General features: G+C 27.8%; 47 protein-coding genes, 6 tRNA genes and 1 pseudogene. 6 read left to right on the forward strand and 48 right to left on the reverse strand.

The genetic code is table 11. The features are described from left to right. Positions 1 to 4: 4 nt before the first annotated feature. The 9 genes from A500_RS13140 to rph all read right to left on the reverse strand — a co-directional run bounded on the left by A500_RS13140 (position 5) and on the right by rph (position 2,584). Positions 5 to 81 (reverse strand) — tRNA-Arg (locus tag A500_RS13140). Positions 82 to 84: 3 nt separating this feature from the next. Continuing rightward, positions 85 to 158: transfer RNA gene (locus A500_RS13145), tRNA-Gly, on the reverse strand. A 16-nt stretch (positions 159 to 174) separates the two neighbouring features. Next, a tRNA-Pro gene (locus A500_RS13150) sits at positions 175 to 250 on the reverse strand. 7 nt (positions 251 to 257) lie between these two features. Then, positions 258 to 334: transfer RNA gene (locus A500_RS13155), tRNA-Arg, on the reverse strand. A gap of 76 nt (positions 335 to 410) precedes the next feature. Next, a tRNA-Gly gene (locus tag A500_RS13160) sits at positions 411 to 484 on the reverse strand. Between the two features lie 17 nt (positions 485 to 501). Continuing rightward, positions 502 to 577: transfer RNA gene (locus A500_RS13165), tRNA-Pro, on the reverse strand. 155 nt (positions 578 to 732) lie between these two features. After that, on the reverse strand, positions 733 to 1,212 hold the full coding sequence (locus A500_RS13170) for a metallophosphoesterase (RefSeq protein ID WP_016208058.1): 480 nt from the start codon (positions 1,210 to 1,212) through the stop codon (positions 733 to 735). A gap of 9 nt (positions 1,213 to 1,221) precedes the next feature. Beyond that, complete coding sequence (locus tag A500_RS13175; RefSeq protein WP_016208059.1) at positions 1,222 to 1,833, reverse strand: XTP/dITP diphosphatase; 612 nt, start codon at positions 1,831 to 1,833, stop codon at positions 1,222 to 1,224. Positions 1,834 to 1,837: 4 nt separating this feature from the next. After that, positions 1,838 to 2,584: a ribonuclease PH gene (rph, locus tag A500_RS13180; RefSeq protein ID WP_016208060.1), complete on the reverse strand. Its 747-nt coding sequence runs from the start codon at positions 2,582 to 2,584 to the stop codon at positions 1,838 to 1,840. A 123-nt stretch (positions 2,585 to 2,707) separates the two neighbouring features. Between rph and A500_RS13185 the strand changes: the two genes are divergently transcribed. Next, positions 2,708 to 4,246, forward strand: coding sequence for a hypothetical protein (locus tag A500_RS13185; RefSeq protein ID WP_242835133.1), 1,539 nt, complete (start codon positions 2,708 to 2,710; stop codon positions 4,244 to 4,246). 140 nt (positions 4,247 to 4,386) lie between these two features. Here the strand turns inward: A500_RS13185 and A500_RS19570 are convergent, their stop codons facing one another. Both A500_RS19570 and A500_RS19575 read right to left on the reverse strand, forming a co-directional pair. Then, positions 4,387 to 4,962: a hypothetical protein gene (locus tag A500_RS19570; protein ID WP_051993159.1), complete on the reverse strand. Its 576-nt coding sequence runs from the start codon at positions 4,960 to 4,962 to the stop codon at positions 4,387 to 4,389. An 8-nt stretch (positions 4,963 to 4,970) separates the two neighbouring features. After that, positions 4,971 to 5,888, reverse strand: coding sequence for an ABC transporter substrate-binding protein (locus A500_RS19575; RefSeq protein ID WP_051993160.1), 918 nt, complete (start codon positions 5,886 to 5,888; stop codon positions 4,971 to 4,973). A 270-nt stretch (positions 5,889 to 6,158) separates the two neighbouring features. On the opposite strand from A500_RS19575, the gene A500_RS13195 reads away from it, so the two are divergent. After that, entirely contained in the window at positions 6,159 to 6,419 is a 261-nt protein-coding gene (locus tag A500_RS13195; protein WP_016208062.1) for a Vpu, read from the forward strand. An 87-nt stretch (positions 6,420 to 6,506) separates the two neighbouring features. Here the strand turns inward: A500_RS13195 and A500_RS22175 are convergent, their stop codons facing one another. The 4 genes and pseudogenes from A500_RS22175 to A500_RS13210 form a co-directional block, all read right to left on the reverse strand. Further along, on the reverse strand, positions 6,507 to 6,965 hold the full coding sequence (locus A500_RS22175) for an ATP-binding protein (protein WP_425544843.1): 459 nt from the start codon (positions 6,963 to 6,965) through the stop codon (positions 6,507 to 6,509). 15 nt (positions 6,966 to 6,980) lie between these two features. Then, positions 6,981 to 8,447: pseudogene (locus A500_RS13200) on the reverse strand (sensor histidine kinase); the annotation flags it as partial. A 196-nt stretch (positions 8,448 to 8,643) separates the two neighbouring features. Continuing rightward, complete coding sequence (locus tag A500_RS13205; protein ID WP_016208064.1) at positions 8,644 to 9,342, reverse strand: response regulator transcription factor; 699 nt, start codon at positions 9,340 to 9,342, stop codon at positions 8,644 to 8,646. A 150-nt stretch (positions 9,343 to 9,492) separates the two neighbouring features. Then, positions 9,493 to 9,792 carry a thioredoxin family protein gene (locus tag A500_RS13210; protein WP_016208065.1) on the reverse strand — a complete coding sequence of 100 codons (300 nt, stop codon included), beginning with the start codon at positions 9,790 to 9,792 and terminating at the stop codon, positions 9,493 to 9,495. A 104-nt stretch (positions 9,793 to 9,896) separates the two neighbouring features. On the opposite strand from A500_RS13210, the gene A500_RS13215 reads away from it, so the two are divergent. Then, positions 9,897 to 10,616 carry a superoxide dismutase gene (locus A500_RS13215; RefSeq protein WP_016208066.1) on the forward strand — a complete coding sequence of 240 codons (720 nt, stop codon included), beginning with the start codon at positions 9,897 to 9,899 and terminating at the stop codon, positions 10,614 to 10,616. Positions 10,617 to 10,793: 177 nt separating this feature from the next. On the opposite strand, the gene A500_RS13220 is transcribed toward A500_RS13215, so the two are convergent. The 8 genes from A500_RS13220 to A500_RS13255 all read right to left on the reverse strand — a co-directional run bounded on the left by A500_RS13220 (position 10,794) and on the right by A500_RS13255 (position 19,835). Further along, positions 10,794 to 11,903 carry an ABC transporter ATP-binding protein gene (locus tag A500_RS13220; protein ID WP_016208067.1) on the reverse strand — a complete coding sequence of 370 codons (1,110 nt, stop codon included), beginning with the start codon at positions 11,901 to 11,903 and terminating at the stop codon, positions 10,794 to 10,796. 24 nt (positions 11,904 to 11,927) lie between these two features. After that, the gene (locus A500_RS13225) at positions 11,928 to 12,404 is read right to left on the reverse strand and encodes a hypothetical protein (protein WP_016208068.1); all 477 of its coding nucleotides are present in this window, start codon (positions 12,402 to 12,404) and stop codon (positions 11,928 to 11,930) included. 228 nt (positions 12,405 to 12,632) lie between these two features. Beyond that, a complete protein-coding gene (locus A500_RS13230) occupies positions 12,633 to 14,732 on the reverse strand; it encodes a HelD family protein (protein WP_016208069.1) in 2,100 nt (699 codons plus the stop codon). Between the two features lie 116 nt (positions 14,733 to 14,848). Then, complete coding sequence (gene ftsH, locus A500_RS13235) at positions 14,849 to 16,741, reverse strand: ATP-dependent zinc metalloprotease FtsH (RefSeq protein WP_016208070.1); 1,893 nt, start codon at positions 16,739 to 16,741, stop codon at positions 14,849 to 14,851. A 23-nt stretch (positions 16,742 to 16,764) separates the two neighbouring features. Further along, entirely contained in the window at positions 16,765 to 17,328 is a 564-nt protein-coding gene (gene lepB, locus A500_RS13240) for a signal peptidase I (protein WP_016208071.1), read from the reverse strand. After that, positions 17,325 to 17,549, reverse strand: coding sequence for a DUF3006 domain-containing protein (locus A500_RS13245; protein WP_016208072.1), 225 nt, complete (start codon positions 17,547 to 17,549; stop codon positions 17,325 to 17,327). The genes lepB and A500_RS13245 overlap by 4 nt, the downstream gene beginning before the upstream one ends. Positions 17,550 to 17,690: 141 nt before the next feature. Further along, positions 17,691 to 18,983 carry a diaminopimelate decarboxylase gene (gene lysA, locus A500_RS13250; protein ID WP_016208073.1) on the reverse strand — a complete coding sequence of 431 codons (1,293 nt, stop codon included), beginning with the start codon at positions 18,981 to 18,983 and terminating at the stop codon, positions 17,691 to 17,693. A 174-nt stretch (positions 18,984 to 19,157) separates the two neighbouring features. Further along, complete coding sequence (locus A500_RS13255; protein ID WP_016208074.1) at positions 19,158 to 19,835, reverse strand: beta/alpha barrel domain-containing protein; 678 nt, start codon at positions 19,833 to 19,835, stop codon at positions 19,158 to 19,160. Between the two features lie 218 nt (positions 19,836 to 20,053). Between A500_RS13255 and A500_RS13260 the strand changes: the two genes are divergently transcribed. Together A500_RS13260 and A500_RS13265 are read left to right on the forward strand one after the other, a co-directional pair. After that, positions 20,054 to 21,250: a DUF1576 domain-containing protein gene (locus A500_RS13260; protein ID WP_051993161.1), complete on the forward strand. Its 1,197-nt coding sequence runs from the start codon at positions 20,054 to 20,056 to the stop codon at positions 21,248 to 21,250. Between the two features lie 3 nt (positions 21,251 to 21,253). Beyond that, positions 21,254 to 21,598, forward strand: a complete 345-nt coding sequence (locus A500_RS13265; protein ID WP_016208076.1) for a hypothetical protein — start codon at positions 21,254 to 21,256, stop codon at positions 21,596 to 21,598. A 98-nt stretch (positions 21,599 to 21,696) separates the two neighbouring features. Here A500_RS13265 and A500_RS13270 read toward each other — a convergent pair whose 3' ends face one another. The 13 genes from A500_RS13270 to A500_RS13325 all read right to left on the reverse strand — a co-directional run bounded on the left by A500_RS13270 (position 21,697) and on the right by A500_RS13325 (position 32,006). Beyond that, the gene (locus tag A500_RS13270; RefSeq protein WP_016208077.1) at positions 21,697 to 22,191 is read right to left on the reverse strand and encodes a peptidoglycan recognition protein family protein; all 495 of its coding nucleotides are present in this window, start codon (positions 22,189 to 22,191) and stop codon (positions 21,697 to 21,699) included. 84 nt (positions 22,192 to 22,275) lie between these two features. Beyond that, on the reverse strand, positions 22,276 to 22,773 hold the full coding sequence (locus A500_RS13275) for an NAD(+) diphosphatase (RefSeq protein ID WP_016208078.1): 498 nt from the start codon (positions 22,771 to 22,773) through the stop codon (positions 22,276 to 22,278). A gap of 51 nt (positions 22,774 to 22,824) precedes the next feature. Continuing rightward, on the reverse strand, positions 22,825 to 23,520 hold the full coding sequence (sfsA, locus tag A500_RS13280) for a DNA/RNA nuclease SfsA (RefSeq protein ID WP_016208079.1): 696 nt from the start codon (positions 23,518 to 23,520) through the stop codon (positions 22,825 to 22,827). A 505-nt stretch (positions 23,521 to 24,025) separates the two neighbouring features. Further along, positions 24,026 to 24,322: a DUF3892 domain-containing protein gene (locus tag A500_RS13285; RefSeq protein ID WP_016208080.1), complete on the reverse strand. Its 297-nt coding sequence runs from the start codon at positions 24,320 to 24,322 to the stop codon at positions 24,026 to 24,028. A 224-nt stretch (positions 24,323 to 24,546) separates the two neighbouring features. Then, positions 24,547 to 24,987 (reverse strand): hypothetical protein, encoded by a 441-nt coding sequence (locus A500_RS13290; protein ID WP_016208081.1) that lies wholly within the window; start codon positions 24,985 to 24,987, stop codon positions 24,547 to 24,549. Positions 24,988 to 25,034: 47 nt separating this feature from the next. Then, positions 25,035 to 25,628 (reverse strand): response regulator, encoded by a 594-nt coding sequence (locus A500_RS13295; RefSeq protein WP_016208082.1) that lies wholly within the window; start codon positions 25,626 to 25,628, stop codon positions 25,035 to 25,037. 20 nt (positions 25,629 to 25,648) lie between these two features. Then, entirely contained in the window at positions 25,649 to 26,263 is a 615-nt protein-coding gene (locus A500_RS13300; RefSeq protein ID WP_040436870.1) for a sensor histidine kinase, read from the reverse strand. An 8-nt stretch (positions 26,264 to 26,271) separates the two neighbouring features. After that, positions 26,272 to 26,415 (reverse strand): hypothetical protein, encoded by a 144-nt coding sequence (locus tag A500_RS20465; RefSeq protein WP_016208084.1) that lies wholly within the window; start codon positions 26,413 to 26,415, stop codon positions 26,272 to 26,274. Then, the gene (locus A500_RS13305; RefSeq protein ID WP_016208085.1) at positions 26,412 to 27,473 is read right to left on the reverse strand and encodes a HAMP domain-containing protein; all 1,062 of its coding nucleotides are present in this window, start codon (positions 27,471 to 27,473) and stop codon (positions 26,412 to 26,414) included. The genes A500_RS20465 and A500_RS13305 overlap by 4 nt, the downstream gene beginning before the upstream one ends. A 183-nt stretch (positions 27,474 to 27,656) precedes the next feature. Continuing rightward, complete coding sequence (gene rbr / locus A500_RS13310) at positions 27,657 to 28,244, reverse strand: rubrerythrin (protein WP_016208086.1); 588 nt, start codon at positions 28,242 to 28,244, stop codon at positions 27,657 to 27,659. A 216-nt stretch (positions 28,245 to 28,460) separates the two neighbouring features. Continuing rightward, positions 28,461 to 30,335, reverse strand: a complete 1,875-nt coding sequence (locus A500_RS13315) for a PTS fructose transporter subunit IIABC (RefSeq protein ID WP_016208087.1) — start codon at positions 30,333 to 30,335, stop codon at positions 28,461 to 28,463. Between the two features lie 16 nt (positions 30,336 to 30,351). After that, positions 30,352 to 31,257 (reverse strand): 1-phosphofructokinase, encoded by a 906-nt coding sequence (gene pfkB / locus A500_RS13320; protein WP_016208088.1) that lies wholly within the window; start codon positions 31,255 to 31,257, stop codon positions 30,352 to 30,354. Continuing rightward, positions 31,254 to 32,006, reverse strand: coding sequence for a DeoR/GlpR family DNA-binding transcription regulator (locus A500_RS13325; protein ID WP_016208089.1), 753 nt, complete (start codon positions 32,004 to 32,006; stop codon positions 31,254 to 31,256). The genes pfkB and A500_RS13325 overlap by 4 nt, the downstream gene beginning before the upstream one ends. A 319-nt stretch (positions 32,007 to 32,325) precedes the next feature. Here A500_RS13325 and pflB point away from each other — a divergent pair, with 319 nt between their 5' ends. Continuing rightward, a complete protein-coding gene (gene pflB / locus A500_RS13330) occupies positions 32,326 to 34,554 on the forward strand; it encodes a formate C-acetyltransferase (protein ID WP_016208090.1) in 2,229 nt (742 codons plus the stop codon). Positions 34,555 to 34,710: 156 nt separating this feature from the next. Here pflB and A500_RS13335 read toward each other — a convergent pair whose 3' ends face one another. From A500_RS13335 to A500_RS13390, 12 genes are all read right to left on the reverse strand, one after another. Next, entirely contained in the window at positions 34,711 to 35,598 is an 888-nt protein-coding gene (locus A500_RS13335; protein WP_016208091.1) for a tocopherol cyclase family protein, read from the reverse strand. Beyond that, positions 35,588 to 37,030: an FAD-dependent oxidoreductase gene (locus tag A500_RS13340; protein WP_016208092.1), complete on the reverse strand. Its 1,443-nt coding sequence runs from the start codon at positions 37,028 to 37,030 to the stop codon at positions 35,588 to 35,590. Before A500_RS13340 ends, A500_RS13335 begins: the two co-directional genes overlap by 11 nt. 74 nt (positions 37,031 to 37,104) lie before the next feature. Further along, positions 37,105 to 37,587 (reverse strand): metal-dependent transcriptional regulator, encoded by a 483-nt coding sequence (locus A500_RS13345; protein ID WP_016208093.1) that lies wholly within the window; start codon positions 37,585 to 37,587, stop codon positions 37,105 to 37,107. 170 nt (positions 37,588 to 37,757) lie between these two features. Beyond that, on the reverse strand, positions 37,758 to 38,045 hold the full coding sequence (locus tag A500_RS13350; protein ID WP_016208094.1) for a hypothetical protein: 288 nt from the start codon (positions 38,043 to 38,045) through the stop codon (positions 37,758 to 37,760). A 201-nt stretch (positions 38,046 to 38,246) separates the two neighbouring features. After that, a complete protein-coding gene (locus tag A500_RS13355) occupies positions 38,247 to 39,647 on the reverse strand; it encodes an FAD-binding oxidoreductase (protein WP_016208095.1) in 1,401 nt (466 codons plus the stop codon). Further along, the gene (locus A500_RS13360) at positions 39,637 to 40,839 is read right to left on the reverse strand and encodes an electron transfer flavoprotein subunit alpha/FixB family protein (RefSeq protein ID WP_016208096.1); all 1,203 of its coding nucleotides are present in this window, start codon (positions 40,837 to 40,839) and stop codon (positions 39,637 to 39,639) included. The genes A500_RS13355 and A500_RS13360 overlap by 11 nt, the downstream gene beginning before the upstream one ends. Positions 40,840 to 40,850: 11 nt before the next feature. After that, positions 40,851 to 41,639: an electron transfer flavoprotein subunit beta/FixA family protein gene (locus A500_RS13365; RefSeq protein WP_016208097.1), complete on the reverse strand. Its 789-nt coding sequence runs from the start codon at positions 41,637 to 41,639 to the stop codon at positions 40,851 to 40,853. Positions 41,640 to 41,880: 241 nt separating this feature from the next. Further along, positions 41,881 to 42,252 carry a rhodanese-like domain-containing protein gene (locus A500_RS13370; RefSeq protein WP_016208098.1) on the reverse strand — a complete coding sequence of 124 codons (372 nt, stop codon included), beginning with the start codon at positions 42,250 to 42,252 and terminating at the stop codon, positions 41,881 to 41,883. Positions 42,253 to 42,551: 299 nt separating this feature from the next. Next, the gene (locus A500_RS19580) at positions 42,552 to 48,398 is read right to left on the reverse strand and encodes an immunoglobulin-like domain-containing protein (protein WP_016208099.1); all 5,847 of its coding nucleotides are present in this window, start codon (positions 48,396 to 48,398) and stop codon (positions 42,552 to 42,554) included. Positions 48,399 to 48,530: 132 nt separating this feature from the next. After that, positions 48,531 to 48,857, reverse strand: a complete 327-nt coding sequence (locus A500_RS13380; RefSeq protein ID WP_016208100.1) for a bacterial transcriptional activator domain-containing protein — start codon at positions 48,855 to 48,857, stop codon at positions 48,531 to 48,533. 74 nt (positions 48,858 to 48,931) lie between these two features. Beyond that, entirely contained in the window at positions 48,932 to 49,642 is a 711-nt protein-coding gene (locus tag A500_RS13385) for a response regulator (RefSeq protein ID WP_016208101.1), read from the reverse strand. 24 nt (positions 49,643 to 49,666) lie between these two features. Then, positions 49,667 to 50,635, reverse strand: a complete 969-nt coding sequence (locus A500_RS13390; protein WP_016208102.1) for a sensor histidine kinase — start codon at positions 50,633 to 50,635, stop codon at positions 49,667 to 49,669. Between the last annotated feature and the right edge of the window lie 270 nt (positions 50,636 to 50,905).

The following is a 50,905-nucleotide window of genomic DNA, read 5'->3' on the forward strand; positions in this document are numbered from 1 at the left end:
TTTATGGTGCGTGTTAAGAGATTCGAACTCCTGGCCCACGCCTTAGAAGGGCGTTGCTCTATCCAGCTGAGCTAAACACGCGTATGGAGCGGGTGATGAGAATCGAACTCACGTAACTTGCTTGGAAGGCAAGGGCTCTACCATTGAGCTACACCCGCATATTAAATTTGAAAGTGGTCGGGGTGACAGGGATTGAACCTGCGACCTCATGGTCCCAAACCACGCGCGCTCCCATCTGCGCTACACCCCGATACTTATGGTGCGTGTTAAGAGATTCGAACTCCTGGCCCACGCCTTAGAAGGGCGTTGCTCTATCCAGCTGAGCTAAACACGCATATTGTTACAAAGAACATTAATTATTTTATATCATTCTTTGCCAATTGTCAACATTTTTTTATCTGTTGATTTAATGGAGCGGGTGATGAGAATCGAACTCACGTAACTTGCTTGGAAGGCAAGGGCTCTACCATTGAGCTACACCCGCATATTTGATTTTGAAAGTGGTCGGGGTGACAGGGATTGAACCTGCGACCTCATGGTCCCAAACCACGCGCGCTCCCATCTGCGCCACACCCCGATATCTTCAATATCTCTCAACGACAATGTTTATTCTACAATAGGAATAGCAATCCGTCAATACATTTTTAAAAAAATAATCTATATAAGAGAATTTTGGAGATTTACCTAGATATTTAATAATATTGTAAATTAATAACGGATTGCATGAATTTATTATTCTATTTCTTTTATAGAAATATTCCGTTTGTTATTTTTTAATATTTCTATAATTCCAAATGTTCTCTTTGCCCTACCATAAGGTAAACTTATACTTCCCGGATTCATTATTACTAATCCATCATACTCCTTTATTAGTGCCTTATGTGAGTGTCCAAAAAGGACTATATCTGCATCAACTTCCTTACCTTTGTAGAATATAGTATTGTACTCATTTTTAACATTATACATATGCCCATGAGTCATAAATATTTTTATTCCCATTACTTCAATAATTCTTTCAAGAGGATATTCTTTGCTCATATCACAATTACCTTTAACTGCATATATTTCTCCTCTAAAAATATTAGATAAGGCTTTAGTATCTGGTGCTCCATCTCCACAATGTAATATAATATCTATATCTTCTAAGTATTCCTTTATATCATTTATAAATGAAGTTTCATAATGAGAATCACTTAATACAGCAATCTTCATATTTGCCTCCTATAAAAATTCTTCTATAATTTTTTTAAATTTTTCAAGAGCAACTCCCCTATGAGATATACTATTTTTTTCCTTCATTGAAAGCTCTCCAAAAGTTTTATTAAATGGTTCATAAAAGAATAGTGGATCATATCCAAACCCATCACATCCTTTTTCATTATCCAATATATATCCATCAACTGTTCCTGTTACTGACTTATAAATATTATTATCATTTATTAAAGCTAATTGACACACGAATCTAGCCTTTCTATTTTCATAATTAACTCCTTTTAAGTTTAAAAGTAGTTTTTCATTGTTTTTTTTATCATCACCATGTTCTCCTGAATATCTTGCAGAGTACACTCCTGGTTCTCCATTTAGATAATCCACTTCCAATCCTGAATCATCCGCCACCACTATAAAATTATTTTCTCCCATTTTTATAAGTTCTTTATATATCTCTTTACATTTCTTTTTTGCATTTTCTTCAAATGTTATTCCATCTTCTTCTACATCTATATCAAGGTCCATATCTTTTAATGAGAAAACTTCTAGTGGCATATTTTCTAAAATTTTTTTCATCTCTTTTATCTTACCTTGATTATTACTTGCAATTATAAGTTTCTTCATTTAACTATTTTCCTCCAGTACCTATCCAAAGTGAATCCATTTTTAATGCTTCCTTTTGTATTTGCACCATTTGCTTTATCCCCTTTTGTGCCAAGTCAAGAAGATCATTTAAATCATTTCTACTAAATGGTGATTCTTCGCCTGTTCCTTGTATTTCTATAAATTCACCCTCATCTGTAGCTATAATATTCATATCGACTTTTGCTTTTGAATCTTCTTCATAGCATAAATCTAAGATTTTTTCTTCATTAAGAATACCAACGCTAGTTGCACTGACAAATTTCCTTATTGGATATACATCAAAAGGTTTTTCTTTATGCAATTTATTTACTGCATCTACTAATGCTACGAAAGCTCCTGTAATAGATGTTGTTCTTGTTCCACCATCTGCTTGAATAACATCACAATCTATCCATATTGTTTTTTCTCCAAGCGCCTTCAAATCCATAACTGACCTTAATGCCCTTCCTATTAGCCTTTGTATCTCCATAGTTCTTCCATCTATCTTCAACCTAGATATATCTCTTACTTTTCTTGTCCCTGTTGATCTTGGTAGCATATTATATTCAGCAGTTATCCACCCTTCTCCTTGCCCCTTTAAAAATGGTGGAACTTTATCTTCTATGGATGCAGTACAAATAACTTTTGTATCACCAACTTCTATTAATACAGATCCCTCTGCATATTTTGTATATCCTCTAGTTATTTTTGTAGCTCTTACTTGATCATTTTTTCTTCCATCTATTCTCATAATTTACCTCCAATTCTTAATATTATTAAAATTTATGCACTATTTTAACATTAAACTCATATTATTAATATAAGGATTAATGAAGAGGTGAAGAATTTGCGATATATAGGACCATTTTTTAGAATGAATAAACTATCTCAAAAAGAAATTAACGGCCAACTTTTTCACTTATCAAAGGAGGCCATAAGGACATTAGTTCTTGAGTCAAAATGTGGATTAGTTGATTCAGTTAAAAATTATAAAAAAATATCATCCTCCATTGATATTACCACATCTGGTAATTTTTCTCCACTACTATGTATATATAGAAAATCCTCCCCTAATTATATTCATAGTAAGAACTATAATGGGTTTGATGAAGAATCCTTTAAAAAGGATATAGCTCCAATAACTAATGCTTTAATGACTTCAAGTATATTGAATTTAACTACCTATTATTCAAAGTTTAAAGATGCTGATGAAAAATTATATTCTTATTCTCAAATTTATAAGAGATTGGCTAAAGAACAACTTGACTTTTACTCAGTAAACTTAAGAAATACTGAAGGAATCTTTATAGAAAAAAGAAATCTTTCTGAAAATAACTATAAAGGTTTTAATCTTACAGAAAAAAATAATAAATTTAAATTTTCTGACCAAGCATTTATGATGGTTTCATATAATTTATACTCAATGTTATATGAAGATGATGATATTTCAGAAGATTACAATAAGTTTTCATTAGAAATACTACAAATGCTTAATGAATTTAAAGAAAAAATTTATGAGTGCTCTTTCGAAGAAATATGCAAAATACTTACTGCCATTAATATTTTTTATAGTAATTCTAAAAATAATGATGCTAAAATTTTAATTGTAGACTTAACAGATTATCTTATAAATAAATTCGATGAAAAAGACTATTATGTGGATACCTTAGATTTTACATGCTTACTCTTAATAAATTTGATTTTATCATTTAAACATACTCAAATGATTACCTTCAATGAAAAAGCTAAAGAAATAAATAATAAACTAGTATCTTTATATGATGATGAAAAAGAAGTTTTTCTTAAGCTTTCTGGAAAAAAAGATTTAAAATATTCATGCTTTGATATTACATTTTACTTCCTAGCTATTATTATGTATTCAAAAGAATCTAATAGGTATAATGAATATAAAAATATGATTTCTTCATTATATAGAAAGTATTTCATAAATTCTGGCTTGATAACATGTTGGCCTGAAGCACCTACTTTAGATGATGCTGAACGATATAGAGGTTTAACTTTAAATTCATCTGATATGTTAGAAGAAAATTTCTTTAGAATGCCAACAATATCAACTCCTGCTAGCTTAGGGGTAGCTCCAATTTTCAATAAAGGAATTTCATATTCTAAGAAGAAAGATTCTTTTTCACCATCTGGTTCATCATTCGATAGCTTTAAAAATATGTATATATATCAACTAATAATTTTTCTATTTAAAGATGACTTTATGCGTGAAACAAATCTAATAAAATCTGATCTTTCTTATAGGAATAATGATAATAATCAAACTGATGAAACATATACCGATGATATCAGCCTCAGAGAAGATACTATTGAAACTCCAGATGCCAATCTTGAAGATATCGAAAATACTATTCTCATATCTAAAAATGATGATTTAACTAGTAATTAAATACTAAGTATTCTTATGATTATACTTAAATAATAAGAAATAAATAATTATTGATGTAATTTGTTAAAAATTACATCAATAATTTAATTTCAAAAACTTTTTAGAGAGTATTTTTGTAGTTCTCAACTATAAAGAGGATACTATGATTTTTCTATTTTACTGTAGTCTATATTTCCATTACCATCTAAAATCATGTTTTTTATTTTATTGTTTAAAGCTATATTATTATTATAAAAAGCAATTGGTAATACTTGATACGTATTAAATAACTCATCTTCTAATTTAGTAAATAACGCTTCTTTTTCTCCTTCTGTTTTTACTGCGGAAAATTGGTCTTTATATTTTCCCGGAAGAAATTTAACTACTGTATTATATATAGAATCCTCTCCTGAAAAATTAGAATTTCCTTGAATCAATGCTATATCATAATAATTGGAATCCTTTATAGAGTTTATTTCTTCCTCTGTAATTAACTTATAATTTATATAGGTGTCTGTATTTTTCTCAAACCAATTAGATATATATTCACAAATTTCTTTATTCTCAGTTCCTTCTTGTGCAACTAAAAAAAGTTCCTTAGGCTTACTCCATTCACCTGATTCATTACTCATTACCTTTCTACTTTGAAGCTTAAGTAAATCTTCCTTATCATTTCTAAAATAGCTACCTTCAGCTAGCTCTATAAACATATTATTTTCTAATTGATATTCTTCCATAGCCTTATTTATTGAACTATATATATTTTTTTACCTTCTATGGGTATAGAATCACTATTGGGATTAAATGTCAAATACATTGCCTTATCAGATTCTAAAGTCATCAATCTATTTTCTTCATTTAATCTGCTTAATTGGCTTTTAGGTGGATTTATAACTATATCTCTTCCCCCTATTTCAAAAGCTGCCATTGCTACTTCTTCACTTTCATCTGAGGCTACCTTTATCGTTTCAACTAACTCTATATTTGTATTATTATTTCTTTTAAGGGTTAATTCATCAATTGATATTTCAGAAATACCATAATATCCTGAGTAAACAAGCTTATCATAATTTTGTTTTATATTATTCCATAATATAACGTTCTTTCTTAACCTGTATTGTGGCATAGTGAGTTCTTCAATAAAATTATCATCCTTTGAATTTAGTCTAAATATTATATTTTCTTCTCCATAGGAAATTCCCACATTCTCAGAAAAAGATCCATATCCATCTCTAAATCCTTTTGCTCCATACACATTTAATAATGCACCTATATTTTCTCCATTTTCTTCTGTTAATATTTCTCTAAAAAATGTTGCTATATCTTTTGGAGTTATTTTACTTCCATCACTCCAATAAATATCTGATCTTATTTTAAAATCATATTCTAATCCATCGTCTCTTACTTCAACACTTTCTGATAGAGAAGGAACTATGTTTTTAGATGAATTTAATTCTACTAAGCCTCTACTAGTAGCACACACTATATCCTGCATTCTTTTGTCTAAGTCTCCAACTGATTTAAAATCTGTTGGTACTGAAGATACAGAATATGTAAATATTTTTTTGTTTTCGGTTGGCTCTTGATTTACAACTTCTATAAATCCTAGTAAAAACCCTATTAATAGTGCAGTTGATGCTGCTAATAATATTATTTTTTTCATATATTCTTCTCCTTACCTTCAGTATCTTTCTAAATTATAGACATATAATTTTAATAGTAATCATTAATATTTAAATTTCATATTTATTTCTAATTAAACTAAATTGTTGTAATTTTCTATGCTATAATATATATGTTTTAATTAATTATCTACTTAATTTATTGACTTATGAATTTAATAGCTGCTAATTAATAATCTTATTTAAGTAAAATAGCAGACTGAAAGTATAAAGTTTTTAAATTTTTATATAAAATTTGGAGGTATTTTTATATGGATTTAGCTGTTCAAATTTTTCAAATAGTTTTTTATGGTATTGGTGCTTTATTTATGATAACTTTTGCTATCATAGGAATATGGAGTTTTATTATTTTTAATAAAGCATATAAGACTCGAAGAATCCAAAATTATCTTTTAGAAAAAATATATCAAGCTATTAACCAAATATCTTATAAATCTAACAGTTCTCTTAATGAAAATTCAGAAGATGAACTTCTTAGCTTTGATGATTTAATGGATGAAGATGAAAAATAGTTAATTTTTAGTTTATAATTAAAAATTAAAAGAGGTTTTTCATAATGAATAGAAATTCATTATGAAAAACCTCTTTTAAATAAATACTTATTTTTTAAATTTTATAGTTACTTTAAATAAATCTCCATCAATATCTATTTCAAAGCTTCCACCCTGAAGTTCTACTATACTTTTTGCTATAGCAAGTCCAAGTCCAGACCCTTCTGTACTTCTAGATTTATCACCCCTTTTAAATCTTTCAACTATTTCTTCTGCCGTGAAATCTAGCTGATATGATGATATATTTTTCATTATTACTATAACTTCCTCATCATTGCTTATAACCTCTATATATACTCTGGAATTTCTCATTGAATATTTAATAATGTTATTTACTAGGTTTTCAAATGCTCTAAAAGTTTTTCTACCATCTAAAAATAATATAGCTTTTGTTTCTGACCATTTAGTTATTACATTTAACTCTGCTAGCGATATTTTTTCTTCTAACTCCCCTAATATTTGTCTAAGTAATGATACTATATTTAATTCTTCTTTTTCAAATTCCATACTTCCAGATGTTACTTTTGAAGCCTCAAATAAATCTTCTATTAATATTTTAAGCCTCTTAGATTTTATATCTAAAACTTCTATATATTTGTCTCTTTTCTCTTGTGACAAATTTTCTTCCTTTAATAAATCTACATAATTTATTATTGATGTCAAAGGTGTTTTTAAATCATGTGATACATTGGTAATCAATTCACTTTTCATTCTTTCACTTTTAATTGCTTTGTCTAAAGCTCCATTAAGTCCTTCTTCTATATTTAACATATTACTTTCTATTTCTTTGAAAATTATCATTCTATTTTTCTTATATTCTTTTTCATATTTACCATCTGCTATTTTTCTTGATTTTATATTCAATATATTTGCTTCACCAAATACTATAATCACATAAGCTGTTAATATTATTAAATATACAATTACATATATTTGGGCTGTCATTACAGTTATATAGTTCCAATAGCTATAATAATTTATTAATATAGTGCACCATATAGCTAAAGCAGTCATAAAAATCATAGCACTTACTTTAAATGCTGTTGTACTAACAATATAACAGTTTTTTAATTTATCTATTACTATTATTATATATTTTTTTGTTAAGATATTTCCTAAGGCCCTTTTTCCTCCTATTATAAGAATCATATCCTTTATAAGTAAATAAGTTACTATTATTGCTACTATTGATAAAGCTATTATTTTGTTGGAATAACTATTACCACTATAATAAGGTATAACATTTGTTATAAGTTCTTTAATCGTGTTAACACATAATATAGGAATAAATATCTTAATATCTAATGGTAACTTTAAGTATAAACGTTCCATAAAGCCATTTTCATCTTTATTTTTATTTTTATATTTATAACTTAAAATTGCTAGTATCAAGGTTATTATTCCTGATGCTAAAGAAATAATACTATATCTTTTTAATGTATTTAAAGCTCCTTTCCTATAATCCCATTCATAATAAAGATTGTCCCCTTCATTTAAATTCTTTGGTATTCTATAATATTTAACTGTCTCTCTATTATAATAATCAATCAAATCTGGATAGACTTTGGATAATTCCTTAGAATACAAATTATTTTCATTATCATTTTTAGAATTTGGAAAATACATATAATAATAATTTTCATCTTCAAATTCCTTATTCTTTATCTTATATTCAAAGCTATTATCTTTTATATTAGTAATTTTTGCTCCAGTATTATCTTCAATGTAAAATTCAATATTTTTTGTTCTAGCTATAGTTTCAAATGTATTTATTTTTATATTATAGAAATAAGCATCTATATCATTATCTTCAGAAAGTATATTTTCTTTTGCTCTTTCAACATTTTCATTAATTTCATCTTCTGTTAATCCTTGACTTTTTCCCATACTTCTAATATTATTTTCAGATTCTTTCAAAAGATTTTCTTTTTCTTTTTTATCCCTTTCTTTTTCTGCCTTATATATATCTTGTCGTATAGTACCTTCCATATCCTCATATGCATATAAATAAGTTTTCAAAGTTTCATCAAAAGAATCAATATAACTTCTAATGTTATATTCATCATAAAAATTAGTTTTATGAATATATTTAGTATTTCTATATTCCGTTATTGTTTTTGTAAGTGATATTGAAAAAATTATTATTGATAAAATAACTAAGAATATATTTATTTCTTTATAAATTTTATTTTTTGTCAACTTTGTATCCAACTCCCCACACCACCTTTAAATATTGAGGATTTCTAGGGTCTACTTCTATCTTTTCCCTTATCCTCCTTATATGGACAGTTACCGTATCTACATTATATGCTATTTCATTCCATACTCTTTCATATATTTCCTCTATAGAAAATACACGTCCCAAGTTGCTCATAAGAAGACTTAGAATTTTAAATTCTATAGGAGTTAACTTAGCTTCTCTTCCATTAACTAAAACTTCCTTATTAGTGATATTTAACTCCAGTCCACCTACAGTTATTAGTCCTTTATTTTCTTCATTATTTATTGATGAAAACCTAGTATATCTTCTTATTTGCGAGTTAACTCTTGCTATTAACTCTAACGGATTAAATGGCTTAGTTATATAATCATCTGCACCTAAATTTAGTCCTAATATTTTATCTGAATCTTCTGATTTAGCAGATAACATTATTATTGGTATTTCCTTTTCTTTTCTTAATTCAATTGTTGCGCGAGTACCATCAAGGTTTGGCATCATTATATCCATTATTATTAAATGAATTGCTTCTTCTCTAGCAACCTTCAATGCTTGTATTCCATCATAAGCTATAAAAACATTATATCCTTCATTCATAAGATAAATTTCTATTGCTTCTGTTATCTCTTTATCATCATCTACCACCAAAATATTCAATTTATTCATATATCCCCCAAAAGTCTTTTTTATTAATATTTTAACATAATGTATATATTAAGTAACATCCTTATATTAATAATATTAATTTAAAGAAGTTACAAAGTTTATATCATATTTATTAAGGAATTCTTAAAAATATAGTTATTAATTAAATATCTATCTATAAATTAAATTGTAATATCTATCTATCAAATTTTTGAATTCTAATATATCAAAATGTCTCCCAACTCTTAGTGTTTCTTTTTTGTTAATGAACAATATCAAAATAGGTAAAGAAAATATATCATTTTGAGCTGCTAACTCCCTATGCTCCAATGCATTAATTTCAAGAAACCTAATTTCCTTGTAATCTCTAATAACATGTAGTACCTTCTCTTTTATTACATCGCAAGCACCACAAGTTGAACCACTAAAATATATTATACTTATCGAATTATTTTTTATTAATTTTTCCATAACTCCTCCAATTTTAATTTACTTATTATATTTATTATATCACTTACATAATTTATTTATAAAATGCTCTTTTTAGAGAAATACTAAAATAGGAGGTGTATAAAATGAAATCAAAAAATAAAATTTACTCATTCTTTTTATTAGCTTTATCTATAATCACTCTTATCTCCTTAATTCCTACTGCTTTAGTAAAAGGTAATGCATTAGGTGATTCTAAATTTGAGCTAAGACCATTACCATATGCTTATGATGCATTAGAACCTTACATTGATAAGGAAACTATGACCATTCATCATGATAAACATCAAAAAGCTTATGTAGATAATTTAAATAAAGCTATAGCAAAATATCCTGAATTATATTCTAAAGGCTTAGAAGGAATATTAAGGGATTTAGATTCAGTACCAGATGATATTAGAGAAACAGTTAGAAATAATGCTGGTGGCGTATATAATCATGAATTTTTCTGGACAATAATGTCTCCTAAAAAAGATCAAACACCCAAAGGAGATTTATTAGATGCAATTAATAGAGATTTTGAATCTTATGATAACTTTAAAAATCAATTTAAAGAAGCTGCTTTGAATAGATTTGGCTCTGGATGGGCTTGGTTAGTATCAAATAGTGATGGAAAATTATCAATAATATCTACTCCAAACCAAGATAGTCCTATTTCAACAGGACTAATCCCTATTATTGGTATTGATGTTTGGGAACATGCTTATTATCTTAAATATCAAAATAGACGTTCTGAATATATAGATAATTGGTGGAATGTAGTCAATTGGGAACAGGCTGAAAATAATTATAACAATAAAAAGTAAGCCATTATACAACTCATAAACATAGGTTACAGTTTAAAATGCATATTAATGCCTGATACTTATTAGTTTTAGTATATTTTTAATAACTCTAAAAATCAAAAAGCCTGCTGATTCCAGCAGGCTTTATTTTTATTTTCGTAATTTCAATTTAATTGTTAGCTACAAACTTTTCTCTGATTAAAATATTGTATTTTGCTCTTCTCTATCAAATATATGCATCATATTAGTATCAAATCCAAATTCTATTGGATCACCAATTTTATAATCATTAGCTGCTCTAGATTTTATTATGAAGTTAGCTCCGTCTTTCTTAAGGTGAATGTAAGTTTCTGCTCCTAAGTTTTCTTTTAAATCAACTTCACCCTTGAAAGTAACAACTCCTGGTTTAGATAATTCTTCTTTTGTATGGTAAATGTTTTCTGGTCTTATACCAACTATAACTTCTATATTTTCAGCATTCTTTTCTTTTACCATATTAACTTTATCTGCTGGAATTTCAACTAATTCATCAAATATTTTAACAAAGTTTTTTCCATCTTTAATTAAAGTTTGTCCATAAGTCATATTCATTTGAGGACTTCCTATAAATCCTGCAACGAAAAGATTTGCTGGATGATTGTATATTTCAGTTGGTGAATCAACTTGTTGAATAATACCATCTTTCATAACAACTATTCTTGTTCCCAAAGTCATAGCTTCTGTTTGATCATGTGTTACATATATGAATGTAGTCTGTAATTCATTATATAACTTAGAAATTTCTATTCTCATTTGAACTCTTAATTTAGCATCAAGGTTTGATAAAGGTTCATCCATTAAGAATACTTTAGGACTTCTAACTATAGCTCTTCCCATGGCAACCCTTTGTCTTTGTCCACCTGATAAAGCTTTTGGTTTTCTATCTAAAAGATGTTCAATATCTAGTATCTTTGCCGCTTCTCTAACTTTTTGATCTATTTCTTGCTTTGGTAGCTTTCTAAGTTTTAATCCAAATGCCATGTTTTCATAAACTGTCATATGAGGATATAATGCATAGTTTTGGAAAACCATTGCTATATCTCTATCTTTTGGAGCTACATCATTTACAAGTTTATCTCCAATATATAATTCTCCTCCGGATATTTCTTCTAAGCCTGCAATCATTCTTAATGTAGTTGACTTACCACATCCTGATGGTCCAACAAAAACTATAAATTCTCTGTCCTCAATGTCTAAATTAAAATCTTGAACTGCTTTAAATCCATTTTCGTATACTTTTTGAATATTTCTTAAACTTAATCCTGCCATAATTTTCTCCTCCAAATTTATATATTAATAAAATGCTAGTGGATTAACTCTTTTAATTAACCTTATCAAATTTTCGTCCATGGCTAATTGAAATCCTATTAGACCTTGAGATGTTTTCGCAATATAAATCTTGTCCTTTATTCCAGACTCCTTTAAATATGCTCTTACAATTTTAGTATTACTATTAACCATTTGTTCTGGGGTTTTCACACTTGATATGCTTCTTACACTGAAATTTCCCACTTCTTTTCTTTTACTTTTATTCATTATTTTAAATATTACTAATTCTTCACCAGTAAGCTCGTATTCATATTCAACTATGAGCTTTCTAGATAAAATAAATGCTACTAAGTATATTAAGGCAAAGATTGCAGCACCTATAAAATTAAGCATTGCTATAAATACTATTGTAATAACCAATACTACTTTAGATACATTGTTTAGTATCTTTTCTAAGTTACTATAATTTTTAGTCTGAAATTGTTCGTAAAAGCTATCCAAACTTCAACCCCCTCCTTTAATATCGTTTACAACTAGTTATGCTTTTATTATAGCTTGTTTTTTTTTAATTACAATCTTATTACCTTTAATCTATACTTTTCTTAAATTATGACTAATAAAAATTTAAATAAATTGTGAAATATCACAAATTAAAAATAAAAAGTAAAAGGTAACAGTATTCTAAAAAACTGCTACCTACTACCCATTACCTTCTACAAAAATATAGTTTTATCTTATTTTTACTATTGATAATCTATGAAGTGCTCTAGTGCACATTATATATTTAATTAAATTATCAGTATTTTCATCAAAATCAATTATTATTACTGCATCAAATTCTAGGCCTTTTGCATAATAGGAAGGTATAAGAACTTTTCCCCCTTTATAGACAACATCTAGGTTATTAAATGCTAATATATTAGTATATTTCTTAAGTTCTGGAGCTATTATGTTTAACTCCTCTTTATCTTTCGTTATAATAGCTATATTTTCATACTTTTCTTCTTGGTAATCTTCTAATAAATTCAATATAACATCTATTAAATCTTCCTTATCATCTTTTGGTACTACTGTTTCTAAAACATCAAATTCACCTTTTCTTACAAATGGGACTATAGCATTTTCATCTAATATCTTACTTGCATATTCCATAATTTGATAAGTTGATCTATAACTCTTTTTTAATTCAAATAAACTAAAGAAATTCCCAAATATATCTTTTAACTTTAACATTGCTGGAACTTCTTCTACCTTTATAAGTCTTTGATTTGAATCCCCCACTATAGTATAACTTCTACATCCAGTTAATTCTTTAAGAACTATAAATTGAAGCATATTGTAATCTTGTGCTTCGTCAATAACTATATGTTTTATTTCTCTTTTGAACTTTCTTCCATCTAATTTTATCATCAAATATAAAATGGCCGCTAAATCTAAATAGGATAAAGTTTCAACATTTATAATCTTCTTATATATATTTATAATGCTGTCATTATCTATCCATTTTTCTATATCCTGTTTGACTTTTATAACTTCCCTTATTATATCTCTTATTTTAATTTTTCTTCTAAATTCAATATTATTTTCTTCTATTTCTAATTCTTGTTGTGATAGCTTTGATTTTTCTTCTTGTGCTTTTATATTAATTTCTCTTACCTTCTCATCTCTTTTTTCCTTTATCTTAGAAATTAATATTCTTTTTATCTTTTGACTTCTTCTAAATATAGGCATATATTTATAATGCTTATTGAATAGTTCTTTTATTTCTTCTATAGAAACTATTTCTTCACCTAAGAATTTAACTGCCTCTATATTAAAATAACTTTCTTCTATTTTTTCTATTTCAGTATTTAAAAATTCTATAAATTTATTTGATGACTTATATTTTATTTCATTGATTATTTTTTCGTTTCCATTTAGTACTTCTTCTAGATAAAAAGATATATCTATTACAGCTTCATTTAATCCTATTTCTTTATATGCAAAAGATAAAAATGTCTCATTTAATACTGCAGTTTCTCCTAAATTAGGTAATACCTCTGAAATATAATTCATAAATATATCATTAGGTCCTAAAATAAGTACTTTATCCGTTAACTGTTCTCTATAATTATATAAAAGATATGCTATCCTATGTAGAGCTATAGTTGTTTTTCCCGAACCTGCAACTCCATTTACAACAACAACTCTATTTCTATCAGCTCTTATTATTTCATCTTGTTCTTTTTGTATTGTATTTACAATATCCTTAAGCTTTTCTCCAGAGTTGGATGATAAAACCATTTGTAGTATCTCATCTTGTATATTTATATCTGAATCAAAATATCCTTCCAACTTAGCCTTTTTTACAATTAATTGTCTTCTTGATAATATATCTACTGGCATTTCTCCTTGTGGACTTTTATAACTTGTTTTGCCTAACATCCCTTTGTAAAATAAAGATGCAACCGGTGCTCTCCAATCTACTATTACTGGATCATAACTTTCTTCTGGAGTTAATCCATATCTTCCTATATACAATTCTTCTGAATATCCATCATCTATAAAGTTAACTTTCCCAAAATAAGGTGACTCTTTAAGCTTTACAAATTCACCTAATTTTTTATCTATCATTTTATATGATTCTTCCTTAATATATCTTTCGTGATCAAAATACTCCATTAATTTATCTTCATCATCTCTATATTCCTCAATATACTTTTTTCTATAATCAAGTATATATTCTGAAATACCTTTTCTCTTATCTATATATTTTAAAGTTTCTTCATTAAGAATATTTAATGTATTTTTTAAGTTTTCCTCTTCTTTTAATAATTCTATTTTATCCAAGAGTTACTCCCCCTTTGATTTTATATTTATATCATTAAGAAAGAGTGTAACAAGCAATTATGTACACCCTTTCATTAATTTATCCATTTTACATTATTTTAAACTTTTAAGATTTCTTATATTTCTATAACTTGGTTTGCATCTTTAACCTTTTTATTCTTTCTATCTCTTAGTTCTGGATATTTATCGTACACAAATTCCATAAACTCACTACCAAATATAGTTTCTTTTTCTAATAAGTACTCAGATATCTTATCAAGTAAATCTCTATTTTCTCTTAATAATTTTTTTGTGCTTTCATGACAAGTCCTTATTATTTTTAATATTTCTTCATCTATTAAAGTTGAGGTTTCATCACTACATTCTCTTACTGCTCTTCCATCTAGATATCTATTTTGAACTGATTCTAAAGCCATCATATCAAATTTATCTGTCATTCCATAAATAGTAACCATACTTCTAGCTGTTTTTGTTGCCCTTTCTATATCATTAGATGCTCCAGTTGAAAGTAAGTTAAATACTTCTTCTTCTGCTGATCTTCCACCTAACATGACCATTATTTGATTTGTTAGCTCTTCTTTAGAAACCAGATATTTCTCTTCTTCAGGTAATTGCATAGTGTAACCTAATGCTCCCATTGTTCTAGGTACTATAGTTATCTTGTGAACTGGATCTGTATTTTCTAATAGCGCAGCTACAAGGGCATGCCCAACTTCATGAAAGGCTACTATTCTCTTTTCCATAGGAGATAGTATCCTATCTTTCTTTTCTTTTCCTGCAATTATAACTTCTACAGCTTCCCTTAAGTCCTCTTGCATAACAAACTCTCTGCCATGTTTAACTGCTCTTAATGCTGCTTCATTTACTATATTTGCAAGGTCTGCACCTACTGCTCCTGGAGTACTTTTTGCTATTTCTTCTAAGTTTACATCATCCCCAAGTTTTACTCCTTTAGAATGAACTTTTAATATATCTATTCTTCCCTTTAAATCAGGTCTATCTACTATTACTCTTCTATCGAATCTTCCAGGTCTTAATAGTGCCTTATCTAATATTTCCGGTCTATTTGTTGCAGCTAAAACAACTATAGCCTTTGTAGAATCAAAACCATCCATTTGTGTTAATAATTGATTTAGAGTTTGCTCTCTTTCATCATTTGTTTGTATTTGAGAATCTCTACTTTTACCTATAGAATCTACTTCATCTATAAAAATAATACATGGTGCATTTTTTTCTGCTTCTTGGAAAAGATCTCTCACTTTTGCTGCACCCATTCCTGCAAACATCTCAACAAAATTTGATCCTGATATTGATAAGAAAGGTACATTTGCTTCACCAGCCACTGCTTTTGCTAATAATGTTTTACCTGTTCCTGGTGGACCAACTAATAATGCACCTTTAGGTAATTTAGCTCCTATACTAGTGTACTTACTAGCATTATTTAAATAATCTATTATTTCTTTTAATGATTCTTTTGCTTCATCTTGGCCTGCAACATCATCAAAAGTTATTTTTATATCATTTTCTTTATAAATCTTTGCATTACTTTTACCTAATCCCATCATAGGTGAACCACCCATTTTTCTTCCAACCTTGCCCATAAAAAATCTAATTATAAAGAAGAATATTATAGGCATTATTACCCAATCAAATATAAAATCAATTATATAATTATTCTTCATAGGCTCAGCCTTAAACTCTACTCCTGACTCCGTTAATATACTTACTAAATTGGGATCATTAACATTGCCAGTATATAGCATCTTGCCTTTTACTTTATTCGTACTATCTTCCTTTTTTAAAATTTGTATTTCACTAGATGAAATTATGACACTTTCAACTTCCTTATTTTCTATCATATTTAAAAATTCATTATAACTTACTTCTTGAGTAGTCATAAAATTTTTCGTTATGCTAAAAACATATAAAATTAGGAATGCCATAATTGCATACACTACAATATACTGCTTCTTTTTATCATCATTTTCTTCTGTATTTCTATTACTCATAATTCTTCCTTTCTAATCATTAACTATTTTATTTTTCCTAATTCATTAAAAGGATATACTTTTATTTGAGCTTTACCTTTTATATCTTCTTTAGATATATATGGATTAATCCAATATCTTGAATCTTTTGACCAAAGTCGATTATCTCCTAAAAAGAAATACTTTCCTTCTGGAACTTCATATTCTCCATTAAACTTATCTGTAGCACCTATATACTCTTCTTGTAACTCTTCACCATTCACTGAAACTATACCATTTTCAATTTTAACTTTATCTCCTGGTAAGCCTATTAATCTTTTTATTAATGAATCTTGAAGTTCTTCTGAGTAAAATACTATTATATCTCCTCGCTTAAGTTTATCTAAATTATATACTCTCGTAACAAAAAGCCTATCTCCAACATTTAAAGTTGGTACCATAGATTCTGATGGTATTAGAACCTTAAATAATAAAAACTTATTTATTAGAAAAGCTAATATTATTGCTGAGATTATTGGAACTGCCCATTCGTTAATGAAGTTTTTCATAGAATTTTTATTGCTTTTTTCTACTTTATTATCTTCATCTTTATTATTTGTATCAATCATTCTTCCCATAATCCTTTCATCATTGTATTAATTTTTTTATGTCTTAATTTTGTGGCCTCTTTATCTATAAGATATAAACCATCTCTTTTAAATAAAATGTCCCCTTCTTTTGCTATACCTACTATATCACTTTTTTTAATATCAATTAACTCATTAGCTTTTGTTTCCACTATAACATAATCATTTTCAATTCTATCTATTATATACTCTATATTATCCATAGTATGTTTGTATTTAATCACCTCTTTTTTTAATCTTATATTTTAGTATATCATATTTATTTAAAATTAAAATAGATTAAATGTTAATAAAAATAGGATAAATGAATATCACTTATCCTACTTCTATTACATTATTTTATATTAAATCTCACTAGTTAATAACTCTTCATAACTTTGCCTTTTACAAACAATTTTGGCTTCACCATTTCTTACAAAAATAACTGCTGGTCTTAAGTTTTTATTGTATCCGCTAGCCATGGAAAAACCATAAGCTCCTGTTGCTAACACCGCAAGTATATCACCATTTTCAGCTTTTGGAAGACTTATATCCTGTATTAATATGTCACCTGATTCACAGCATTTTCCTGCTATTGTAATATTCTTTTCATTTTTATTGCTAGCTTTATTTGCTAATATTGCTTCATATTTTGCTCCATATAATGCCGGTCTTATATTATCACCCATTCCTCCATCTACAGCCGCATATGTTCTAATTCCTGGGATTTCCTTTATGGATCCTACAGTATATAGAGTAGTTCCTGCATTTGCTACAATTGATCTTCCAGGCTCAATTGTTAAAATTGGTTTTTTAAGTGATAACTTTTGGCAAACCTCATTAACTCTATTTAAGATTACATCACAATATTCCTTTGTTTCCTTAGGCTTATCTCCTTCTGAATAGTAAATTCCGAATCCTCCACCTAAATCTAATTCCTCAATTAGATGACCTGTCTCTTGTTTTATGCCATTTATAAAATTTAACATTACTTCAGCTGCATCTGCAAATGGTTCTGTTTCAAATATTTGTGAACCTATATGACAATGTAACCCTACTAATTCTATATTTTCTAATTCAATAGCCATCTTTACAGCATCCATTATTATATTTCCAACTGGGGCAAATCCAAATTTCGAATCTATCTGTCCTGTTTTAATATAATCATGAGTGTGAGCTTCTATACCTGGTGTAAGCCTTAAATAAATTTTTTGTATTTTATTATATTTTTCTGAAACCTTATTTATTTCTGTCATTTCCCATAAATTATCTACTACAAATCTACCTACTCCTAGTTTAATTCCAAACTCTATTTCTTCTAAGGTTTTATTGTTTCCATGAAAGTATATTTTATCCATTGGAAAATTAGCTTTATATGCAGTATATAATTCTCCCCCGGAAACTACATCTAAATAAAGCCCTTGTTCTTCTATAAGTTTACACATACCTACTGTCAAAAAAGCTTTTCCAGCAAATGCCACCCTATTATTTTCAGATTTAACTTTAAAACTTTCTATATATTCTCTACACTTATCTATTAAAAGCTGTTCATCCATAACATATAATGGAGTACCGTATTCATTAGCTAAATCCTTTGCCTTCAGTCCTCCAATGTATAAATCATTTCCTTCTATTTTACTTGCCCCAAATAATTTCATAAAATCTCCTCCAAAAATATAATTATAATAAAACCACCATGATATTACATAGTGGTAGATTTTCTTATGTTAAATAAAAAAATATAGACACTCACTATATATTTATTTTCCACCTATATATTTAGCCCTAAATCATATTATATGCATTATCTTTATAAATTGCTAAAATGCTTATTAATATCCATCCCTATATTTATCCATAAGATTTCCCATTACATCCCCTGATGGTGGTGGAGTATATGTTATAGCATTAGCTCCTGCTTCTATTGTTTTCATTATAGTTTCTTCCGTTGGACCTCCTGTCGCTATTATAGGAAAAGTTGGAAACTGCTCTCTTATTCTTCTAACAATTTCTGGTGTGTTTTTTCCTCCAGAAACATTTAATATAGTAGATCCAGCTTCTATTCTCTCTGCAGGATTTTCACATTCTGAAACAATGGTCACTATTACAGGTATATCTATAACTGTTCGTATTTTCTTTATTATTTCATTTGATGTTGGAGCATTAACTACCACTCCCATAGCACCTTTAAACTCTGCATCCAATGCTAAGTTTACAACCCTTTTTCCTTGAGTTATTCCACCACCTACGCCACAAAAAACTGGCACATCTGCTGCCATAACTAATGCTTGAGTTATAAGTGGTTGAGGAGTAAATGGATATACCGCTATTATAGCGTCTGCATTAGTATTTCTTATAATTGCAACATCAGTAGTAAATAATAATGATTTTATTCTTTTTCCAAATATTTTTATTCCGCTACATTCCCTTATGCAAGAAGGTACTTCTATCACATGGCTTCTTAATATTCCTTTTATCTCTGGTACTTGCTTAATTTTTTTCCCATCCACACTGAACTCCTCCTATTTTTATTTATATTTAACTAATTTTTAGATATAATTATATTATACTACTTTAGTACTATATAACTAGTTAATTTTATAAAATTAACTTAATTTATTCAACATTATTTTAAGTTTTTAATATTAATATTTATAGATATTTATTTTGAGAGGTGATTTTTATAGTAAAGAGGAAAATTTACTCCCCTTATATTGTTTTATTAGTAATGTATCTGTTCTTTATCTTGGTTGCATTTTTGCATGATTCTCCATCTGAAATATTTACTGGACTAAAAAAAATAATTTTAAGCCCAGATATTTTAATAACTGACTATGTTGAAATTGGTGGGATAGGTGCATCCTTATTTAATTCAGCTTTAACTAGTATTCTTTCTATGTTTCTTTTAATATTTATAGGTGTAAAACCTAATGGTTCAACAATCATGTCTTTATGGCTAATGACTGGCTTCGCTTTCTTTGGAAAAAACATTTTGAACATTTGGCCAATAATTATAGGTGTGTACTTATATTCTAGGTATCAAAAAGAACCCTTTCTTAATTATAGTCTAGTGGCTTTGCTTTCAACTACCTTAGCACCTACAGTAAGTCAGCTTAGTTTTACTGATCATTTTTCTACTTTATTTGCCTTAGTTTTAGGGCACGGCATAGGTATACTTACTGGATTTATAATAGCGCCTGTAGCTTCTCACTGTGTAAAGTCACATAATGGTTATAATTTATATAATGTAGGCTTTGCAGCAGGATTATTTGCAACACTTTTAATGTCTATTCTTAGAGCTGTAGGCATAGAGTTTGAAACTAGAATGATTTGGAATACAGGATCTAATTTAATATTTTCAATACTATTATTTACAATCTCTTTATACTTAATGGTAATAGGATTGTTTTATAATCCTCATCCTAAAGAAAAATTACTTTCTATCATAAAACAACCTGGTAGATTAGTTAGTGATTTCTATTTACTATTTGGAGAAACATGTTATATTAATATGAGTATCCTTGGTTTTATATCTACACTTTTAGTAATTTTTTTAGATGGAGACTTAAATGGTCCAACTATATCTGGAATATTCACTATAATTGGATTTGGAGCCTTTGGTAAACATTTACGCAATGTTGTTCCTATTATTATAGGTGCTCTAATAGGTGCTTTAATACACGTAAATCCTATAAATTCTCCATCCTTAATATTATCAATATTATTTTCTACAGCACTTTCTCCTATTGCCGGAAAATTCGGCATCAAAATAGGAATCTTAGCTGGATTTTTACATGTAAATATGGTTACCAATATAGGGTATCTTCATGGTGGCCTTAATTTGTATAATAATGGCTTAGCAGCAGGATTTGTAGCTATGATTTTAATCCCTATAATTAATGTTTTTAAGAAGGAGACTGTATAAAATATGAAATTTAATTTTGAGAAAAACTTAAGAATAGTTAATGAACTAATGACATATCTTCATAAATTAGGTTGTAGTGATATAAATGTAAATTTACACACTGAAGAATCATATACTAATTTTATTATCTGGGGAAAAATTCAAGAAATTAATGACCTAGAATTATTTAATCTAAATAAACTATTAAATACTAAACGACAGCATGAATTAGAAGAATATTATTGGAGTTTAGGGGGCGACTGTGAACTAGATGAGGAACTCTCTTTAGTTGGAATGATGGTGGATACTGCAGAAATTAAATTTAATGATGGAATTCTAACTTTAAATATATTTAGAAGTCACTCTTAATTTTCAATCTTTTAAATATAAAAAGCAGTTGTAGATTTATTTTAAATAATCAACAACTGCTTTTTATTATTAATTTTTAAGTCTCATTTCCTTATAGCTTATGCTATATTTAGTTGACTCTTTATTTCTTCAAAAGGAAAATTGGCCCCTGGACATTCTGTATTTCTTACATCCTTATGCCTTTTTAAATCAGTAATGTTATACTTACTCATTAGGTACTTTGATAATTCAATGACACTAGTCATTTGTTGTGGAGTCAAATACTCATTATTAAAATTTCCTTCTAAAGCAATTCCAAATGCCTTACTGTTCACACCTGGCGCATGTGAACCTACAGCATTTTCAGGTCTCCCTCTATATATAGTTCCATCTTTTCTTATATAAAAGTGATATCCTATTCCAGCCCATCCTCTATCTTTGTGAATTTGATCTATTTGCTGAGGAGTCATATCGCTATCTACGGTATGATGATATACTATCATAGAAGGCTTTAAATTGTAAGTTAATGGAGTTGCCCAATTATATTCAACTTCATTAATTTTAAATTGTCGGTTTAAAAGCTTATCTTTTAAGCTTCTTAATTTCTTCCTCATTATTACCCCAAACTTATTGATATATTAAAATTATATGTATTCTATTTCAATTTGTTAATATAAAGTTATGAGTAATAACTTAATTTATCTTCTTGATTTAACGTTTAATACCTTTTCAACAACTTTTGTTCCTATTATATCTTCCTTCATTTCATTTAGAGCATTTGAAAGTTTGCTCCATCCCATTCCTTCAACCTCATTAGATTTTTTTATTTGTCCTGATACAAAATCTGCAACAAATGTTATCATTAGAATTTCTTTATCTTTAACATAATCAGACCCAAGATAAGTTATATTATTTATTTCAATTCCTGCTTCTTCTTTTACCTCTCTATAAACTGCTTCTTCTGCGGTTTCATTATTTCCAACATATCCAGATAGTAATACCTTAGAATTCTCGTATATGTAGCTTTGTTTTAATAATAATATTTCATCTTCCTTAATTATAGCTACCATTATGCATGGTTTTGGTGTGTCAAAAAACATCAAATCATCATGTAAGCAATAAGGCACACCCCCTTCATCCCAACTATATTTTTCCTCTAACTCTCTTCCACATAAAGGACAAAACTTGTACTTCATATTACACCTCTTAATTCTCTAAATAAATCTTTATTACAACTTCTATGTTATTTATAATATTATATCAACAATATCATTTATTTCAATTCCCTCTTCATAAACTATACAATTATATGCCATTATATCAACATTGCTTTTCTTTGCAAGTCTTAAGGCTTCACCGAATCCTGGATCTGTCAAATCATTAGGTGAAAAAGTTTTTACATTATCTAGCTGTATCAAAAATAAAATTCCAGCTCCAAATCCTTGCTTTTTAGCTTCTATTAATTCTAATATGTGTCTTGCACCTCTTTCAGTTGGTGCATCTGGAAATCTACAATGACCATTTTCTTCTAAAGTTACTCCCTTAACTTCAAGATAATATATATTATTATCTTTTTCTGTAGATAACTTAAAATCAAATCTACTCTTTCCAAAAGTTTTTTCTCTTTCAATCTTTTCATACTTCTTTAAAAGATTAATTTTTTTATTTATTAAAGCTTCATTAACTACTTTATTTGGTATTTGTGAATCTATATTGATTAATATATCATCCTTAATAGCAGCTATTAAATCATATTTAGTTTTTCTATTTGGATTTAGTTCTTCTCTTAAAAAAATTTTTGTTCCTTCTTTAAGTATTTCTCTACATCTTCCTGTATTAGGTACATGAACAACTATTTCTTCTCCATTTAATATAACATTTGCATTAAATCTATTTGGTCTTTTTTTAAATATTCCTTCATATATTTTTTTATTATACTTCATATATCTCTCCTCAATTTTAATATTTTTTATATTTACAACATTTTTTTACATTAATTTTATCCACAGGTAATAAAAAAACATAAGTTGTCCACAGGCAAGTTTATAAAACATCCCCATTTTATCTATATTTATGGTATTATTGTAACATTATCCACAGTTTTTATCCACATTTTGTACAAACCGTGGATAACTCTATTTCTTAAAAATATAAATACTTTTTTCCTTGTTGCATCTTACTACATATACTAATCTTATTCATCAATAATCATCATATTGTTACAAACATATATTCTTTACATATATATTGTGTCAATACCCTTTAGAAAAGTTTTCAACAGTTTTTTCAACTTGTCCACATTTTGTGGATAACTTTCCACAGTTTTAACACTTTTCCACTATAAATGACCTTATTTTATTCCTAAAAAGTCTTATTTTAATTAATTTGTTAATAAATATTTTAAGAAAGCTAAGTAATCAAAATATTAGTTAGCTTTCTTAAAAACTATTATTTAATTACTGGTAATGAACTTAAATTATTATTTTCATTTTCATCTGGAAGACTTCTTAAATATTCCTCTCCTTTTCTAGAAACTCCAACTGCAACTCCTGCTATTTGACCATTTTTAGCCATTTGCACCCCTTCTTCTTTATTTATCCTTTTTCCATTTGAAAGTTCATATCCAACTATTTCCCCAGAATTCTTAATTATTGCTCTTATTGATTGTGCATCATTATTTGGTGTTGGAACATTCTTATTTATATTTCTTGGAAGGTCTCCAATCATTTCATTTTTTTCCTTCATAATAACACCTCCTATTAATTATACTTTTATTTTATCCATTAAAAATTCTTTAATACTTTTTATTTTTAAACCAAAATTTTCTTATTCAATCCTTCCACTCCAAGTCACCGTAAACTTACATATAACCTTTCAAAAGCTAGAGGAAAAAGTTATAAATAGTTATCCATATGATAAACTTTTTATAACTTGTATAAAAATAAAAAGGATAATTTTCATTATCCTTTTTACCCTAAAATTTTTTCAGCCTGTTCTTTTAATAATTTAATATTATTTTCTGCATCTACAGTTGTAAAATTATAAACATCTGTAAAGTTATAAAAATAATTTGCAATTGCTATTTTTGTGGCTCTAGTAATTTTTAATTCACTAGCTAAATTTTCTAAAAAATCTACTTCTTTATCTTCATACTCACCATCAACTAAAGATAATCCTACTAATTCAAAATATATAATCCTCTTAGATCTATCACTGGACTTTCTTATTAATTCTATTATGTCCTCATATTTAAGATTATAAATTTCCTTATCTTCTATTTCTAATTCCTCTTTATATTCCTTTAAAAGTACTTTTTCTTCCTTCGCAAACTCATTATCTACATCTGCAAAAATTGAAACTAGGTTTATAAAAGCAATACCTTCTTCTTTATTTAATTCTTTCAAAAACATATTCGTATCCCCCTATTTAAAAATTTCTTATATTTATTATATTACTATTAATTAAACAATTTATATATATCTTTAAATCTTTTTTCTTCCTCTATATTTCCAGTCAATTTATTAACTTCACTTATCAATAAATATATTTCTTTATTATATGGATTTATCGATAATGCTTTTTTTAATAATTCATGCGCTTCATATATTTTTTCTATATCATCTATATTTAGAAGTTCCTTAGATATCTTTAGTATTTCATCAACTCTAAATTCTATATTATCATTATTTTTTCTTTCAATTTCATCTAATACTAGATTTATTCTGTCAGGTGAAAAAGGTTTTTGAAGATATATAAGTGCTCCTAATTTTGTACATTCTATTGCATTTTTTACTGTTGCAAAAGCAGTCATTATAACAACAGGGCAAGTACTTCTAACTTCTTTAATTCCTTTTAACACTTCAGTGCCACTTATTCCAGGCATTCTTATATCTAAAAATATTAAATCTATTTTTTCACTTTTATCATTTATTATATTTAATGCCTCTATACCATTATCTGCAGTAACTACTTTATAACCTCTTAATTCTAAACAAGTACTTAATAATATTCTTATATTTTTAGTATCATCAATAACTAAAACTCTTTTCATATACTCATCTCCTACTAGCTTCATGATAATGGAATAGTAAATATAAATTTACTTCCAAATCCCAATTCACTTTCACACCATATCTTTCCTTCATGCATCTCTACAACTTCTTTGGCTATAGAAAGTCCTAGTCCTGTGCTTTCTTCAGGTATTTCAAAACCTTCTACTCTAACAAATTTTTCAAACACTTTTTCTAAATAATTATTAGGTATCCCTCTACCAGTATCTATTACACATATATATATCTTTTTATTCTTAACATACGTCTTTAATTTAACTGACCCCCTTTCTGTATATCTTATTGCATTAGATACTAAGTTATTTAATACCCATTTTATTTTTTCTTCATCTATTTTAGCCTCTGGTAATTCTTTTTCCAAATCTAACATGATATCTAAACCCTTATCTATTGCTTGAGTCTTAAAATTTGTTGCACAGCTCTCTATTAATTCATTTACATTGCTTATTTTCATATTAAATGTAGTTGAATTTGAGTGTATTTGAGATATCTTTAAAAGGTTAGATACTAATTCATTCAATTTTTGTGTATCTTCTTTAATAGTTTCTACTATATTTTGTTGTTTTTCATTTAGTACTCCTATACTACTATTATTTATTAATCCAATTCCCATCATTATAGATGTTAATGGGTCTTTAGCTCATGAGATATAGTGCCTATAAAGTTTGCTTTAACAATTTCTAATTCTTTTAGACTAGTGATATTTTTAAATAATACTACTACTCCATTAACTTTTTCTTCTGGGCCTTTAATTATTGTTAGTGTCAAATTAAAAAATACTTTTTATTATTTCTTTTTATTTCAATTATTTTTTCTTTATCCTCATACTTTAAATTAGTTTCACATCTAATATATTCATAGACCTCTGGTAAATTTATAATTTCTAGTAAAGCTTTATTGGTAAATTTCTTTTCGTTAATATCAAAGAAATTTTGTCCTTCATCATTTATAAATTGAACTTTATATTCATTGTCTAATAATATTATCGGATCGGATATACTTTTAATTATACTCAAAGATTTATTCTTCTCTGCCATTAAATAATCTTCAGCATTCTTTTCAAAGTCATGCAATCTATTAGTCATATTATTAAATTCCTTTGCTAATAGTCCAATTTCATCTTGATATATTACTGGAGCTTGTTTATTTAAATTACCTTCTTTTACTGACTTCACAGCATTTATTAATAAATGTATTGGATTAAAGTATCTATTAGTTAAAAACATAGCTATAGATCCTCCAATTATGGCTCCAATTATAGAAACAAACATAACGAAATATATTGATGAATTTCCATTAGCCTTAAGCATTTGTTGCTTTTTAAACATAGCATCTTCATTTAATTGCTTTAACTCTTGTAAACTTTTATTAATTAGCACAACATCATTGGTTATTGTTTTTTCATAAATTTTTACTAATTCTTCATGGTTTTGTCCATTATTATAATCTTGTAGACTTGAAAATGATTTACTAAATTCTATATATTGTAAGTTAACTGTATCTATTAATTCTATTTCCCCAGGTTCAGTTATATTACCCTTTTCAATATAGAACCACTTATAAAATTCATCATCATTTACGTGAAATAAATTTAATGCCTCTTCTTTATTTCCCTGTAGGTATATTAATATAGCCTTATCTTGATTATAAATACAATTAGTCATATTATTAATTGTATTTATACTTTTGTAATTATTTCCTATAAAAATATCTGTGGATGTCTTTATTTTGTACATATTAATAGTAGATACAATACCTACTATTATTATAATAACTACTAAAGTTATATATATTGTCGTAAATTTTTTCTTTAAGGAATTAGTCATAAAATTAACCTTCCATCTTAAAATATTAACTCTATCTTAATTATATATATGTTTTATTTAATAATCTACATAATTTATTTCAATTAAAATACTCAATTCAAACTTAAAAGTTCAATAAATTCTTTTCATATATTCATATATAAAAATAAAGCTTAAGGAAAAATCCTTAAGCTTTTATTTTTATTAATAATTTTCTGCTGCTACTTCAAAATATCCTTGTGGATGTAAGCATGCTGGACATACTTTTGGTGCTTCTTCACCTTCAAATATATATCCACAGTTAGTACATTTCCATAAAACTGTTTCATCTTTCTTAAATACTTTGCCTTCTTCTAAATTCTTTAATAGCTTATTGTATCTTCTTTCATGCATATTCTCTACTTCAGTTATTCTTTCATAAGCTATTGCTACTTCTGGGAAGCCTTCTTCTCTTGCAATTCTTGCGAATTCTGGATAATCATGAGCCCATTCCTCATGCTCTCCTGCTGCTGCAGATTTTAAATTTTCTGCAGTTTCTTGAGAAAATGCTACTGGATATGCTGCATTGATTTCAATTTGTTCTCCTTGGAAATCATTTAGTAAAAATTTATAGAATCTTTTTGCATGTTCTTTTTCTTGTTCTGCAGTTTCCATGAATATGTTCGCAATTTGTACATATCCTTGTTTTCTTGCTACGCTTGAATAATAAGTATATCTTGTTCTTGCTTGTGATTCTCCAGCAAAAGATTTCATTAAGTTTTCTGCTGTTTTAGTTCCTTTTAAACTTTTCATTTTTACCACTCTCCTAAATAATAATTTTTTCTATACGTTACCATTATATTACATACATGGTTTATTATCAAATAATTAAAGAATAAATATTCCTATTTAATAGTTTATTCCTCTAAATTTTTACGTATTTTTTAAAATTACTATTTATTAATATATTCATGAATTCAATTCAATATTCTCTCAAAATAAGAAATTCTAAAATTACATTCTATATTATTATTTTTTATTTTTCTTTAATATAGATAATACTATCATTCCTACTAGTGAACCTACAACTAGCGCTGCAAAATATCCTAATGGATTCTCTATAACTGGAAGAACAAAAATTCCACCATGAGGTGCTCTTAGTGAACATCCAAATGCCATTGATAATGCTCCTGCTGTTGCTGAACCTACTACACAAGCTGGTATTACTCTTAATGGATCAGCTGCTGCAAAAGGTATTGCTCCTTCTGTTATAAATGATAATCCCATTATATAATTCGTTACTGCTGATTGTCTTTCTTTAGCTGTAAATTTCTTCTTAAAGAAAGTAGTGCATAAAGCTATTGCTAGTGGTGGTACCATACCACCAATCATAACTGCTGCCATAAATTCAAATTGTCCATTAGCTAATGATGCTGTTCCAAATACATATGCTGCCTTATTAATTGGACCTCCCATATCAACAGCCATCATTCCACCTAAAACTGCGCCTAATAAAATCTTACTACCACTTCCCATTCCATTTAAGAAGTTATTCATAGCATCATTTAATGCTGATACAGGTGGATTTACTACAAATATAATTATTGCTCCTATCAATAAGATTCCAAGTAAAGGATATATTAATACAGGTTTTATTCCTTCTAATGCATCTGGTAATCCCTTAAAAATTTTCTTTAGGAAAAGCACTAAATAACCTGCTATAAATCCTGATAACAGTGCTCCTAAGAAACCTGATCCTCCTGCATTAGCTATAGCTCCGCCTACAAAACCAACTGCTAATGCCGGTCTATCACCTATACTCATTGCTATATATCCTGCTAATATAGGTAACATAAATCCAAATGCTGTTCCACCTATATTTTTAAAGAAAGCTGCAAATGGAGTATTGCTTCCAAAATTAGATGGATCTATACTATAATCGTCAAATAAGAATGCTAATGCTATTAAAATACCTCCACCTATAACAAATGGTAGCATATGAGATACACCATTCATAAGGTGCTTATATATTTGATGTCCTATACTTTCTTTTTCTTCTGATACTTCTTCATTTGAAGATTTTACTCCATTGTGATGATAAATTGGGGCATCTCCTGATTTAGCTTTATTTATTAATTCTTCTGCTTTGTGTATTCCATTTGAAACCTTGGTTTGGATAACTTTTTTACCATCAAATCTAGCCATTTCAACTTTTTTATCAGCCGCAATTATTATACATTCTGCTTCTTTTATTTCCTTTGAAGTTAACACATTCTTAGCTCCACCTGAACCATTGGTTTCTACTTTAATTGAAACCCCCAGTTCCTTAGCTTTTTCTTCTAAACTTTCTGCTGCCATATAAGTGTGAGCTATTCCTGTAGGACACGCAGTTACAGCTAAAACTTTATATCCATTTTTACTTTCCTCTTTATCTTTGTTTAACTTTTTACTTTCAAAATTATCTATTAACTTTATAAATTGCTCTGCTGATTTAGCGTTTAATAATGCACTTCTAAAGTTTTCATCCATTAACATAGTTGATAATCTTGCTAAGACTTCTAAATGAAGATTATTTTCTCCATCCGGCGCTGCAATCATAAAAAACAACTTTGCTTTTTCACCATCTAAGGAATCATAATCAACTCCATCATATACTACTATTGCTGATAAACCTGCTTCTTTAACAGCTTTTGTTTTAGCATGTGGTATAGCAATCCCGTCTCCTATACCAGTTGTGCTGAGTTCTTCCCTTTTTAAAACTTCCCTTTTATATTCTTCCTTATTATTTAAGTTTCCTGATAAATTCATTAAATCAACTAATTTATCAATAGCCTCTCCCTTTGAAGAAACATTATTAGGATTTATTGCTATAGATTTTTTATTTAATAAATCTGTTATTTTCATTTTATTACCCCCCGATCTATAATATTTCATTTAATAATTCATAAACTTTTTCTTTTGTTGCTAATCCTTCTGAAAATGCACTTGCACTTCCAGTTGCTACTCCCATTTTAAACGCTTCATCTAATCTTTCATTTTTTAAATATCCAGCTATGAACCCTGCCACCATAGAATCTCCTGCCCCTACTGAATTTATAACCCTTCCTTTAGGAGCTCTAGATTTTATTACTTCATTGTCTTCATTTATAAATATTGCTCCATCAGCAGCTCGAGAAATTAAAACATTTCTTGCTCCCATTTCTTTAAGCTTTTTAGCATATTTTATTATGTCTTCTTCATTTTTTATAGTAACATTAAATAACTCTGCTAACTCGTGATGGTTAGGTTTTATTAAGAATGGACTATATTTTAATACATTTAATAGAAGTTCTCCCGTCGCATCAACAATGAATTTAATTTCTTTTTTAGATAACTTCTCCATTATTATTTCATATATATTTTTAGGAAGAGTTTTAGGAATGCTTCCTGCTAAAACTAAAATATCGCCTTTTTGTAGTAAATCCAACTTTTTATATAATTGTTCTAAATCATTATCAGATATATTAGGCCCTTGACCATTTATTTCTGATTCTTCCTTGGATTTAAGTTTAACATTTATTCTAGACATTCCATTACTAAGCTTTATAAAATCTGTACTGCATCCAAAAGATTTTACCTTCCTCTCTATTTCATCTCCTGTAAAACCTGCTATATACCCAAGTGCTATATTTTTTTCATCTAAGTTTTTTAATACTATAGAAACATTTATTCCTTTTCCTCCTGGATAAACCTCTTCGTAAGATGTTCTATTTACTTCTCCTAACTTAAAATCATGAACTCTCACAACATAATCTAACGCCGGATTAAAAGTTATAGTATAAATCATAGTTTTAAAACCTCCACTATTTCTGCCTTTTTATAATAACTACTATCTTCTAATAATGTTGTTATTATAACTGCTTCATCTATTTCTCCAAAAGTTATTGAGCTAATTGAATTAAACTTTGTTTGGTCTGCTAATATATATGGATTTCTTGTCCTTTTTATTGCTTCTTCTTTGACTAATGCTTCTTTTATATCTGGTGTTGTATATCCTCTATATTCTGATATTCCATTTGTTCCAAAAAAGCCTTTAGTAAAATTATATCTTTTTAAGTTATTTATGGCTTCAACTCCAACTACTGCCTCTGTTGATATCTTTATTTCCCCACCAAGTATATAAGTTGTAAATCCATTACTTATCAGCTTTTTAGCTTGATTTATTCCATTAGTAACATATATAGCATCTTTTTCTTTTAGAAAATCAATTATTAAATTTGTTGTTGTACCTGAATCTATATATACAAAATCACCTTTTTTTATAAGACTTGCTGAATATTTTGCAATTATAGATTTATCAATAACATTTAATGTTTCTCTTGTTGATACTAAATCATCTTGTGTATTAAAATCTTTCTCTAATAATGTAGCCCCTCCATGTACCTTATTTAGTTTTCCTTCTTTATGTAAATAATTCAAATCTCTTCTTATAGTAGATTCTGAGGTATTTAGCATTTCTACAAGTTCGCTCACATATACAGCGGAATTGGTACTTAATTGTTCTAATATAATTTTATGTCTTTCTTCTGTTAGCACTAAATATCACCTCCAAATTTATAATACACCTTTTAGTAAATGTTTTCAAGCATTTTCATTCAAAAAAATTCACTTTCATTCATTTTTTAAGTCAAATACCTTCAACAAACTAAAAAATATAAACTTTTTTATATTTTGTGATTATAATCACTTATTTATCAATTTATCAATTTTATAATTATATTATCAAAATTATAATTATAGCGGTTGAAACTAGTTGACTTTAATGATAAAATCTATTTGAGAAACATTCTTTATTAATAATATTTTTCCAGTAAATTCTGAATGTTTTGAATTGTTTGAAAAAGGGGTGCAATATATGAATCAAGAATGGATTAATTTTAAAGAAGGTCAATGGACTAAATCTATTGATGTTAGAAACTTTATACAATTAAACTACACTCCATACAACGGTAATGACAGCTTTTTAGTTGGTGCAACAGATGCTACCAAAACTCTATGGAATGAAGTAAGTGAATTATTTGTAAAAGAAAGAGAAAATGGTGTTTTAGATATTGATACTGAAACTATCTCTGGAATTAACGAATACAAAGCCGGTTATATTGATAAGGCTTTTGAAAAAATAGTTGGTGTTCAAACTGATGCTCCACTAAAAAGAGCTGTTATGCCTTTTGGTGGTGTAAGAATGGCTGAAAATGCTGCTAAATCATATGGCTATGAAGTAAGTCCAAGAATTTCAGAAATATTTACTAAATATAGAAAAAGCCATAATCAAGGTGTATTTGATGCTTATACTGATGAAATGAGATTAGCAAGAAAATCTGGTGTTATAACTGGACTTCCTGATGCTTATGGTAGAGGAAGAATAATAGGTGATTATAGAAGAGTTGCTCTATATGGAGTAGATAGACTAATAGAAGATAAAATTGCTCAAAAGAAAAGCTTAGAAGTTAGAGTTATAGATGAAGATGTAATTAGATTAAGAGAAGAACTTTCTGATCAAATTGTAGCTTTAAAAGAATTAAAAGGCTTAGCTCAAACTTATGGATTAGATATTTCAAAACCTGCTACTAATTCAAGAGAAGCAATCCAATGGTTATATTTTGGTTTCTTAGGAGCTATAAAAGATCAAAATGGTGCTGCAATGTCTCTTGGTAGAACATCTACTTTCTTAGATATATATATAGAAAGAGACTTAAAAGCTGGTTTAATAACAGAAGAGGATGCTCAAGAATTAGTTGACCATTTTGTTATGAAATTAAGACTTGTTAAATTCTTAAGAACTCCAGAGTACAATGATTTATTCTCAGGAGATCCAACTTGGGTTACTGAATCAATCGGCGGTATGGGATTAGATGGAAGAACATTAGTTACTAAGAACTCTTTCAGAATTCTTAATACACTATATACTTTAGGACCATCACCAGAACCTAACTTAACTGTACTTTGGTCAACAAGATTACCTCAAGGCTTTAAGGATTTCTGCTCAAAAGTTTCTATTGATACAAGTTCAGTTCAATATGAAAATGATGATTTAATGGCTCCTTACTGGGGAGATGATTATGCAATTGCTTGTTGTGTATCTGCAATGAGAGTTGGTAAACAAATGCAATTCTTTGGTGCTAGAGTTAACTTAGCAAAAACTTTACTTTATGCTATAAATGGTGGTAAAGATGAAAAATATGGAATGCAAGTTGGTCCAAAATTAGCTCCAATAACTAGCGAATATTTAAATTATGATGAAGTAATGGAGAAATTTGAAATAATGACAGATTGGTTAGCTAACCTTTATGTTAATACTTTAAATGTTATCCACTATATGCATGATAAATATTCATATGAAAAATTACAAATGGCACTTCATGATAGAGATGTATTTAGAACAATGGCTTGTGGTATAGCTGGACTTTCAGTTTGTGCTGACTCACTATCTGCTATTAAATATGCTAAAGTAAAACCTATAAGAAATGAAGAAGGTGTTGCTATAGATTTTGAAGTTGAAGGCGATTTCCCTAAATACGGAAATGATGATGATAGAGTTGATGATATAGCAGTTTATTTAGTTGAAAATATGATGAATAAGATCAGACAAAATAAGACTTATAGAAATGCTTATCACACTCAATCAGTACTAACTATAACTTCAAATGTTGTTTATGGTAAAAAGACTGGTACTACTCCTGATGGTAGAAAAGCTGGAGAACCATTTGCTCCAGGTGCTAACCCAATGCATGGAAGAGATAACAGTGGTTCATTAGCATCATTAAACTCAGTTGCTAAATTACCATATGAACATTCACAAGATGGTATATCAAATACCTTCTCAATAATTCCAGATGCTTTAGGTAAAAACCCTGAAGACAGAATTAAGAATTTAAGTTCATTAATGGATGGATATTTTGGTCAAAATGCTCATCACTTAAATGTAAATGTATTTGATAGAGAAACTCTATTAGATGCTATGGAGCACCCAGAATTATATCCTCAATTAACTATAAGAGTTTCAGGATACGCTGTAAACTTCATTAAGTTAACAAGAGAACAACAATTAGATGTTATAAACAGAACTTTCCATAAATCAATGTAATTAGTGTAAAGTTTCTTTTAAACTATGAAATGAAAAAGAAAAAACCCATATTGGTTTTTTCTTTTTTTAATTTCTTATTTTTTACCTGTTACCTGCTATCTGTTACCTAAATTCTACTAAAATATATTAAAATTTTTTAATCATACTTATAAAATTTTAATTGCTAACTGGTACATATTCAAAGCTTGCATTTTTGCTTTCTAAATTAAAAATTATTTTATTTTTTATGTAAAACTTATATATTGAAGTACATGATATGTTTTCATAAATAGTTCTTTTCATTTCTCCACCATCTGGTGCCAATAACTTTTGAGGATAATTCTCGTTAATTTCTATTTCCAATTTATATTTTCCTCTTTTTATTATTAATCCTCTTTCATTATAATTAATTATTTTTACTCCATTATAAGTTGCTAATCTATATTCTTTGCCCTTATACAAAACACATGCTATACAGCCCTTAAATTCAAGCCCTAAAAATGGAATATCGGCAATAGAAACCATAATGCTTGCTTTTTCATTTTTAAAATCATTTCCTTGAACCCATAAATATGACTTAGGAAACGAACTGCCCCAATCTTTTTCTATATATCCAATTCCATTCTCTATAATTTCATCTTTATTATTTATACTTAATTTTCCACTAACCATATGATGCAAACTTATTATTCCATGATTACACTCCATAAAAGGACATAAAGCAAATGGTCCCATTATATCTCCTTTAATTGGAGTAAGATTTTCATAAGTCAACTTGCCTTTTACTTTTATTTCATTACTTACTACATTTAATATTAAACCATTTTTAGAAAATAAATTATCTTTTATCTTAATAGTTAATTTATCCTTACTTATTGAAAAGTCTTTAAAATCATACTTTATATTATATGTTTTTTCATTAGTTATTATTTGAATAAATGAATACTTCAAACCATTTCTATCTATATTTACTCCAGGAATAAATGCTATGCTTCTATCATTACATTGGTGCTTAAAGTACCATCCTTCAAAAAATCCCTTTTTATTATATTTACTATTTTTCATATTTTAGTTCCTTAATAGCTGGTGAATCTAATAAGTTTCCCTTATAGTCAAATCTTGATCCATGACAAGGACAATCCCAAGATGAATCATCAACATTCCACTTTAATTCACAACCCAAATGTGGACATTTTGTAGAAACTGTATATATCTTTCCATCATTATCTTTATATACTCCTACCTTTTCTCCATTATAAATAATGGTTTCTCCTTCTCCATTATTTACATTCTCTATAGTTTCCATTGGAAGGCTTATTTTTTGAGCTATAAAATTATATGCTGTTTCTACTCCATCTCTAACTAAATTTTTTATTGAAGCTGTAATATCAAATCTATTTTCCGAAAATATTTTACAAAAATCATTTTCTTCGCCAGTTATCATATCACTTATGATTATTGCTGAAACCATAGATGATGTCATTCCCCATTTGTTAAAGCCAGTAGCTACATAAACATTTGGCATTTCTTTAGAATATACTCCTATATATGGTATTCCATCAGATGTCATACAATCTTGTGCTGACCAATTGTATTTTTCTATAGCAGTAGGATAAACCTTTTTAGCAAATTCTCTAAGATTATTATAACAACCTCCTGATTCATTATTTCCTGTTCTTTTATCTGATCCACCCAAAATTAATAAATCCTTATATCTTCTAAATGAATATCCAGCTGTATTTTCATCTTTATACATTCCGTTAACTATTTGAGCATTTTCTAGTGCAATTACATAAGATCTTTCTTGATGCATTCTTAAAAAATAGTATCCTGGAACATTTATAATTGGAAAGTGAGTTGCAACTACTATACTTTTAGCTTTAATCTTTCCATGTTTAGTTATTACAGTATCCTCTTTTATATCTATAGCTGTTGTATCTTCATAAATTGTCAAATCCTTTGCTATATAATTTAAAAATTTAATTGGATTAAATTGTGCTTGATTTTTAAATTTTACAGCCTTAGCTATTTTAAATGGTAACTCAATTTCATCTACTAATTCTGCATCTATTCCTATTTTAATAGCTGCTTTATATTCACTTTCTATTTTTCTTGAATTATTTAAGCTATATATATATGCATCCTCTCTTTTGAAGTCACAATCTATTTTATTGGCTTCAATTATATCATTATAAGTTTCTATTGCTAATTGATTTGCTTTAGCATATCTTTTTGCATTTTCTTCTCCGAACTCCTTAATTAACTTATTATATATTATATCGTGTTGTATTGTTATTTTAGCCGTAGTATTTTTGGTATTCCCACTTAATATTTTTCCTCTTTCTATAACTACAACATTTATTCCTCTTTCTTTTAGCATATATGCAGTTAATAATCCTGTTATTCCTGCTCCTATAACAACAGCTTCGACTTCTATATCACTTTTTAAAGCTTCTCTTTCCTTTATTTTATAATTTCTACTCCAAACTGATTTCATAAAAATATCACCTCTTTGATTATTATTCCATTAAATTTGGTATTTAAACAAATTATTAAGAGATGATAATTTTATTATATTCTATTATCACTTTTTAAAATCACATTATTATCTAAAGTACTCTTTATTTCTGGATGCTTTTCAATTACATCTATAAAGTTAATTATTCTTTCAAATGTTTCTTTACTTAAGACATGCTCTATTTTCTCTGTTTCATGTAGTAAGTATTTTTTTACTCCTAATACCTGTAAAAACTTTTCAACAGTATTATGTCTATTTAATAAATATTTACCATAACTAGTTCCATTTTCAGTTAGTTTTATATATCCATACCTTTCATAATTGGCTAGATTAAGATCGTCTAGTTTTTTTATCATCTTTGTTATTGATGCTGGCTTTACATTTAATGCTTTTGATAAATCACCTACTCTTGTAAACCCCTTTTCTTCTGATAATCTATATATCATCTCTATGTAATCTTCCATTGAAGCTGTAATTAGTCTACTATCATTTTTTAAGTAATTATTAAAAGTATAAAATCCTTCACTCTCCTTCATTCCATCCTCCTACTACTTGGCTATCTTTATATTATATTTAACGATAAAACATAAAATTCTATAAAGTTATATATTTCTGTATTAATATATAGATTGATTGTATAATTATTTTTATGAATTAACTATAAATTCTAATGATAGTAAATATCATTAGGGAATTTAAATTTACATTATTTCGGTCCATTTTCTAATAATTCTTTACTACTATCATTTCCACAACAGTTCTTTTTCTTTCCTCTAGACATCATTATTACCATTGATAGCATCATTAGTGGGCATATAAATGGTGCTATTAATCCAAGTAATCCACTTATTTTAGGAAATACCTTAGATATTATTGGTAATAAAGACACAATAATTATAGGCAATCCACAACAAAGTATCATATGCAGTAAATATTTAAAATTATTATGCTTAACATTAGATTTACTTTCATTATTTCCTCTATGACAATTCATATTAACACTCTCCTAATATTATTTTGAATATTTATATTTACAAATACTTTTTATATCAACCCCTTTAAATTATTTTTCTATAGACTTATATTAAACAATTTTGATGAAGAAAATATGAATAAATACTTATATTATAAATAAATATTTAAGACAAATAAAAATAGCTTAGTATTTCTTATTACTAAGCTATTTTTATTTATTTTAATAACATACTTTTCCTGGGTTTAGTATATTTTTAGGATCAAAAACCGCTTTTATTCCTCTCATAATTTCAATATTCTCATCACTTAAAGAATCACTTAAATATTCCCTTTTAGCATATCCTATACCATGTTCTCCAGAAACTTGTCCTGATAATTCTTTAGCTTCATCATACATTCTCTTCATTACATTGTTAAGTTTTGTTTGCCATTCTTCTTCACTTAAATCATCTTTTAAAATATATATGTGTAAATTTCCATCTCCAGCATGTCCAAAACTTTTTATTCTTATTTCATACTCTTTTTGAAGCTTATGAGTAAATTTTACAAAACCAGCTACTTTATTTCTTGGAACTACTACATCTACTTCGTCCATCTCGGTTGTAGATGATTTTATAGCTTCTAAAAAGGCTCCTCTTGCAGACCAGATTGCTTCTTGTCTTTCTTCTGTATCTGATATGAATACATCTATAGCACCCTCTTTTAAGCATATATCTGCAACTTTTTCATAATTCTTTTCTATTTCTTCCTTTGAATTACCGTCAAAAGTTAATAATAAATAGGCATCTGAACTATGATCTGGGAACTTTTTACCTAGATACTCTTCTGCTGCAAGTATTACTTCACCTTGCATAAACTCAATAGCTGTTGGAACTGCTTTTGATTTAATTATTTTAGGTACAGTTTCAATTGCAGTTTCTAGTTCTTTAAATGGAACTAATAAACTTATTGCCTTCTTAGGTAATGGTAGTAACTTTAACGTTGCCTTTGTTATTATTCCCAAAGTCCCTTCTGAGCCTATTATTAAATCTTTTATACTATATCCTGAACTATTTTTAACCACTTTTCCTCCAAGATTTAATATTTCACCTTTAGGAGTTACAACTTCTAGTCCTCTTACATAATCTCTTGTTACTCCATATTTAACAGCTCTCATTCCGCCTGCATTAGTACTTATGTTTCCACCTATTGTTGCTGTTTTTTCACCTGGATCTGGTGGATAAAACAAATCATTATCTTGAACAAACTTTGATATTTCCATAAGTAAAACCCCTGGCTCTACTGTTAAAGTTAAGTTTTCTTCATCTAGTTCTAATATATTGTTCATTCCACTTAAATCAATTATTATTCCTCCTTTAAGAGGTACACATGCTCCAACTAAACCCGTGCCTGATCCTCTTGCTGTAACAGGTATATTATTTTGATAGGCATACTTCATAATACTAGATACTTCTTCTGTTGTAGAAACCTTAATTACTAACTCTGGAAGCTTTCTAACAAAACCTAATTCATCATGACTATAATCTTCATTTATATTTTTTCCATAAAATATTCTATCATCATCTTTTACAATGCTTTTTATATCTTCTATGTTTTTTTCTAAAACTTTATTATATTGCATACTTTTTCCCTCCATTTTCCTTAATCTTTTGGATTAACTTAGGAACTATCTCATATATATCTCCTACTATTCCATAATGAGCAACTTTAAATATAGGTGCCTTATCATCATTATTTATAGCAAATATATAATCTGAATTATTCATTCCTGCTGTAAATTGAACTGCTCCTGATACCCCACATGTTATTATAAGTTTAGCTCTAACAGTTCTTCCACTTAATCCAACTTGCTTGCTGGCATCTTCCCATCCAGCTTCAATTAGAGGCCTAGTAACTGCAACTTCCCCTCCCAGTAACTCTGCTAACTCTCTTATCATCATCATATCTTTCTCTGACTTTATCGCTCTTCCAGCTACAACTAAAACCTCCGCTTCTGATATGCTATGTTCTTTCTTTTTAGCTACCACACTTTTTACATCTATATTTGAAAATAATTTATCTCTATCAACATCACAAATTACTATTTCTCCTGTTGTCTCTTTACTTCTTTCTGGAGCAGACATAACCTTATATCTAACTGTTGCTAATTGAGGTCTTGAATTTGGAGTGATTATTTGAGCCATTATATTTCCACCAAAAGCTGGTCTTATTTGTACTAAATCTGTATTTTCCTTTATATCTAAAACTGTACAGTCTGCTGTTAGTCCTGTTCTATATCTCGCAGCTACTCTTGGTGCTAATGATCTTCCTACTGTAGTTGCACCAACTAATACTACTGATGGCTTAACTTCATCTATAAAATTTTCAAACATTGCTGTATATGGTTCTATTCTAAAATTGTTAAGACTTTCATTGTCATATACGTATACCTTATCTACTCCATAATGTAATAATTCTTTTGCTTTTTCACTTATATTATGACCTATAAATATACAATAAACCTCTTGTTTTACTTTACTTGCTAGCTCTCTTGCTTTTCCTATAAGTTCAAATGTAACAGGGTGTATATCTCCATCTACATGATCAACATATACTACTATACCTTTCCATTTACTTTTATCTATTAATATTTTTTCTTCTTCTATATATTCTACTGCACCTTTTGGACCCTTTTTCACACATAGCTTACACATCTTGCAATTAGAATTAATATCTAATTTCCCATTATTATTTTCTAAGGCTCCAAATGGACAAATTTTTATAATTTCATCTATATTTACTACTTTATCTTGATTTACAACTAATTTAGACATATATTTTCCTCCTAAACAAACTTTAATTCTTTTAGCTTATTAAATATATTTTTGCTTATTTCGTCTGAATCTCCATTCCACTTTTCATGACTAGAATTAGATTCAGGAGGAAATATTCTTTCAACTTGAGTTGGTGATCCATTTAAACCATATTTATTTTCATCTTTATCTTCAAAATCTTTCAATGATATTACTTTAATTTCTCTATCTTTTGATTCTATTTTTTTCTTATATGAAGGTAATCTTGGTTCAAATATATCCTTTTCTACAGTTAATAAACAAGGATATTTAACATCTACAACCTCTACAGTATTCGGCATGTCCATTTCTACTGTTATATAATCGTCTTCTATCTTTAATATGCTTCTAACATTTGCTACATGCGGAATTCCTAAATATTCAGCCATTTCTGGACCTACTTGAGCTGTATCTCCATCAGTTGTTTGTTTACCACAAATAATTAAATCAAAATCCCCAGTTTTTCTTATTCCTTGTGATATTGTATATGATGTTGCTAAAACATCTGCTCCAGCAAACTTTCTATCTGATATTAATACACCACTGTCAGCTCCCATTGAAAATGCTTCTCTTATTACTTCCATAGCTTGAGGTGGCCCCATGCTTATTACACTTATATTCCCACCCTTTTCTTCTTTAATTTTAAAGGCAGTTTCTAGTGCATAAAGATCATATGGATTCATTTTTGTATCTATTCCATCTCTTTTTAGAACTCCTGTTTTTTCATCTACTTCAACCTTTGAAGTCCCTGGTACCTGTTTAATACAAACTATAGTATTCATAAAATCATCTCCCCTGATTTATTATGTTTTAAAGTCTTCTATATAAATTTAAGAAAACATTCTTGCTTATTTGTAGTTTTAATATACATAATTTCGTATATTGAAATAAAAATCATTCTATTTCATTATCGTTATATTAATATTTCATTATAATTGTAAACCTTTTACTAAATCTTGTCCATAATAGTTATTTTTATAACATATATTTAAATAAAAAGGATATTAAATAAAATTACTTTAACTAATTAATATCCTTTTTTAATAAATATCTTTGCTTTAATCCTCCCCATAGAATTCTACATCTTATTCCTATAAACCTTGCATATATATAAGTTATTGGACTTCTTAATCGCCCTCTTGAACAAGCTATTATAACTTCTTCTCTTTTGTTATTTGATATTTCTAACAACCTTTTTCTTATTATTTCTCTATTTTTTATTATGCTTTTTATTATTATAAAAATAGCAAATGGATAAAATCGCTTTATCATGTTGTGCTGCTCTTCATCTATTACTGGAATATTATATTCTGTCATATTCATATTTAAAAATTCTGATTTTGTTCTAACATCTATAAGCTTCTTATTATTAATATTCTCAAACTTTATAAACATACATTCTCCTATATATTTCAGTTAGTAACTTATATCCTAATTACACCTTAAAGTTAGTAGTTATAGACTATTTAGATTAAATAGAGAAATTTAAATCATATATCATTTAATCTTTCTATAATATTCATTATTCTATTTTTTGTTTCCTATTATTATATAATTTAGAAACCAATTATTGCAGAGTATTTAGAGTAAAAAATTAAACGACCTATCCATAAGGATAGATCGCTTAATTTTTATATTAATTAAGATTTTCAAAAGTAGATTTTTATTTTTTAGATTTCTAAATTTTATAAGAATTACTTAATAATTGATTTTCTTCTATATACAAATATACCTGATGCTATCATCATAGCACCTAAAACTATTAATAGCTTACTATCAAAAGATGAACCAGTGTTTACTAGGCTATCATACTTAGTATTTTCTACGTTACCCTTATCTGTATTATTATCAATGTTATCAGTTGCTTTTATTGGTGTCATTTGTATATCATGTCTAACAATTTCTTCTTCTACTGAAATAGTACCACTTACATATTTTTCATAACCATCCGCTGTAGCTACTATATAATAATCTGTGTAAGGGAATACCATCCAAGCATATTTACCATTAATATCACTAAATTGAGGATTTAAATTATCAGCTGGTGGGAAATCATTAACAGTTGGTAATTCTACTAATGTATCTGGTTTTATCCCCTTTTCCTTGTTTCTTTCTGTATTCGCATAGTATAACTTAACATGCGCTCCAGCTATTAATTTTCCTGTTTCTTTATCTGTAATATCTCCATATGGATCTATTAAACAAGTTGCTATATTTATCTCTCCATCATTATTAACTTTTATTTTTGAAGAACCAACTTTTATCTTTAATCCATTTGCTAAATTATAATATACATTTGCATAATATACTTTATTCTTCTCTAATCCACTGAAGTTAAATATTCCATCATTAACTTCATCGTTTAGATTTACTTCCTCAGTGATTCCACTAACTGAGTTTCCATTTTCGTCTACTATCATTACTTTATAGTTTGAATAATTATTAATTGATTTAATATCACCATTTGGATCTTTTAATAAAAGAAGTCCTGTAACAGTATTTGATGCGTTATAATTTTCTTTTCCTTCTGATGTAACTGCTCCAGCATTGGTCTTTTGATGGAATGTTATCATTTTTGTTTGATTACCTATCTTAATAGGTTTTGTTATCTTAACATCATATACTACATTTCCCTTTGGTATAGCAATCTTATATTTACCATCTGCTTTTGTAGTTACCTTAGCATAGAATTCTGGTATTCCATTGTTATCAAAATCTTTTGATACTTCTACTACTGCATCTGAAATAGGTAATCCTGTATTATTATCAACAACTACCCCTTTTATGCTTCCTGGTGCAAAATGAAGTACTGCATTGTTTTCTACCGGAACATCTAACCCATTTACTTTAGCTGAAACTGTTACTGTAACCATGTCATCCCCAGTTACTTTAGATGATTGTAATGTAAATAAAGCATTTCCATCTTTATCTGTCACAACTGTATCTCCATTTAATAGTGATCCATTTGAAACTTCTACTGTTACACTCTTCTGTGGTACTGGATTGTTATTTTCATCTAAAACTGTAACTTTTAACGTTGTTTTATCTTCTCCATCTCCAACTATTGAATTTGGATCAGCAGTTATTATAACTCTATATTTTGATAGATGTATATCTACTACTTTTTCCTTATCTGTTGGTTTAGATGGTTGTAAATTTACATCTACACTTTGCTCTGTTCCCTCTTTATTAGCTACTACCTTATAAAGTCCTACTTTTTCATTTTTAAAGCTATAGCTTCCATCCTTAGATGAAGTTGTAGTATCAACTATTCTTCCATCTACATCAACAAGAATTATTTTAGCATTTTCTACAACACCCTTAGAGGAATAAACCTTACCATTAATATTTAAAGTTAATGGCATCGATTTATCAATTGTAAATTTAACTACGGTTTCATTTCCTGCATTATCAGTTACTACTAAAGTATACTCTCCATCTTTATCTATCTTAGTTCCTGGTGTATATGGTTTTCCATTTAATGTTGCTATTCCTTCATTAAATTCTGGAGTCATATCTTCCTTATATGTTTCACCATCTTTAATCTTAGTAACAACTGGTTTTGTTTTATCTATTACAAAAGTTTTTGTAGTAGAATTTCCTGCCTTATCAGTAACAACTATAGTATAAGTACCTTCTTCAATAACTTCAGAACCATTATTGAATTTACTACCGTTTAATAAAGCTTCTCCTTCATTAAATGTTATAACTACTTTATCTTTGTAACTAACTTCATTTTCTACTCCATATATTTCTGGATTAGTTTTGTCTATTACAAATTTAATACTTGATTGATTACCTGCTGCATCTACTACAGTTAATAGGTGTTCTCCCTCGTCTTTTATAGTAGTACCACTAGTAAATTCTCTTTCATCTAATAGTGCCACTCCTTCATTAAATTCAACCCTTCTATCATTATTATAGTATTTTCCATCTTCTGCCCCTGTAATTATAGGTGCAGTTTTATCTATAATAAATGTTACCTCTGATTTATTTCCAGCTTTATCTATAACCACTATAGTGTGAGTACCTTCATTAGTTATAGAAGTCCCACTATTATATGGTTTTCCATTTAATGTTGCTGTTCCCTCATTAAATGTAGGATTCACATCTTTATTATATTGTCCACCTTCAAGTACATCTTGAATTACAGGTGGTGTTTTATCAATAGCAAATGTAACTGTTGAAACATTTCCTGCTCTATCTGTTACTACTAAGTTATAAGTTCCTTCTTTATACACTTGTGCTCCTGATATAAATTCTTTACCATTTAACAATGCTGTACCTTCATTAAATATAGGATTCACAGAAACATTATAATTAGTGTTGTCTTCCACATTTGATATTACTGGTGGAACCCCATCTACTTCAAAGCTTAATTGACTAGAATTACCCGCTGCATCTACAGCAATAGCAGTATATATTCCATCTTCATCTATCTTACTTCCTGAGACAAACGATGAATTATTTAGTGTTAACCTTCCTTCATTTGAAGTTATTATAACCCCTGGTTTATAACTTCTTCCTTCAATTGCTCCATCTATAACTGGTGCAATTGTATCTACTATAACATGGCTATTGTCTGTAGTATTGCTTATATTTTCAGATTCATTTCCATAATTATCTTTTAACTTGCTTATATTAAAGTTAATTATTCCTTGTGTATCTTCTGTTTTGATAGTATAAACTACCTCATATGATTTTTCCGAAGTGCTAGTTGCTATTATTTCATTGCCTAAAATATTTACTTTAGGTGTTTCAGATAATACCTTACTTGATGTAAATCTAATCTTAATAGCATCTCCTGCCTTAGCATAACTTTTATTACTATTGCTTGATTCTATAGATACTGATGTTGCAACTGGTGGAATATTATCTTTAATATTTATAGTCATTTTAGTATTTTCTGAATAATCATACCCATCAAATCCTTGATAAATCAATGTTGAAATTCCCACAAAATCTTTTGTTGGAATAAATGTAATTTTTGAAATGTCGGAAATTAAAATTATATCATTTACTTTAACATCTACTTCATTGTTAAGAAGTTTCCCATTTGAAGGTAATGAAATAATTTTTATTGATACTTCATCACTATTCTCAATATCGCTATAGTTAGATGTAAAATTATCCTCTTCAAATTGTACAGTTTGATTTATATATCCAATTTTCTCAAAATCTTTTATTATAGGAGCATTATTTGGCAATGCTTTAACTTTAACATTAAATGTTTTTGTTGAAGTCACTCCATTATTATATAAGGTCGCAGTTAAGGTTACTGTTTTATCTCCAGATAGGAATGCTGGTCTTGAAACTTTTCCAGCCTGTGTTATTAATGTATCACTTGATTTCCATCTAACTAGAGTATTATTAGTTCCCGTAGTAGGTAATCCTAAGTTTTTAGTAACACTATCTGCATTATCTCCTTGAGCATATATTATAGATACATCTCCACTTGCTTCATTTACTTGACCTTGTACATCTTTCACAGTAAAAGTTCTTGAAAAACTTTCTGACCAAATTGTGGTCTTCACTTTTAATGAAACTGTGTACTGTCCTTCTTCTTTAGCAGAAAAATCAAGCATTGGAGTTGCTCCTGAATATACTACTTTTCCATCTTTCTCTACAGTCCATAATCTATCAGTTATTGTCTTGCCCTGAGGATCATAACTATTATCTACTATAGTTATATCCTTCATTAAAGGCTTATAGAATATTGATGGTGTTAGTATAAAGTTAGCTAATGGTTTTTCTGTATTATCAGTTTTAATTGAAATATATTTAACTAAAGGGATGCTTAAGGCATCATCATAATCCTTAACTGTAAGTTCAACTAAATATTGTTTATCAGCCTCTAAATTTTGATCAATTTGTCCATTAATCCAAGTACTTGATGAAGCTTCTCTCCATCTCCATATCTTTTCCTTTATGCCCCTATCTTCTTGACCCTTAGCATCTTCATCATAAGAGCTTTCATTAATTGATACGGTATAAGTGCCATTTGAATTCGCTATATTAGCATCAAAATTTGCTATAGGTCTTCTGTGAGCATATACTTTATTTGGACTAACTATATTATCCTTAAAGGTTATATCGTATTCACCAACCTTTTCAAATATCATATCTAGGTTATCCATATACTGCCCATCAAATGTTGCTTTACCCATATTATTTTCATAATATTCTTCATTATGATTTAGCTTCCAGCCACCATAAGGATATTGATCATCTGCAGTATTCTGCTTTAGACTTTCTGGATTTACATCTACATCCATAGGTTGTCCAACTAATACCTTAGTTTCTCCTGAACTTTCTTGCTTTAAGCTATCATAAATATACTTGGCTATCTTATTTATTGATGCTTCATAATCTGAATTATCGACATAAAGCCCATGTCCATCATTCTTAGCTAATAAATCATCTGCTTCAGATTTATTAGCATTTGTTCCCCATCCTAGATAATGTATATTTTCGCTGATTATCCTTGATTGAATCTCTGAATATGTATTTGCATTAAGAAAATCTTCATCAGAAGTATCATTTAAGTTAACAACAAATCTTTTTGAATTTAAATCCCATTTAGGCTGTCTTAATAAATCCTTAAATTTAACAACATTAGTAGTTTTCATTGATAAATTATTAAATGAGAAATAAGATAACTCATTACAACTATGCTTTGTGTAACTAGCTATTGGTCCAAAGCTATTTCCAAACTTGGAATCTAACTTTTCTGAATTTATAGTCTTATTCCCATTATCCCACATACTAATAGAATTTTCGTCAACCTCTATCTTTATAGTATGGTTTTTTGAAGGATCTTTTTGATATCTTTTAATTAATGTTATTCCTGGATAACTTGACAATGGTACATAACCATCAAAATTATGAAAATTATCAACATTTATTGAATTAATCTTGTAAAGTGATACTCCACTTTCTTCGAATAATATGCAATATCCACTTAGGAGATTATTTTCAATTTTAGAATTAAATAAAAATCCCCCACCTTCCATACTATGATAGCTTATCCCACTTTCATTAATTTCAAAATCAAATGTTTTCTTTGAAGTAGAATTATTCTCCATAAACATAAAATCTTTATAGGATGGTTTACCATATCCATAAAATGTTATGTTTTTGCCTGAATTTTTTACTATAATATGCTGATTATTAGCTGGATTTAATTGTCCATCTCCATTTGGATAATTGTCTTCTCCCCAATTCCCTTTATGATCATATATCTTCCAGGCAAAGGTATCTTCTGCACTTACTTCTTTTGCGTTTAATCCTGTTATTTTTATTCTTGAATCATTTACTCCAAGTTCTTGTAACTTGCTTTTCAAATCTTTTTCAAAATTCGATGGATCTACATTTGAATCTTCAACAGTAAGAACTATATCCGCATTATATTGAGGTTTTAAAGAAATACTTACATTGTTATCTTCTGCTTTAACAATATTTCCAACATCAATTAGATTACTAATAAATAATGTTGCTAATATTAATGCTATGCTTTTTCTCTTTTTTTTATTTCCTCTCATTTTTCCTCCTCCTTCTTTATTAAATTTTTATACCTTTATATATTATATTATTGCTCTAAACAAATTCTAAACATTTTATATCTATTAATAGTAATTATTATTAAATACTTATAAAATAAAAAAAGCTCCAAATTAGAGCTTTTCTTTAAGTTGATTGTAATAATCTATTAAATTTTTATTTAAATCAAGTCCATATTTTTCTTTGGCCACTTTATTGGCTTTTAAAAATTGTTTGTTTAAATTATGTACATCACTTTTATAATAATATAATTTAAATAAAAGCTTAACTCCTGAATCAAAATATGGATCAACTTCAATTATTTTCTCTAAATGCCCAATAGCTTTATTATAATTTTCTATACTTATATAATATTCACCTAATCGCCTAAGTAATTCTAAATATTTATTCCTAATATTTTCCAATGTATTTATGGCCCATATATATCCTTCCTCTTCCAAATAATCTCCCTTATATAAATATGATATACTTTCATAAGTACTTATATTAGATTCACATATTTCATAACTAATATCTAAGTATTTTTATATATCCAAATATCACAATCTAAATTGATCTTATTCATCGTATAACAATTATTTGCATATTTTATACAATCATTATATCCTATATTACTTAATATTTTTCTTATTCTATAAATCGAACTTTGCAAATATATTAAAGCATTCTTTATGTCTATATCTTGCCACAAATCTTCTATTATCTTTTCTTTATGAATGGGATTATTTATATTTTCAATTAAATATGCAAACAGCTCCTTATCCTTTAAAGTTCTCCACTTTATTGGAATATTATTTATTATAACCTCAAACTTATTAAAAGTTTTTATTTTTACCATTTTATTTTCTTCTTTTGAATTTTCATTTATTACTTTGAGGATTTTATTTATAGACTTTTCTACACGTGCTTTTCTTACTGGTTTTAATATATAGTCTATAGCATTAACTTCAAAAGCATCTAACGCATATTGATTATATGCTGTTATAAAGACTATTTCCATATTAGGCCTTATACTGCTTATCTTCTCTGCTAATGTTATTCCATTCATCCCTGGCATATCTATATCTAAAAAAGCTACTTGTATTTCATTATTTTCGATTATCTCTAATGCCTTAAATGGATTACTAGCTGTAAATGTAACCTTTATGCTTTTAAAACTTTCAATAATTTCCTTAACTTCTTCAATAGTACTTTCCTCATCATCAATTATTATTGATCTTATCATTCTTCACCTCTCATAAAAAGTTTCTTAGCGAATTGGAATTTTTATTTCTACTTCTGTTCCATACCCTATAGCACTTTTCATTGATAATCCTTTGCCATAGGCTCTAATTAATCTACTATTAATATTCTTTATTCCAACTCCAGCTTTATCATCTTTCCCACTTATTATTTTTTTCACTTTTTCTTCTGATATACCTACCCCATCATCTTTTATATTAATAATCAAATTATCTAAGCTTTTATATATTCTTATATTTATATTACCTCCTTCTAATTTATTTAATACCCCATGCCTTATAGCATTTTCAACAATTGGCTGTATTATTAGTGAAGGAATTTTTATACTCATATCCGCTTCTATATAAAAACTTATTTTAAGTCTATTTTTAAATCTTTCTTTTTCTATTGCTACGTATGCCTTAGTAAGCTCTATTTCCTTTGATAATGTAACTAAGTTATCGCCTTCACTAAAATCGAAACTATTTCTTAAATAATCACTAAAATCAAGAAGTAATTCCTTAGCCCTAATTGGATTCCTTGTTATTAATGATGATATAACACTTAATGCATTAAAGATAAAATGAGGTTTTATTTGCGCCTTTAAAAATGCCATTTCCGAATCTATTAAAGCAGATATAGAATTTTTAAGCTGTATTAATGTATGAACTCTTGCTTTAAGTTCACTTATATCATACGGTTCAACAAGTACATCTGTAGCTTCTAAATAAAGTGCTAAGGATATATTTTCTGGATATGCTTTATCTACTATCATAAGTATAGGTAGACTTATAGAATCATACTTATTTCTTACTGATCTTAACAAATTATATCCTGAGGTATTGGGCTGAAATGAATTAATTATAAGTAGATCATTTTTTATTCCTTTATCTATTAAATTCATTAACTCTTCAGAGGATTTTATATTATTTACAGTGTATCCTTCCTCTTTTAAAGAATTATTAATTACCTTATTATTAATTTCACTGGCTTCCAAAAGTAGTATTGAATGTTTAGTGTGTTTATTAACATTTATATTCTCATTCTGTACTACTATTCGTTCTTCTATATAGCTATTTGTATACTCATTAATTTTATCTATATTATCAATAACAGGTAAAATGACTAAAAATTCCGTTCCTTCTTCAATTGTAGAACTAAATTTTATTTCCCCCTCATGAAGATCTATTATTCTACTGGATACCCATAACCCTATATCAGATCTTTTTTATCATTATATATCCTATTATTCCAGTTTATATTTTTC

Source organism: Clostridium sartagoforme AAU1 (assembly GCF_000401215.1).
In the GTDB taxonomy this organism is placed as follows: domain Bacteria; phylum Bacillota; class Clostridia; order Clostridiales; family Clostridiaceae; genus Clostridium; species Clostridium sartagoforme.

Coding starts and splice junctions, on each gene's coding strand:
- A500_RS13170 (WP_016208058.1), bottom strand. CDS start 1,212: ATGAAGATTGCTGTATTAAGTGATTCTCATTATGAAACTTCATTTATA.
- A500_RS13175 (WP_016208059.1), bottom strand. CDS start 1,833: ATGAAGAAACTTATAATTGCAAGTAATAATCAAGGTAAGATAAAAGAG.
- rph (WP_016208060.1), bottom strand. CDS start 2,584: ATGAGAATAGATGGAAGAAAAAATGATCAAGTAAGAGCTACAAAAATA.
- A500_RS13185 (WP_242835133.1), top strand. CDS start 2,708: ATGAATAAACTATCTCAAAAAGAAATTAACGGCCAACTTTTTCACTTA.
- A500_RS19570 (WP_051993159.1), bottom strand. CDS start 4,962: ATGGAAGAATATCAATTAGAAAATAATATGTTTATAGAGCTAGCTGAA.
- A500_RS19575 (WP_051993160.1), bottom strand. CDS start 5,888: ATGAAAAAAATAATATTATTAGCAGCATCAACTGCACTATTAATAGGG.
- A500_RS13195 (WP_016208062.1), top strand. CDS start 6,159: ATGGATTTAGCTGTTCAAATTTTTCAAATAGTTTTTTATGGTATTGGT.
- A500_RS22175 (WP_425544843.1), bottom strand. CDS start 6,965: ATGGAATTTGAAAAAGAAGAATTAAATATAGTATCATTACTTAGACAA.
- A500_RS13205 (WP_016208064.1), bottom strand. CDS start 9,342: ATGAATAAATTGAATATTTTGGTGGTAGATGATGATAAAGAGATAACA.
- A500_RS13210 (WP_016208065.1), bottom strand. CDS start 9,792: ATGGAAAAATTAATAAAAAATAATTCGATAAGTATAATATATTTTAGT.
- A500_RS13215 (WP_016208066.1), top strand. CDS start 9,897: ATGAAATCAAAAAATAAAATTTACTCATTCTTTTTATTAGCTTTATCT.
- A500_RS13220 (WP_016208067.1), bottom strand. CDS start 11,903: ATGGCAGGATTAAGTTTAAGAAATATTCAAAAAGTATACGAAAATGGA.
- ftsH (WP_016208070.1), bottom strand. CDS start 16,741: ATGAGTAATAGAAATACAGAAGAAAATGATGATAAAAAGAAGCAGTAT.
- lepB (WP_016208071.1), bottom strand. CDS start 17,328: ATGATTGATACAAATAATAAAGATGAAGATAATAAAGTAGAAAAAAGC.
- A500_RS13245 (WP_016208072.1), bottom strand. CDS start 17,549: ATGGATAATATAGAGTATATAATAGATAGAATTGAAAATGATTATGTT.
- lysA (WP_016208073.1), bottom strand. CDS start 18,983: ATGAAATTATTTGGGGCAAGTAAAATAGAAGGAAATGATTTATACATT.
- A500_RS13260 (WP_051993161.1), top strand. CDS start 20,054: ATGTATCTGTTCTTTATCTTGGTTGCATTTTTGCATGATTCTCCATCT.
- A500_RS13265 (WP_016208076.1), top strand. CDS start 21,254: ATGAAATTTAATTTTGAGAAAAACTTAAGAATAGTTAATGAACTAATG.
- A500_RS13270 (WP_016208077.1), bottom strand. CDS start 22,191: ATGAGGAAGAAATTAAGAAGCTTAAAAGATAAGCTTTTAAACCGACAA.
- A500_RS13275 (WP_016208078.1), bottom strand. CDS start 22,773: ATGAAGTACAAGTTTTGTCCTTTATGTGGAAGAGAGTTAGAGGAAAAA.
- sfsA (WP_016208079.1), bottom strand. CDS start 23,520: ATGAAGTATAATAAAAAAATATATGAAGGAATATTTAAAAAAAGACCA.
- A500_RS13285 (WP_016208080.1), bottom strand. CDS start 24,322: ATGAAGGAAAAAAATGAAATGATTGGAGACCTTCCAAGAAATATAAAT.
- A500_RS13290 (WP_016208081.1), bottom strand. CDS start 24,987: ATGTTTTTGAAAGAATTAAATAAAGAAGAAGGTATTGCTTTTATAAAC.
- A500_RS13295 (WP_016208082.1), bottom strand. CDS start 25,628: ATGAAAAGAGTTTTAGTTATTGATGATACTAAAAATATAAGAATATTA.
- A500_RS13300 (WP_040436870.1), bottom strand. CDS start 26,263: ATGATGGGAATTGGATTAATAAATAATAGTAGTATAGGAGTACTAAAT.
- A500_RS13305 (WP_016208085.1), bottom strand. CDS start 27,473: ATGACTAATTCCTTAAAGAAAAAATTTACGACAATATATATAACTTTA.
- rbr (WP_016208086.1), bottom strand. CDS start 28,244: ATGAAAAGTTTAAAAGGAACTAAAACAGCAGAAAACTTAATGAAATCT.
- A500_RS13315 (WP_016208087.1), bottom strand. CDS start 30,335: ATGAAAATAACAGATTTATTAAATAAAAAATCTATAGCAATAAATCCT.
- pfkB (WP_016208088.1), bottom strand. CDS start 31,257: ATGATTTATACTATAACTTTTAATCCGGCGTTAGATTATGTTGTGAGA.
- pflB (WP_016208090.1), top strand. CDS start 32,326: ATGAATCAAGAATGGATTAATTTTAAAGAAGGTCAATGGACTAAATCT.
- A500_RS13335 (WP_016208091.1), bottom strand. CDS start 35,598: ATGAAAAATAGTAAATATAATAAAAAGGGATTTTTTGAAGGATGGTAC.
- A500_RS13340 (WP_016208092.1), bottom strand. CDS start 37,030: ATGAAATCAGTTTGGAGTAGAAATTATAAAATAAAGGAAAGAGAAGCT.
- A500_RS13345 (WP_016208093.1), bottom strand. CDS start 37,587: ATGAAGGAGAGTGAAGGATTTTATACTTTTAATAATTACTTAAAAAAT.
- A500_RS13350 (WP_016208094.1), bottom strand. CDS start 38,045: ATGAATTGTCATAGAGGAAATAATGAAAGTAAATCTAATGTTAAGCAT.
- A500_RS13355 (WP_016208095.1), bottom strand. CDS start 39,647: ATGCAATATAATAAAGTTTTAGAAAAAAACATAGAAGATATAAAAAGC.
- A500_RS13360 (WP_016208096.1), bottom strand. CDS start 40,839: ATGTCTAAATTAGTTGTAAATCAAGATAAAGTAGTAAATATAGATGAA.
- A500_RS13365 (WP_016208097.1), bottom strand. CDS start 41,639: ATGAATACTATAGTTTGTATTAAACAGGTACCAGGGACTTCAAAGGTT.
- A500_RS13370 (WP_016208098.1), bottom strand. CDS start 42,252: ATGTTTATAAAGTTTGAGAATATTAATAATAAGAAGCTTATAGATGTT.
- A500_RS19580 (WP_016208099.1), bottom strand. CDS start 48,398: ATGAGAGGAAATAAAAAAAAGAGAAAAAGCATAGCATTAATATTAGCA.
- A500_RS13385 (WP_016208101.1), bottom strand. CDS start 49,642: ATGATAAGATCAATAATAATTGATGATGAGGAAAGTACTATTGAAGAA.